Genomic DNA, 57,671 nt, shown 5'->3' with positions numbered 1-57,671 from the left:
AGGTACGATGCACGAGCTTCTGCTCGTCGCGCGAACTGTCATTCAAACGAGCTTGGTGAACGGCCTTACACCTAACCTACAGCGGCCTCAAGAACGCACCGCCAAACTGCTGGATAGCTTCATCGATTCGGTTGACGTTCACCGTGCTTTTGACTACGAAACTATGGATCAAGTAGTGCGACGCACAGAAACTTCGATGGGTAGATCATCTTGCTTTGTCACCCCAGGCAGCAGGATGGCCCACCAGAATTAACCAATAGAAAATCTCACCAGCAAGTGTAGCCACCATCCACCAACAATACCGTTCCCGTGATATAGGTTGACGCGTCGCTAGCAAGAAATTGGACGGCAGATGCAATCTCATGAGGTTGGCCGAAGCGGCCCATTGGCGTCCGATCAGACCATGCCCTGACCACTTCTACAGGATACTGGTCGGTCATCTCTGACTGTACGAATCCAGGCGCCACTGCGTTCACCCGAACCCCAGATCTTGCCCATTCGCAAGCAAGGGTTTTGGTTACCATAGTTACCCCCGCCTTGCTCGCATTGTAAGCCGTGACTACGGATTCCTGTCGGGTGACAACATCTCCACATATCGAACTGATATTTACAATCACGCCGGAACCGCGCTCCGCCATGAGAGAGCCGAAGGTGCGACTGCAGTAGAACAGGCCGTCCAAGTTGACTGAAAGGACAGCTCGCCAATCCTCGTCGGTGGTATATTTCGTCGGCGCCGCGCGGGACACCCCGGCATTGTTAATAAGGATGTCAGGGCAAACGGCGATGCCATCGGCGAGATCGCGTACCGCCTGCGAGTCCCTAACATCGAGCTGATAGACTTTAGGCTTGACTGGAAACTGATCTGCCGCCGCGGCCACGCGAACCCGATCCCTTCCAGTGAGAATTATATCGGCGCCAGCTTCTTGTAATGTAAGCGCGACTTGCAATCCGATGCCGCGTGCTCCGCCGGTCACCAAAGCGGTCTTCCCACTCAGACCGAATCTGCCATCGATGAATGATTTACTCATGTATAAGCCCTATCCCTTCTGGAATGTTTCCCGCCTATCGTCTGATGGCCTGCCTTCTTTTTCTAAGCGCGTCTTATCACCTCCTACTGCGACGATAACGGCAGTTGCTGTGTTACTTCCATTCATGCGTTTTTTGGGAACTCAGAGTAACTGTCGTATGGCGCCAACAATGCTGTCCCGTGTTGGAAAAAAGTCCTTCTCAAGAGCCGGACTGAATGGGACATGAATATCTGGAGCACTCAGCCGCAAGATAGGTCGCTTCAAAAGATCGAAGGACTCTTCCGCCATCACCGCTGCGATTTCACTTCCGACGTTGCAGATACGGTGTCCGTTCTCGACAATAATCAGCCGTCCGGTCTTCTCGATTGACATCTTGATTGCCTCATAATCGAGCGGCTTCAATGTACGTGGATCGATCACTTCGACCGAAATGCCTTCCTCGATGAGGTAGTTGGCAGCTTCCATGGTCGGCCTGATAGCACCGGCGATGGCAACGACGGTAACGTGCTCCCCCTCGCGCTTCACGTCCGCTTTGCCAATTGGGATTAAATGGTCCGGATCCGTGGGGACGTCGCCTTTGAGAGGCCAGAGGCGGGTGTCCTCGAAGACGAGCACAGGATCGCCGTCGCGAATGGCGGATTTCATGAGGCCTTTGATATCGGCAGCGCTGGTCGGGCTGATAATCTTAAGGCCCGGCACGTTCATAAAAAGCGGGTAAGGCCGGTCGGCATGCTGTGCCGCTTCGGAGCCCGTCGAGAACATACAGCAGCGAAAGACGATTGGGATGTCTATCTGGCCCCCAGTCATATACCGCAATTTTGAGGCCTGGTTTACAATCTGGTCACAAGCGAGATAGATGAAACTGGCAGTTGAAATGTCTACAATCGGTCGCAAACCATTGATGGCAGCCCCGATGCCAAGTCCCGTAAAACTGCCTTCTGAAATTGGCATGTTCCAAACCCGGTTCTTGCCGAAGCATTCGATAAGCTTGCCGCCGCCATGAACTGAGACGTCCTCTCCCAACAATACAACGCGCTCATCCCGATGCATTTCCTCTAGCTGGGCCTGCACGATTGCCTCAAAATAGGTCATCTGAATATGGGGACCGGGCGTGGCTGCGTCTCTGTGGGTATCGTCTTTCACATCCATTAATCCCTCCAGCCCACCCTTAGCGGGCAATGGTCGACACGAACATATAGTCGGGCAACGTTTCGGGCCGGGGCATGGGGCTAGCCAAAGCAAACTGTACGGCCTGTGTGACGGCTTGGGCCACTTCATGCTCGATGGTTGCTAGAGTCTCTTCATTTACACCCTCTTCGAGCAGCACAGTGCGATATAGCAAAATTGGGTCCCGGTCGCGTTTGTGTGCCTCGACTTCTGCGACCTGTCGATAAGGCTCCCCAGAAACGGCCAAGCCTATATTGTGTTCATCGAACCGATAAGTGTTGGCCACTATGAGAGTGGGTCCCTGCCCCGCGCGTGCTCGCGTGACCGCATATGCCGCAGATTGATAGACGGCACTGACGTCCTGTCCGTCTACTATTTCTCCTGGAATTCCGTAACCTGCCGCTCGTAGGGCAATGTCCGGCTGTCCGTGGCTTGTTGCTACGGAGGTGGTCATTGCATAGCCATTGTTCTCGCAAAGATAAATGACGGGAAGCCTCCACAACGAGGCCATGTTGAGGCTCTCGTGAAAAGTGCCCTGGTTCACTGCTCCGTCGCCGAAAAAGCAAAGGGTAACCTGATCGACGCCGCGCACCTTGGCGCTAAATGCGCATCCTGTGGCAAGAGGAATGCCCCCTCCGACGATTCCCGATTCACTGATAATCCCCACTGAACTGTCCGCAAAATGCATCGAACCGCCACGCCCCTTACAAACGCCGCCCTCCTTACCCATCAGTTCTGCCATAAGCGCCTGCAAATGCGCGCCCTTCGCAATCGGATGGCCATGCGAACGGTGTGTTCCGGTCATGGCGTCATCGTCCCGGAGGGCGAGGCTTGCTCCGACGATAGCGCCTTCCTGACCCACGGTCGTGTGAAACCAACCAGGGATCTGACCACCGTTGAACAGGCGCCTACCTTCTTCTTCGAATCGGCGGATGCGAAGCATCCGTCGAAAAGCCTCTAGCCTACGATCGCCCTTCAACTGCATGACCCAACCCTGCCCGTCAGCAAGGGGCGATCGCCTGCATTCCAACAGCGCGCATCGGCTAAATCCTCGTGCTCGAGCTCCGAAGGTACGTGGCGGGTCTCTTCGGCATTCTCCTGGCGAGGCACGATCTCGGCAGGCACTTTCATCTGGTTCTCTGTCAGCATGGCCTTGTTCCTTCCGGCTCGCACAACCCTGTGCATGCGTCATGCCATTTGACCTGAAGGCTCGCATTACACTGTTCTTCATCGAAGAAAGGCGTCGTGAAAGAACTGCACAGACCTCCTTTGTTCGAAGTTCGCCAACAATGTCGGATCCTGAACTGGCCCCCATTTCGGCCGGACAGTCGGCCTAACGCGGGAGGCTTGGGGATATCCTCAAGCACAGGCTTATGGCTGACGACTGTCGACGGATTGAACTGATCACCGGGGAGGTACGGCGCCGACACTGGACGACGACCGAACAGAAGCTGCAGATTATCGAGGAGAGTTTCCTTCCGGGTGAGACCGTGTCCTCTGTCGCCGCACGATGAGGCGTGGCGCCAAATCTCTTGTATCGTTGGCGCCGTTTATTGAAGGAAGGCGGAACGGCTGCGGTGGGATCGGACGAATCTGTGGTCGGGAGTTCGGAAGTGCGGCGGCTTGAAGAGCGCCTTCGCGACCTCGAGCGGCTTCTCGGCCGCAAGACCATGGAAGTGGAGATCCTCAAAGACGCGCTGGCCAGGTCGGAGTCAAAAAACCGAACTTGCGGCTCTTGTCGCAGCCGAGGGACGGTTCCCGATGAAGGCCGTTGCCGAGACCCTCGGGGCGGCGCGTTCCCATCTCCATGAGTTGCATCGCCTGGTGAAGCCGCGCGGGCCTTATCGCAACCCCGATGACGATGGGCTCTTGGAGCTGGTCGCCGCCTGATCGACGAACGCCCGACCTATGGCGATCGTCGCATCACAGCCCTGACGAACAGGGAACGCGAAAGACGGCGAACCGGCCGTCAATCACAAGCGCGTCTTCCGTGTCATGCGCCAGCGAAACAGGCGCGACAGCACGCGCACGAGTAAAAAGAGCCCGGCCTGCACGAGATCCAGCGTGTGCCGTCGGGCGAGACACCACCACCCGGTACGATACAATCAGGCGGGATGGTAGATGAGAGCTATGCAGCGCCGCGATGAGGCCGATCTCAGCTCCCAAATGCCTGAGATTGGCTTCGCGCGCAGGCGTTTCGGCCGCGTATAAGGTGCCGCCTTGTGAAAGGGATCGCAGCAACCTCAGCCGGCAGCATGAACACTGCGTGATAGAGCACCGGCAGCAGTTCATTCTGGCGTGCGGCAAGCCAGTCCCGGCAGGCCTGACCCTGGCATTTGGGACTGTGCCGGCTGCGACAGGAATTGTAGGCCACGCGGATCGACCGCAGGAGCGGCAGCCGTAGACTGGCCGCCCAGTTCGGCGGTCCGGCAGAGCTCGATCGCGCTCATCACACGCCGCTCGATGCGAGCCTAGATAGCCGTCATGAACCTGTCTATATACTTCGCCATGGCGGCGGAAGATATCCGCCACCTTCAGTCTCGCCGACATGGCGGTACCACTCACCCTGGCGGCACCTCGATGTTCAGCCGGGCTTGTCGTGCGTCGGATGAGGCTGTTCGAGACCTTAGCGTAGCGCGCCGCCGGACAGATTGTTGTGGCCGAGTAGAACCTGGATGGTGCGGATGTCGGTGCGTTCTGAAGATGCGTGGCGAAGCTGTGCCTGAGCGTGTGGACCGTCACCCGCTTAGGCGGCCGCACGCGCCGAACGACAAGCCCAAATAACACCCGCGCGCGGGAAACAGCCAGTCCCGCGGCTTCGCCAAGCCGCCAGTAGACTCGCAGATGCGCAGAAGCTGCGCCGACAGCATCACGGTGCGGTCCTTGTCGCCCTTGCCGTGCTCAACACGGATCACCCCGCGACCGCTGTCGATGTCGCCGACCTTCAGCCCGACAGTCTCCAAGCACTGAGACCTGCTCTTAGGCCGTCGTCAGGGCCGTACGGCACTTCAGGCTCGGCACCGCCTCTAGGAAGGCCACGACTTCGTCGGCGCTCAATACCACCGGCAGCGTGCGTAGCGAGCGAGCATAGACGATCCGCTCCGGACTCTCGGCATGGCCCAGCGTCACGCCGTAGAGGAACCGCAGCGCGCACACCGTCTGGTTCAGCGCAGCCACGAGATTCCGGTCGACATCAAATGAACTTGGAAGGCGCGCACGTCCTCCAGACCGAGCCGGTCCGGCGAACGGCCAAGTAGCGCGAAAACTTCGCCGCGGCATGCACGTGGGGATCGCTGCGTGGCCGGCGGCAGATTACGGATCGTCATATCCTCGATCATGCGCCGGGGAACTGGGGTCAACTTGGCCATTTCTGTAGCTCCTGTTCTCAGATTGCGCTTCAACAGCCGCGATCCTTCAAAACAGAAGCGTTCCTGCAAACCGATCCGCCAAATGCCGCGTTAGCGGCTTCGTTCAATCCTCAAAATGCCCACATCGCCAAAAATCTGCCAAAGTAGCACTAGGCTGCGTCGCGACGGATCGCCTCTGGTGGACTCCGACAGGCAAGTCAGAGAAAGCTCGAAAAATCAACACTGGGGCGTTTCCGTCGGACGCTCAGCTTAGCTACATCCGTGGCAGACTTATTGGACTTGCTCAGCGCGGCGGCAGCACGATCGAAGAACTCTGGAGGAAGGCCCTCTCCGGGTTAGTAGAGTCAAAAAGATTTGTCCCCTGTGACGCAAATGCGAAAAGCAAGCCGACCAGGGGAGTCGTGATCAGTAGGGCGGAAATCGCACAGCATTTCTCTTCCAACAAACGCCCAGCCTCGGCATGTATATCTAGGGAATAGTGCATATTTATCCTCCGAGATAGCGTTCCGTCACGACAGGAGGGACTTCTCATAGTATCGCGCTGCCTCAGGTTTCTTGTCAAGCAGGTCCCGGCTGTGACGTAAGCAGATGAATTGACCGCCCCATGGAGCACCGAACACGCCGAACGATGACGACCGATCCGCGCTCCATACACCGAAGCTCCACATTGTTGTGTCCCCAGCCAAGATCGAGAGCATGCAAACCACTCAGCGAAATGTCTGCTACACGAAAATCGTCGTCACGAAGCGCCAACCCAGTGTGACCTGACACTGACCGGCTATTGCCTGCAATTCGACCAATATCCTTGGCGGAATGGCCACATGCGCCACCCCCAACAGAGACCGTGTGTTCGGAGGCTAACAGCGGACTTGCTGCAAATCTGACGCCACAGCTGCCACTGCCCGACTGCTGGTCAGAGTATCGACAGCACTCGCGGGTCAGGGCGTCGACCATGGACTTGGATGCCTCCACCCCCCTTTCTACGAATGTAGGCGGGCGAGTTGGACCAACGAAAAGCCAACTTCCGCAAAAGTGCTGAGCCAGATGCGCAACAAACAGCTTTTCCGCGGATCTCTCAAGAATTGGACAATTTGAAGAGACTCGGCCGAAATCCCTAGGCCACCAAAGCCTCATCAAACGGGCATCTCGTGAGATTTTCAACTCCGCTCTCGGTCACGAGCACCTGCTCTTCCAGTTTTACGCCTTCCCGCCCACCGACGGCACCGATATAAGCCTCGACGCACAGGGTCATTCCGGGCTCGAGAACATAGTCGAATGCTCCCGGGATGAAGTCTTCAGGATAGAGAATCGCGGGATATTCGTCGCAAAGACCAATGCCATGCATCATGACGCCATATCGCTGCTTGACGAAATCCGCGGGAAGCTTGTGGCTGCGCTGAGTGAGTTCGGTGAAAGAGACGCCCGGCTTTAGCATAGCCATGTTTGCAGCTACGTGCTCGTAGGCTATGTCGTGCAGCCTTCGCTGTGCTTCGGTGGGTCGGCCGTCACCGCAGTGCCAAGTGCGGGAGAAGTCGGCACACATGCCGTACGGGCCCACCATATCGGTGTCGAAGGCGACGAGGTCTCCTGAGACAATGCGACGGGGGCCGGCCTCCTGCATCCAGGGGTTCGTGCGCGGGCCGGAAGTTAAAATGCGCGTTTCGATCCACTCGCCACCACGTGCGATGTTTTCGGCATGAAGAACCGACCAAAGTTCCGTTTCGGCTATGCCGGGCTGCAAACGTTCTCGCATTTTGGCAACGGCAATCTCGCAGGTCGCGAGAGAGCAGCGCATGGCGTTGATCTCGTCGATTCCCTTAATGGCCCTGGCGTGCTCCATGAGCTGCATGCCGTTGCAAACCTCGATGCCAACTGCATCTAGCGCACGAAGGCCGGGGATTTCGATCTTGTCGACGGCAAGACGACGGTTTTTGCCACCAGAGCGGCGCAACAGTTCGTCAATTTGTCCGGCAAAGTCCTTGGCGACTGCTTCTTCTTGGTCGCCGGCAACGAAATAGTAAAAGCCGGCCCCGCCATCCCGGGTTTCGTTGATGAGCGGCAGATAGGTTGACAGGTGGCTGCAACGATGGAAATCCCAGAGAACGACATAGCCGTCGGCCGATACGAACACAGCTCGTGACGGATTGTGCATGATCCATATGTGCATGTTCGAGGAATCTGAAGCGTATCGTATGTTCAGCGGGTCGAAGCAGAGCACGCCCGCATAGTCTCTTTGGCGGAGTTGCAGAACAATCCGATCAAGACGGGTCTTGCGCATACGATCTAGGTTGGGCGTGGTCAGGCCCAAGGCTGCCCACTCCGCAAAGGCGACGTCCGTCGGCCCAATTTCAACCCGATCGTTGTCATCCATGCTCCCATCCGGCTTAAGTGCTTTTGCCACTCGCGTGGGATCAATTTTGTGGTTCACAATCGAAAACGAGGACATGTTAAGGCCGCCCTAGTGGCTCACTCTTACGTGGATCTAAGACCGGATTTCTTGGATGCTAAAGGCGGAAAAAATATTGCTCGATATAAAGTCAATTCATCTGCATTCGTGCTCTGGGGTGCCTGCGACCACAACTGGAACCAGGTAGCCTTCCAGCGCGCCGCAATGGGCAATCTGTCGATCCCAGAGCTTTGCCGGGAGCCCTGTCGTGCTAGTGGTTTACGCCTGACATAAGAGTTCGGCTGAGGATTCCCTTTTGTGAGTGCGCATGCGAGTCTGGTACATGCGCACAGGAATATACCTCACCGTTTCTTCGATTGATCGTCAGCCTCTCTCTGATCAGCGCGCCCATCGCAGTGCGCTGCAGAAGCACGTTTGGCGCGCAGAGATCATTCTGTTGAGCAGCGACGGCGTGGGCACCCTCGAGATCATGCGGCAATCTGGTAAGTTCAAGACTTGCGTGTGGCGCGCCAGTGCAAGCTCTGCAACGATCCGCAGTTCGTCGACAAACTGCGCAACGTCGTCGGCCATGCCACTAGTTGATCCACCGGCTCACGCTATCCTGTTGTCGGTCGACGAGAAGAGCCCAGATCCAGGCGCTCGACCGCACCCAGCCCGGCCTGCCCATGAAGGGTAGGCTCGGCACCACGACCACGACTACAAGTGCAACGGCACGACCACCCTGTTTGCCGCCCTTACCGTGCTCGATGGCACCGTTATCGGCAGGAACATGCAGCGCCATCGTCACCAGGAATTCATCCGCCTCACTCAACGCTGTCGATGCCGAGGTGGCGGCCAGCAGGGCCATCCACGTCGTTCTTGACAACTACGCCGCTCACAAGCACCCCAAGGCGCGTGCCTGCTCGGCCGCCATCAGCGCCTCACCTTCCGCTTCCACCTTAAGCGTCACGAGCACCGCACGGCTGTCCTTGGTTGACAGAGGCAGGGTCAGATGCGGGCCGCTTTGACTCGCTGCGGCATGGTACGAGCGGATGGCGACGACCGCCTTTGCAACGGCGGCGACGCCCGCGCCGTCGAGACGGGAGTTCACCCCCTTTGTGTCCCGGATTAGGACGGCGTCATCTGGGTCTACGGCGCCAATGATGACGACGGGATCTTCACCGATGAAGGCTTCGAGGAGGTCAAACTCCTCCTCGAAGAACATCATCGCGTCTCCCCATCGAAAGCTTGACCCCAGCACTCCGGTGCTCAGGTTCTCTGGCCACCAGATACGCACGTCTGCGGTCTTCACCGGATGCGTACCACGCAGGCTCAAGTTGGCGTTTGGAATTGGCAACGCTTCCGGAGCGAAACGTTATGACGAACTGAACGTCAAGGGACTCTCCATCGCTGACCTAATGAGCGTGGAAAGCTCTACGAGGAGATGCTGGACCTCATGGAAGAATCCGGGGAATTTCCGATTCCTGACCCACGGGGCCACTCCCGTCGTGTATCGCACAACGAAGGTGCAGGCGGCAATGCGCCCAGATGGAACCCCACTATATCTCGATTGCAAGCCAGTTTCGGGCTGAGCGACATCTGTGGCTTTCGTCCCAACAAGAAGCGTTCCAGGACCGCTATTCTAAGCCAGAACGATTCGGCGCTCGCGAAATACGTGTAGAGGAGCGCCGCCACTTCATAGGCGCTTACTACATAGCGGACACGGACACCGGTTGCCCGAGGTTATCGGTCCCTGGATGCCAGATTCAATCATTGAATTTGATGCGCAGCATGATGTTGATGCCCCATTCGTTATTAGCGCGCCGGCGGGAACAGTGGGCGCCTCCGCCTTACCCCCATAAGCCGTACCCTCATAGGGCGCGCGAACCGGGCACTGCTTGTGCGGCACAGCTGAACCATGGACGCCTGCCGAGGGTGCCCACCAACCGCAGTTCCCCAGTTGCGAAGCCCTCGAGGCCACCCCGTTTTTATGTTACGCCGTCGCAATCGCCGGGTTCGGCTGTTCGGCCGGAACACCCCAATTGCTCGCCATGGAATGCCAATGCATTACGCCAGACCCGCGGTCTGTTGCGCTGATGAAAGGCTTCGCGCCTGACAAATTGCCTAAGCCCAGCCAAGATTTTAAACAAATCGGCCCCCAGTTTCCGCGAGGGATGAACGTTCAGCAGGTCAACGATTTGGAGCTTAACGGGAAATGGCATCTAAAGCTGTGCTCCGGGTCCTGCAGGCTCACTGAGGATGGGGGAGCGACGCGGCCACAGATGCGATCTTGAGCGTAACGACACCGGGTGTGGAACTCGCAGCCGGATGGCCGGTACATCACGCTTGGCACTTCGCCCTTGAGCTCAATCCTGTTGAGCACTGCGTCTGGGTCCGGTTCGGGATTGGCCGCAAGCAGCGCTTCGGTATAGGGATGGCTTGGCTGATGGAAAATACTCTGCGTCGTGCCGACTTCAATGAAGCGGCCGAGATACATGATTGCCATGCGGTCAGTTATGTGGCGCACTACATTGAGGTTGTGCGTGATTATCAGGATCGCGATGCCTAGTTCGTCCTGCAGGCGAGTGAGAAGATTTAGCACCTCGCCTTGCACCGAGACATCCAAGCCCGCGGTCGGCTCATCGGCGATGATCAAGTCCGGATTGAGCGCTAGGGCGCGCGCCACGCTGACGCGCCTGGCTTGACCACCGGAGAGTTGATGAGGATAGCGGCCAACAAAATCGGCCGGCAAGCCCACCATCCGCAGGAGGCGCGTCGCTTCAGCTCCTAAATCGCGATCCTTCAGCCCATGGATGCGGAAAGGCTCGGTCAAGATCGATCGCACCGTCAGCCTGGGCGAAAGTGAACCGATCGGATCCTGAAACGTCATCGCCATGCGTCGCAAGTAGGGCTTGCGTTCTACCGCACTGAGGTCCGTGAGTTCCTGCCCATCGAAGCTGATGCTGCCGCTCACCGCCCGCTGCAGGCCAATCATCGTGCGAGCGACGGTGGATTTTCCGGAGCCGCTCTCGCCGACAAGGGCCAGCGTCTCACCCTTGTGAATTTCAAAAGAAACACTGCATACCGCGTCGATGAAAGGCGCATTTGTCCCGGTCGCGAGCGCTTTAAGCGGCCCCATCGTGCGGAAGCGGACGCAGAGGTCCCGAACACTGACAAGGGCACTCATGCCGAAACTAGTCGATTTTCTTCGAGCAGATGGCATCGTGCCGTCTGCCCTGGGCTGATCGGGCGATCGACTGGCTGTTCCTCGAGACAGCGATCATATGCCTGCGGGCATCGCGCGCTGAAGATGCACCCCTTCTTCAAGCCCAGGAGGCTGGGCACCTCGCCGGAAATGGTCGGCAATGTGCGTGTGGTTCGTTTAAGCCGCCCCGGGTCGCACTCAAGCAGGGCGCGGGTGTAGGGATGAGCGGGATTGCGGAATATGCTGCGCACATCGCCTTGTTCGACCACTTCGCCGGCATACATGACGACGACCCGGTCGCACAACTCAGCCACAGCTCCAAGATGATGGGATACGAAGAGGACGGAGCAACCGATCTCCCTTTGGAGATTTTTGAGCAGATGGATGATCTGGACTTCAAGTGTCGCATCGAGCGCAGTCGTCGGCTCGTCGGCGATGAGGAGCACGGGTTTTACAAGCAGCGCCATGGCTATACATATCCGCTGACGCATGCCGCCGGAAAAGTGGTGCGGATAGGCCCCGATCCGGTTTTGCGGATCCGGAATTCCGACCCGGTGTAGCATGTCGATGGCACGAGCACGCTTTTCACTCCGGCTTTTTTGCTGGTGGTGCTGGATGTCGATCATCTGGTTCTCAACGGTGCGCACAGGATTAAGCGCAGTCATTGGATCTTGAAAAACCATGGAAAGTCGATCGCCAAGCAGGCTACGCTGCGACTGAGCCGGCATCTTCAGCAGGTCTCGCCCTTCAAACAGGATCTCGCCACCTGTGACATCGGCATTTTCCGAAAGCAGACCCATCACCGTATACGCAAGCGTCGACTTTCCAGATCCGCTTTCGCCGACAACGCCGACCACCTCTGCGGCTGCGACATTAAGCGACACGTTTCGCAGTGCATGAATGCGCCCCTCTGGTGTCCCGAAATCAAGATGGAGGTGACGTATCTCCAGGAGGGGTGTGGTCGATTGCGATGACCGATCGTGTGGTATCATAGATCTTTCCGCAGCTTTGGATCGAACATGTCGCGTAGCGCCTCACCCAGGAATGTGAAGCCCAGCGTTGCGAGGACGATTGGAATACCACCGCCAACCACAAGCCACGGCGTCTGCTGGATGTAATTATAGCCGTCGTTGAGGATTGCTCCCCAATCGGGCGTGGGTGGACGTACGCCCAAACCAAGGAAGCTGAGACCGGCCTCCACCGCGATTACCGCGGGCACGTCCATGCTCACGAGGATGAGAAGCGGGCCGATAACATTAGGCAGTACGTGCACTGCCAGGATGCGCATCGTGCCAGCGCCCAGAGTGCGTTCTGCGGCGATGTATTCACTGTTGCGTAGCGCCTCTGTCTGGGTCCTCACGACCCGTGCATAAATGGGCATAGAGGTGATTGCGATAACAAAAATCATGCTGGCCAGGCTGGGTCCAAGTAAGCCGATAATCGCCAACGCGAAGATGATGCCCGGAAAGGAGCGGATCGTATCGAATAAAAGAAGGAGCAAATTGTCCAGCCACCTCGGTCCGAAGCCTGCGATCAGACCAAGCACGAGGCCGGCTGCCAGCGAACTGCCTAGCGAGGCGAAGGCGACAAGCAGCGGGACGCGGCCGCCCATCATGACGCGCGAGAATGTGTCGCGGCCCAGTTGATCGGTGCCCAGAAGAAAAAGTAGTGACGGGTCCGCCAAGCGCGGCCCCACCATGATGCGGGTCGGATCATGTGTAATGATGATCGGGGCGAAGATCGCGCTTGCGAAAACGATCGCGACCAGCGCGGCTCCAAGGACGCCAAGACGGTTCTTGCGCAGTTGCCGCACCGTCTTACGGAAGCTGCCGGGTGCTAGCTCTGGGCCAGTTTCGCCGCGGAGCGCTTCAAGGCTCGCCATGCTAAAGTTTCTCGCGGGTTCGAGGATCAAGAGAGGCAGCGATCAGATCGGACGCCGTCGTCGCCAAGACAGTAACAACAGTGGTGACTAGCACGGCCCCTATTACGACTGCATAGTTGCGCGTGTTGACCGCCTGTACAATCAAGGCACCGATACCTGGTCTTGCGAAAACGACCTCGATAAAGACAGCTGACGAAAGCAACCACGCTATGCCCACGCCGAGGATCGTCACTGTCGGCAGGATCGCAAGCGGCAGCGCGTAATGCAAAACAATGCGCCATTCGGAAATGCCGAAGGAACGGGCCATTCGCACATGGTTTTCACCCAGGATCTCCATCATGGATGCCCGTACCAGCCGGGAGATGTATCCAACCCAGCCGATCCCGACGGCGAAGGCTGGCAGAATGAGATGAACAAGGCCGTCCAAAAAACCCTGTCCGGCTCCGACTGCTGGTAACCAATGGAGCGTGACAGCGAAGATCAGGAGTGCGTAGACAGCCATGACGAACGAAGGAATCGCGATCGTGGCGACTGCCATGATCGCGACGATCTGGTCGATGACAGAATTACGCCTCATGGCCGAATAACAACCGAGCGGCACCGCAATCGCCACCGCCCACAAAATCGAGACGAAGATTAGTTCGATAGTATAAGGAAGTTGCTCGAATATTATGTCCGCAACCGGACGTTGGCTCAACACATCAAAACCAAGATTGCCTTGCAGCAGCCCTTCGAAGAAAATGACGATCTGCACGGCAAGCGGCTTATCCAGCCCCATCTCCCGATGAAGGTGCGCTATCATTTCAGGCGTGGCGCGGGGACCTAGCAGAGCAACGGCTGGGTCGCCAGGCACCGCATGGATCATCATGAACACAAGGGTCACCGCGATCACCGTAATGGCGACCGCGAGGAAAACGCGTTTCAGTAGATAGATCCACACAGTTCACGCTCAAGCTTAAGCCGGCTGGAAATCGATATATAATGGGGTTCCATCTGGGCGCATCGCCGCTTTCATTCGCGTCTTCCGATATAGGATTGGATTGGTCTCATTGGTCAGGAACCGAAATGCGCCAGAATCTTCCATCAAGTCCTGCATGTCCTCGTAAACCTTTGCCCGCTCGTTGGGATCGTTAATGGACAGTCCCTTAGCGTTTAGCTCGTCAAAGCGTTGGCTGCGGAAGCGTTGCCAGTTCCATATACCCACTTGATCTTGCACGAACCAAGTCACGTAGTCGTACGGATCCGGCAGTCCGGAGAAGGTCATAATAAAGAGCTGCACGTCCTTCCAGCTGTCTCCCTCAGACTCCACGCCGAGTGACCAGAATGTCCCGGGATCTCGGGCATTAACCACCAGAGAAATTCCGACTTGGGACAATTGTGCCTGCACCGTCTGAGCTATGGCTGAAGTCTGGCTGTCGTTTGTACAGTCGAGGCTCAATGTCAAACCATTTACCCCAGCCTTCTCGAGAAGCTCTTTGGCTTTTGAGAGATCACCTTCCGGCGGAACCAGAGTCTTTGCGCGATGCCCAACGATACCTGGAGGAATAATACCCGTGGCCGCAATTGACTGACCGTCATACGCGGTATCTAAAACCTGTGGTACATTGATCGCCCATTGGATCGCCCTGCGGACATTTATGTCCTTCAGTTTGGGATGATCCATGTTCATGCCGATCCATGTATAACGGGTCGATGCCCTTTCCGCGATCTCCGTGTTGGCGGGCGGATTGCTCTTGAACGCCGCGAGAGAGTCCAAACCGACTACGGTGAAATCGACGTCGCCCGCCTGATAAGCACGTTCCGCTGCCTTAGCGTCCGGAATAGGCAGGATACGGATTTCGTCGAAGCCCGGCTTGGGGCCTGACCAGTCCGGATTTCTCGTGAGAAGTGCGTACTGGTTGGGCTTCCAGTCAGCCAGCACGTAGGGACCTGAGAATGCTGGCGGCTTCACACCGAAATTACCGCCGTCCTTGGTGGCTTTCCTTACCGCAGCCTCAGAAACGATTTGGCCGACGGCATAAGGCAGCGGAACAAGCCAAACAGCCGCAAATGGCGCGTTGAACACGATAACACCACTGTAGTCGTCCTCCACCTCGACGTGATTTAACGAGCCCCATTGGGGCTTGATGGGTGAATTGAGCTTGATGACGCGCTCGAAAGAGAACTTAACATCCTTGGCCGTCAGCTCGCCGTAATCGCCACTAAATTTTATGCCTTTCTTGAGGCGAAATCGGATATGCGTGGGATCAACCTGCTCGATCTTGTCTGCAGCCTCTAACTCCCAGCCCCATTCGGTGCCGGGCTTATATCGCGTGAGCTTTGAATAGATACAGTTTGTTAGGTCTACTTCCGCCGCCTGCCCGAGGAAAGCGGGATCCAGCGTGACCAGGTCTCCACTGGAACGCACCTCGAGCACCTTGCCTTCGGCCGCCCAGATGACTTGAGACAAGGGCATGCCAGCAGAGATTATGCCACCGCTTAGCGCGGCTCCTGCCCTAAGAAAGGTGCGGCGGCTTACACTTTGCATCATGTCCTCCATGGCTGTTCCCCTTGCCGAGCGACTTGCCGAGGCGTCTTGCCGTGGCCGCGGCGCCCGCGTTCCTTGCTCGGGTGTGTTTCTCTTTGGAATATACTATGGGGCAGCCAAGCCGCAGGCGGAAAAGATACCGTCAGGCATAAATTCTGTTTATGTCATGAGCTCTCGGCCTAGTTGCCGACGCAGCACTCTTTCCTTCAGAAGTTGCGGAGATGGCGTGAACCTCACTGCTGGTTGGAACGCGTCAATACCTACTATCTCGTTGTAAAAAGCGACATTTGAACCCCGGCCGAGCGGGACCAGTACCGGTCAGTTTAAGTCCCGAGCGAACTCCTTGACGTCGTCTCGTTCAAGTAAAAGCTTGTCGCCTTCCTTCGCCACGATATGTGTCTCGATGCGCCATACGTCGCGCAGCGCGCGGACAGTGGCCGAGAGCGCAATATGCACGTTCCAGTTACCGCGGGCGTACGACTTTTCCCAGTTGGAGGTTCCGCGCGCCGAGCTCGGATCGTCGGGATGCATGGTAAGTGTGTCACTGTGCTTAGCCGAAATGACCATTCCGGTGTGCGGATGCACCACGGTCCCCGCGTCGCTCGCCATCCGGAAAGTTGTCTCGCCCGTGGCTTGGTTGGTGATTACCTCGCGACAGAAAGGTTTACCAGGCTTAATAGTCTCTGTTGCCATCGGCCGAGCACTCTCTGGCTTCAGAAACGGTACAAGTTTGGAGTCTACGGCATTCGCTTTGCGCACCGGCAAGATAAGCCTGCTGGCCGCACAATGTATTGATAGACTTGCCCTCTCTGGACTAGGAAAGACAATAGGCCAATGGCTGGTGGCGATGGCGAGCCTTATGCGTTGCCCTTTTTCAAAGCGTTGCCCGCAAGACCGCAGCTTCAGGCGTATTGCTTCAGCCTTACCGGGCGTCATTGGCTTCAAATCGAGGTCGTCGTGGCGATGGGTCAAATTCAGAATGCCATAGCTCACACGGGTGGCCGAGCCGTCCTTAAACACGAGCGAAAGCGTGGCCGATAGGATTGCCACTGCTTTGTCGGAAGAGAGGGTTACCTCAAGCTCGGGGAAGCCGAGAAGGTCTACCTCCTCCAGAAGAGGCTCGGTTTCGAATACCAAGGCGTTTCCGGCTTCCATGCGCTGGTCGATGGGCTGGTCCGGCACTGCGCCATACGCGCACCAAACACCGGATGATAGCCCCGAAGTGGACGGTGAACAGATCGTAAGAACAGCATCACTGCCATCTCCTTCGGCAAGAAGTCCCGGTGAGAGCGACAGCCGTCTTTCGACAATGCTCGCCGTCGGCCAGGAAGGCTCAGCGATCCAACGGCCTGGCCGCTCGTCGTAGATGGCGGCGGGGGGCAAAGGATCCTGAATCCACGCGCGCAACATCGGCTCGTCCTCAACGCCGGTGTGGATGGCTTTAAGATGCTGGTCCCACCAGCGCAAGCATTCCTGGAGAAAGCCGATGCGAGGCCCGGGCATGGCGATGTGAGGATACTTATGAGCCCAAGGGCCGATCAGGCCTTTGCGAGGTCCCGGCAGGTTCTCGAGCATGCGCAAGATGGCGTTGGGATAGGCGTCCGCCCAGCCACCCACCGCGTAGACAGGAATCTCGATGTTGGAATAGTCCTCGCAGATAGAACCATGCTTGTAGAAATCGTCCCGACGCTGGTGCGCGAACCAGTCTTGCAGCCAGATCCCGTTGCCGTTGAGCCGCTCTTCCCAAATCTCACGCCAGCGTTCTCCCACAAGAGCTGGATCGGGCGGGGTCATGGCAATCGCCCAAGCCGCTGCCCCCCACATCAAATTTTCGCACATAAGCGCGCCGCCGAAATAGTGACATTCATCCCGGTATCGATCGTCGGTCGAACACAGCGAGATTATCGCCTTGAGGGCTGGCGGACGGCGGGCAGCAACCTGAAGGCTGTTGAACCCGCCCCAGGAGATGCCAATCATACCGACACTGCCTGAGCACCATAATTGCTTCGCCAACCATTCGATCACGGCAAGACAGTCGTCCTGCTCTTGTTTGAGATATTCGCCCCTGCAGACCCCTTCGCTATCACCCGAACCGCGCATGTCCACGCGCACACCTGCATAGCCATGCCCGGCGAAGTATGGATGGGTGAGTTGGTCGCGCTCCACAGTCCCATCCCTCTTTCGATAGGGCAGGTATTCGAGGATGGCGGGGACCGGGTCCGCCTCGGCGTCCTCCGGCAACCAGAGGCGGGCAGCGAGCTTTACCCCGTCCGGCATCGGGATCCAGACATTCTCGATCTCGCGCACTTTGCGGGGGAAGTCGGTAACAACGCGGATGTCATCCATGGTCCAATCCTCATATGCGTTCGCGCTTGCCGAACTGCCCTTGAGGTTCAGCAAGAAGGCGGCGGGTAACCTGCTGGAACAAAAGCGGTGGCAGGGATACCCGTGTTCGTCGAAGGGGGACCGGCGACCAAGTTGCGAGCGCCGTCCTCGTCCTCACCTCGAATAGACGACGAGGCTGAAGAGTCGCAGACTGAAAAGCTCGCGACTGGCATAAAGCCGATTCATATCAAACGTTGCGCTCGCTAGCCTTAGTCCCGAGTGACAGGTTTCGCGCAGACTTAGGTCAACTTGGCTCTCGCATGGAGCGCGTCAAGGCTCGGCCCAACACCCGAGCGGCGGGATGTCATGGTGGCGTGAGACCGGTCGCCTCACCGAGCCTAGTTTGCCATCAACTTCCCATCAGCCTATCTGGGGCACCTCTCAGCCTTTAGTGATAGCCCGACAAATCTCGCAATGGAGATCCGTATTCCGCGGTTGCGCAGGATCGTCACGCATCGTCCGGCTATACGACTTTATTTGACTCCGGCCAGCCAGCGGATGTTCTTCCCGCAACCGCGACCGGCCGGCGGATGCAGGCGGATCAGCGGCGGTTAATGCGCCAAATAGCAGGCCATGGCCCGTTTTCCCCAACGAGATCTCTCTCTAAAACCCGAACGTCCAAGTTATCCTTCACGCCACGATTTTAAGCTCTTAGGTGGCTCCGCACCCGACGCACCTGCACCAACATTCCACTCCCCCAAATCGATACGCTTATATTGATTCTGAAGTGACATCTTACTGACGCGGCAGTTAGTCACTTCCAATGAATTATCCGTCGCTCACATACATGTATAGCCGCCATCAACGGACAGGATGGCTCCCGTGCAATAGCTTGATGCAGGGCTGGCAAGAAACAGCACCGCGGATGCAACTTCATGGGACTCGCCCATTCTTCCCAGCGGAGTCTGCTCTAACCATCGATCATACTGAAATGAGCTTTCATTCCTCGGGGAAATTGTCATCTCTGTTGTAACATATCCTGGAGCTACCGCATTTACTCGCACATTATGCTTTGCCCAGGCACAGGCCAGCGACTTCGTCATCATGTGAATGGCGCCCTTACTGGTAATATAGGCGGTGTTGTTCTGTGGCTGCGTCACTATCATGCCGCACATGGATCCGATGTTCACGATGTTGCCCCAGCGACGGGCGATCATGTGCCGGCCAAAGGCCCTCGCACACCAAAATGCAGCATCCGAATTGACCCGCATCGTTGCCAGCCAGTCCGCGTCGGAAGTGTCGAGGGCCTCGGTTATCCGGGCTATACCGGCATTGTTAATAAGGACGTCGATCGGCTGTTCGGCATTCAGTTCGTCGGCGAGCGCCGTAACCGCATCCGGCTTTGCCACATCGATGCCGCGATGACTTGCCGCGATACCGCATGATGCGAGTTTGGCCGCAGCGGCAGCAGCGCTATTCGCGTCCAAGTCCGCGATGACAATTGACGCGCCCGCTTGGCCGAGAGCGTGAGCGATTTCAAGCCCGATACCGCGCCCCCCTCCGGTTACAATTGCACGCTTGCCGGACAGGTCGAATTTCTTCAGATAATCCATGCTGCCTTTGATCCAAGTTTGTATGTTGGCCTCGCCCCAATAAATTGACCGGGATCATGATCCCGATACGGGTGGCGCCCGTTGTTGCTTTTGCGGGTCTGTGCCACTCTGCCGGCTATCATCACTAAAACGGCCCCGCGACACGGATACGGAATGACATTGTCCAGCACCGTCCGACAGGGATCAACATTCTGCCGCAGAAACAACCCGTATAGGCAGCCTGGCCAATTGGCTTGCAATGATAGGCGCCAGCAATTGTCCTGAGAATGCGCAAAAGGATTCGCTGGCCGTAAACCCAGCTTATGTCCAGCCGCTCATGCGCAAGATCGCGAATACGCTACCTTCGCCGGCCATAACGCAAGCGTCTAGTTGCCAAACTTGGACCTCATGCTCAGGCGACCATGCTCATAGGATTTTCAATATAGCTCTTAAATATCTGCAGCAACTTTGCTCCGAGCACGCCGTCCACACAGCGATGGTCGATGGAAAGGGTAACACTCATCACCGTTGCGATGGCCATTGAACCGCTCTTGACGACTACATGCTGTCTGCCCGCACCGACTGCCAGAATCGTAGCGTGGGGGGGATTGATCACGGCAGCGAACTCTTTGACCCCCATCATGCCCATGTTCGAGATCGATGTCGTGCCGCCTTCATATTCTTCAGGCTTTAGCTTGCGATCTCTCGCGCGTTTGCCGAGGTCCTTCATCTCGGCGGAAATGACTTGAAGTGTTTTCTGTTCAGCCTTGCGTATGATCGGCGTGATCAGACCGCCTGCGATCGAGACAGCTACCCCTATGTCGACGTGCTGGTGTTTAAGAATAGCGCCCTCGGTCCAGGAGACATTCGCGTCCGGAACGTCACGCAGCGCAAGCGCCAAGGCCCTTATCACCATGTCATTGACGGACAACTTGTAGACCGGCAGTCCGTCCGCGGCCCTAGGCGCCGCACCGTTGAGTCGGGAGCGCAGTCCTAGAAGCTGATCGATCTCGCAATCCACTGCGACATAGAAATGCGGAATGGTTTGCTTCGAGGTCAGCAGACGACGTGCAATCGTCCTTCGCATCCCGTCGTTAGGTATGCGTTCATATGATCCGCCCTCAAACAGCTTAAGAACAGCGTCGTCCTTGGCACCTTTGCTTCCAGACGACGCTGCAGGAGCAGGGCCTCCAGGCGCGTCGGACCGTTGTCCAGGGGCTGCGGCAACCGAACCAGCTTCAGTCTTTATGGCAAGAACGGCGACCAGGTCCCTGACTTTTAGACCGTTAGCGCCTTCCGGAACGACAATCCTTTCCAGAGTACCGCCGGCAGCGGCCTTGATCTCTCCTGTATCGCTACCGCTTGATACTTGAGCCAAAACATCTCCGGCCTTTATGTCGTCCCCCTCGTTGAACATCCATTTTACAATGGTGGCTGCTCCCATATCGGAAACGAAGGCCGGCATTCTGACGTTGATAGGCATCGGCTCTACTGTGGCTTTTGAGGTATCTAGCGGGCTAGCGGTTTGCGGGTTCGGGCTGCTCTGCTTGGGGTACGAAGCGGAAAAATCTTCGAGCTGAACGGATGTTGGGGCTAAGAAGGCTCAAATGCTCACAGCAACAGTCCTCCGTCGATCGCGATCTCCGCCCCGGTAATGTAGCGGCTCTCGTTCGAGAGCAGGAAGAGAACGAGGTCGGCCACCTCGTCGACCGTCCCGGCCCGCTTGAGCGGAATGAGCGCGTACTGGCGCTCTCTGTCGGACGGATCCTCGGCGAGCAGCATGTCGGTTTCCACCCACCCGGGGTGGATAGAATTGACGCGGATTCCTGCTGGCGCAAGCTCTAGGGCCGCGCATTTTGTCATGCCTCGAAGGGCCCATTTCGTCGCGGAGTAGGCCATACAAGTTCGACTTCCGCGCATCCCGGCGACAGACGAGATGTTTACTATTGCGCCACCGCCGGATGCCTCGATCAGAGGTGAGACTTCCCGCATACCGAGGAAGCAACCCAACTGATTCACACGGAAGTGCTTTTCGAAGAGCGCGACGCTCGAATCCCTCATTGGCACGGGTTCATAAATCGCCGCGTTGTTGACCAGACCATGAAGTCCCGTCCCCTCCCCCTCCAGACAGCGGATCAGGCTTCGCCAGTCTTGCTCGCTAGTGACGTCGAGATGCACGTATGACGCTTTTTCACCAATAGTCGCTGCAAGTTGTTCGCCCTGCTCGTCTAGGAGGTCGCCGATGACAACCCGCCCTCCCTCCGTTGCGATTTGGACGGCTTCCGCCGCACCTTGACCTCGAGCTCCACCAGTAATCAAAACCGTCTTGCCTTCGAAGCGTTTGTCCCGCGTCATGGTAGTCCTACAGCAACGAGCAGTTGACTCCGAATACTAACCAATGGGTATGCAGACGTAAGCAGCCAGGAGTGGCACTTAAATCGCCGGAGGTTCTGAAGTTTAGTCAGATAAGTAACGAACCGTGATTCTTTTCTACTGCCCGGTGTTGATGCGACAGATGACGATTCCGACTTCCGTCGCTGACCCTTCATCAACAAGGATTTCGGCAACCACGCCTGCGGTCTCCGCCTCTATCTCAATGTTAGTTTTTTCCGACTCCACTTCGGCTAGAATCTGACCCGGAACGACCGAGGTGCCGACCGAAACATACCACTTCGTAAGATCAACCTCGACCGTCGATGCACCCATCTTCGGGATACGAACTTCAAACATGAGCATAGCTCCTTACGGCTAAGATCGCGTCTTCCAGTTGCTGCGGCTTCGGCAGAACAGCAGCTTCGAGCGCAAGATTGAACGGCATAGGAACGTCAGCTCGCGTGACACGCTTGATCGGGGCCTTGAGAGATGAAAACGCCAGCTCCCCTATTATTGCGCTCAATTCGGCGGCGAACCCACAAGTACGGTTCGTGTCGTCGTAGATTACGACGCGGCCAGTTTTCTTGACGGACTTCAACAGCCCTTCCCTGTCAAGCGGCAAGAGAGACCGAGGATCCCACACTTCGACGCTGATGTTTTTCTCCTGGGCGAGGCGCTCAGCGACAGCTAGAGCCTCGGGCACTAAATGCCCGATAGCAATGACTGTGACATCGGATCCTTCACGCTTAACGTCACCGCAACCGAAAGGGACGGCATAGATTTCCTCCGGCACCGGACCCTTTTGCGGAAGCGACATGGCTGATGCTATGAAAACGACGGGGTCGTCTTCGCGGATCGCCTGGATCATGAGGCCCTTGGCGTCGTAGGCATTCGAAGGGCAAACAACCTTGAAGCCAGCGTGTAGGAGGTACGGATAGGGATTGTCTGAGTGCTGGCCCGCGTTTCCACCCCGCGATCCAGACACCATAAGCGTGTAAGTGATTGGAAGATTTGCTTGACCTCCTAACATCAATCGCATCTTCGCCGCTTGATTGACTAGCTGGTCGAATGCGACGTAAATCAGTGAGGGAACTTGAAACTGAACGATTGGGCGCAAACCGGCCAAAGCCGCCCCCGTAGCGAAGCCGGTGAACGCTGCCTCGGAAATGGGTGTGTCGAGTACGCGGAGATCGCCGAAAGCGCCATGGAGGCCTTTCGTCTCACCGCGAATTCCACCTCGAATGTCCTCCCCGATAATCATGACACTCTCATCTGCCCCCATGGCCTGATGGTAGGCTTCGTTCATGGCCTGAAGAAATCTCAGCTGTCTCACGGCTCTACTCCCCATGCCGGAGTGTTCGGATACGGCACGGCATACATGCAATCGAGAGCCTCGGCCGGGTTCGGCGGGGGGCTGCTCCTAGCGAACTCGACGCCCCGATCGATCTCAATGTTGACCTCGGCATCGATAGCTTCAATGTCTTCTTGAGCGCACAAGCCACTTTCCATCATACGCGCCGCCCAGATCTTGATAGGGTCCCGCAACTTCCAGCGATCGACTTCCTCTTGAGATCGATAGTTCATCTTCATGTGACGCTCGCCTGTATAATGCCCAAAGTAGCGATAGGTTTGACACTCAATGAACGTTGGGCCTTTGCCGGTCCGAGCGCGTTCCGTAGCAGTGAGAGCAGCGTGATAAACGGCCTCGACGTCCATGCCATCGACGCACACACCAGGCATTCCGTAGGATTGGGCGCGAACGTAAGGGTCTAGGATCGTGACTTCTTTGAGAGGCGTCGAGATCGCGTACTGATTGTTCTCGCAGACGAAAATGACAGGAAGATCCCAAATCGCCGCGAGGTTCATCGCCTCGTGGAGGACCCCTTGGTTGATTGCTCCGTCGCCGAAGAATGAAACAGCAACGCGGTTTTCGCGAGCAGCTTTGAATTTGTGAGCCGCACCACAGGCTATAGGGGCTCCAGCGCCGACGATACCATTCGCCCCAAATATTCCAATCCCGACGTCAGCAATGTGCATGGATCCGCCGCGACCCTTATTGTATCCGCCCGTTCGCGCGAGCAGCTCAGCAAACATTCTGCCAACGTCGCCGCCCTTCGCCAGTGTGTGGCCATGCCCTCGATGGGTACTTGTGACGATGTCTGAAGTCGTGAGTGCGCCGCAAATACCAACCGCAACCGCCTCTTGCCCGCTGTACTCGTGACATACGCCGGCGATCTCGTTGTCATCGACTAGGGTGACGACCCGGTTCTCAAACTGCCTGATACGCGCCATGTCGTAATACAAGCTTCTCGCGAATTGAGCAGGCATAATGTTAGACGTCGACGCCTCTATTTTGTGTTCCAAGTTGATCTACTCCGGTCAAACCCGTTGTCGATGTGGCTACTCGATACCTATCGCCGACCAAGATTGTCGCGGCACGCAAGCCCAGAATAACTCTTTTCGAATAAACCATATTCCGGGCGTCTCGTAGACTGAAAGGATGGCGTCGGGTATAGACCTGATTGATATCAAGCCTCACAATCTTCACCCGAGGTAATCGCTTCTCGCCGTGGACCGGTGGCCGCGCATGAAGTACGAGAACGCGGCCAGCGAACTCAACGTGACGCGTTAAGATCCGCACATGACAGAACCTGAAAGGCAACTGTAGCAGTGCCGCGAACCGGGTTCCTCCCTATGCAGCAGCGGCGTGAACTGACCGCCCAGTTCTGTCCACCCAACTTTTACTGCCCGGATCGGCTGACGCGCCGGCGGTTGGCTTCGCGATAGGCCTGCTTAAAAGGCTTCCAATTGAGAGGCCGTCTCTCTCAAAGGGAGCTGTAGAGAGGATTTAACGTTTTCCAGTGTGTAAGCAAATGCAGTGGGCCTATCGAAGCGCCAATCCTTGTTGGCATACCCTCCAGAGCCCTCTTTAGGTTGTCCGCGGTGATCACCGAGCCTGCGTAAAGCCAGTTGGCCAAGTCAAGCATGGCGTCATATGCATCAGTTCAGTCGCGGTGCCGCAGGCATCCTTGAAAATCCTGATGCGGTAGTCGCGCGAAATCGCGTCTCACACTGTCGTTTCCAAACAAACCTCGCTTAAGCTCCGAACATTATAAGATGGTCCGCATTCAATCGGCGCAGCAAAATCTCCAAATTCGTGTTGTAGAACGCGCTGGGACGCTGCTTTCGTACAAGGCTAGCTTCCGGTTTCAGGTCCACGATGAATCTCGGCAGCCTGCCCGACGCTATGTGATGGGCGTCCGCCGTTCAAAGCCTCGTGACGTAGCGCGTCTACTCCTCTTGGATCATACCAATTCTGTGTATAGACAATAGGCAGCCCCGCTGCACGGCATGCATCGGAGAGCTGTCTTGGCACTCCGCAGCAGCTCTTCTCGATTGTAGATCGACCATGCCCCATCCGCTTCGATGCAGTCATGTAAATCCACCGCAATGACTACAGTGCGCTTGAACTGATCGGGCAACGTCATGTCGAGAACCTTTCCCCTTGTTCATAATTTACCCAAGGACATCTTCAAACAGCCGCGAGTCGTGATAGAAACGCTCCGAGGTCGATCGTGCCGATGCATGGGCGCACCTTCAATTGTCCGTCCAAACGGCTATTTGCCAATGAGGGCACGGAATGCGCAAGCAACCACGCCGCAATCGCGATTTGAATGCCACTTCCTGGTCAGATGGTTCAATTCTCAGGCCTGTTCGAAGAACTCTACTGCAATCAGCCGCTCTTTATTCCAGACGCTAGTGCTTTGACAGGCGAAAGATTGCTGCCCGACATAGACCATCTTCATGACAAGCTTAAAGCCGCTCGTAGGAGCATTCAATTTTTGCGCTGACACGATGCCCGCAGCGAGGGATCGCGAAAGTCCATCCCATACGCGCCTGGAAAGGGGGAGCCTAACGACCGTACGCGGCCGGCCCGGGCAGCATTAGTCCGAACGGCACGAGAGGAATAGCGGAACGACGTCCACAGGTTCTGCAGTCCTAGAGCAGTTCGCATTTAGGTTGACTTATAGCCTGCGCTTTCCATGTAGTTGTTGCATTCGTTTGGGCTGACCTGGGGTGTGGGCGATGGCGTTGTGATCGTTTGGCGGCACGGTCGGATGCAGTGCTTGAGCTTAGCAAACAGCTTCTCGATTGGATTGAGATCTGGACTGTAGGGCGGCAGGAAGAAGAGCCGCGCCCCAGCAGCTCTGACGATATCGCGGACGGCTTGGCCTTTGTGGGAACCGAGATTGTCGAGAATGACGATGTCCCCCGGCTTCAGGGCTTTGATGAGCTCGGTTGCGACATAGGCACGGAGGGCCTGCGCATTGATAGGGCCGTCAATGACCCAAGGCGCCTCCAACCCGATCATGGCGTAGCGCGGCGATGAAGGTCATGGTCTTCCAATGGCCATATGGTGCGTGGGCCATCAGCCGCTTGCCGCGCACACCCCAGCCGCGCAATGGCGCCATGTTTGTCTTGACCCATGGTTCATCCAGGAAGACCAAGCGCGTAGGGTCAATGCGGGTCTGGTAGCGCATCCATTGCGCTCGCCGGCGCATCAGCTTGGGCTTGAACTGCTCGGCCGGCAGAATGGGTTTTTTAAAACTCTTGCCCTCGCGATGCAGGAAGTGACCGACGCTCGCAGGGTGGATGATGAGACCACGTTCAGCCAGTGCCGCCGTCAACTGATGAAGCGTCACGTTGGCATCTCGCTCGACCTAGCCCAGGACGAAAGCACGATGCTCCCATCGATCAGATAGGGCCGGTGACCGCCCATCTTGCCAGGTGCCGCACTGCCAAGGCGACGCTTGCGCGCCGCCCACTTGATCACGCTCGACACCGCCACCCTCAGAGCCGCAGCTACCTCACGGCTCGTCTCGCCCTCTTCAAGTCGGGCCAGTGCTCGCTCCCGAAGATCCATCGAATAAGCCTTCGTCAGTCCCGACCTCCAACGGTCAGAACATCAAATCTGATTTGCTCATCCTTGGGAATCCCGAATCAGATAAAACGCGAACTGCTCTAGTGGTGTGATGGGATCGCAAAAAGCTTTCGCCCGAGGGACTTGGACATAAAGTGGGTTTAAGACTAGCGAAACCTTTTGCGCATTCTCAAGGCTATTGCCCGCGCCTATCATCAGCAAGATACAAATCCGGCACGCCTTCTTAGACGGCGGGGCCACGAGTGTTTTAATGCGGGACGCCGGTCGTTCCGCTATCGCGGGCGAGGCTCTGAATGGACACTGACGTTCCCGCAAACCGACGCCGCGGAGGCCGGTCTTCGGTGGTTGCGGCACGGGAGGCTGAAAGAAGGCCGCGTGTCTCGACTATCAAGTACGGAATTCGACCTGTGGAGGCCGTCAACGCCGAACAGCTTGAGCGCATTCATCAGGCTTCGCTGGCGATCCTACGCGAGATCGGGATCGAATTCAGAGATGAGACAGCGATCAGGCAGTGGAAAGAGGCGGGGGCGGATGTCCGTGAACACCGCGTTCGCCTCGAGGCCGACATGGTCATGGATCTCATCTCCAAGGCCCCTTCCCGTTTTGAAATGACGTCTCGCGATCCGTCACAGCGTTTCGAGATCGCGCCAGATACAATGACTTTCGGCGTCATGCAGGGTGCGCCAAACATCCGCGATCTTCAGGGCGTGCGGCGCGCATCCACGATCGAGGATCTCCGGAACATGAACCGGCTGACCCAGATGCTGCCCGGTTTCCATATCGCGGGCGGGTTCACCTGCGAGCCGACCGACATCGCCGTGCCATGGCGCCATCTGCACATCAATCATTCGAGCCTGGTGGAAACCAACATGCCTTTCTTCGGTCTGACGACCGGAAAGCAACGTGCCGACGACTCGATCGCGATGGGCCAGATCGTGCATGGCAAGGCATTCATGGATCAGAACGCGGTGATGATCGGTCACGTGTCGGGCAACTCGCCGCTTGTCTGGGATTCGACCATGCTGGAAGGGCTTCGCGCCTTCGCCGACGCGAACCAGGTCGTGCTGCTGTCTCCATTCGTGCTCGGCGCCGCCAACACTCCCGCCGACATCCCCGCCACGATCGCCCAGTTGAATGCGGAGGCGCTCGCCGCGCTGGCCTATACTCAGCTTGCCGCGCCAGGCGCCAAGATGATCTACGGTCAATATTCCGTCTCGGTGTCGATGCGCAGCGGCGCCCCCATGTCCGGCATGCCGGAAGTTACTCTGATCAACGCCGTCATCGGACAACTGGCAAGGCGCTATAACGTGCCGTGGCGAACCACTGCGTCTCAATCCTCCGCCAAAACCTTCGATGCCCAGTCCGGTTATGAATCAGCCATCGCCTACATGTCCGGCGCCAGCGCCTGCTCCAACCTTATGATGCATGCCGGCGGCTGGGATGAAGCCGGTCTGGTGTGCTGCATGGCGAAGTTCATCGCCGATGCTGAACAGAACCTGCTCATCGAGAAATACGCGCGGGGCATATCATTCGAATATTTCGAGGATGCGCTCGAAGCCGTCCGCCGCATCGGACCCGGCGGCCACTATCTCGGAGATTCCTTCACGCTCAAGCGCTTCAAGGACGCGTTCATCGCGCCGGAGATCCTCGACTACCTAAGCTACGAGCAGTGGAAGGTCAAAGGTTCCAAGGACATGGCACAGCGCTGCAGGGAGAAGGCGACAGCAATCATCGCGAGCTACGAGCAGCCGCCGATGGACCCTGCCGTCCGCGAGGAACTCGATGCGTTTGTGGCGAAACGCCAGGAGGATATTTCCCCGAGCCTCGCCTAAGTCCAGCCAGGCGCCCATGAATAAATGGACCGGGAACAATAAAATTAGGGAGAAGAAACATGGCGTTTTTCAGAAGCAATGGGGATCGCGTTCCAGCTTCCATCGATAAGATGGCGAGCGAGGTCAAAGCAGGCACGATGGACCGGCGTGAGTTCCTTGCGCTTGCAAGTACATTCGGCGCCTCGGGTGCGATGGCCTATAGCCTGATCGGCGTGGCATTTCCCCAATCGGTGCGCGCCGCTGAACAGAAGAAGGGCGGAATTCTGCGCGTCTCAATGCCCGTCAAGGCGCAGAAAGACCCGCGTACCTATGACTGGGTGGAACTTGCCAACATCTCTCGTTGCTGGCTGGAGCCGCTCGTCCGTTACACACATGAGTTCACGTTCGAACCTGTTCTGCTGGAAAGCTGGGAGATCAATGAGGACGCGACGGAGTATGTCTTCCACGTCCGGAAGAGCGTCACCTGGAACAACGGCGATACATTCGACGCCGATGACGTAATCTTCAACATAACCCGGTGGTGCGAGAAGGGCGTCTCGGGCAACTCGATGGCCGCTCGTGTCGGGGGGCTTATCGATGCCAAGAACGGCAAGGCGAGAGATGGAGCGATCGTCAAGGTCGATGATTATACCGTCAAACTCGAGCTAAGCGACCCCGACATCGCCATAATCGCGAATTTCACCGACTATCCCGGGCTGATCGTCCACCCCAGTTTCGATGCCGGCGGCGCCGACCCAGTCACGAAGCCGATTGGGACGGGTCCATTTGAACTGGTATCCTACTTGGTCGGCAGCAAGGCTGAAGTCAAACGCCGGCAGGATGGCAAGTGGTGGGGCGGCGAGGCGTTGCTCGATGGCGTGCAGTTCGTCGATTATGGGACCGACTTCCAGGCGACGGTGGCTGCTTTCGAGTCCGGGGAGGTCGATCTCAATCTGGAGACTCCGGCTGACTTCATCGACATTCTGGACAAGATGGACCTGGTAAAATCGGAAGTCGCAACGGCAACGACGCTCGTGTGCCGCACCAACACCGCCCACAAACCATATGACGACAAGAAGGTCCGAAACGCGCTGCAGATGGCGGTCGATAACAACGCTGTCCTTCAACTCGGCTATGCAGGGCGGGGAACGGTCGGCGAAAACCATCACGTCAGCCCAATTCATCCGGAATATTATGCTCTGCCCAAAAAGAGCCGGAACGTAGAGGGCGCGAGGAAACTCATTGCTCAATCCGGACATACAGACTTCGAGCATGAGTTGATCTCGATCGACGAGGATTGGCAGAAAAACACCGGGGACGCCATCGCGGCCCAGCTGCGCGAGGCCGGTTTCAAGGTCAAACGTACTGTGCTTCCGGGTTCGACATTCTGGAATGACTGGTCAAAGTACCCATATTCGCTGACCGTCTGGTACATGCGCCCCCTCGGCGTTCAGGTTCTTGCATTGGCCTATCGCACTGGCGAAGCCTGGAATGAGACCGCTTATTCAAACCCCGAGTTTGACGCCAAGCTCAAGAAGGCCTTCTCCGTGAGTGACGCTGCCGAGCGCAAAGAGTTTATGAAGAACATCGAGGACGTGTTGCAGGACTCCGGAGTGATCATCCAGCCGTTCTGGCAAAGCCTCTTCGGTCACATGAACAAAAAGGTCCAGAACTACGTAATTCACCCGACGTTTCAAATGGATCTGCAGAACGTCTGGCTCGCCGCCTGAAGGCTCCAGTCGAGCACGCCGACTGGAGGGCAGGCCTGGTCCGGAGCGTGGTGTCCAGATGGACGTCGTCGGGTGAACAGGACGGTGAAGTCTGGACGATGGCACCATGAAGCAGGGAGAACTGCGCATCTGTCGGTAACGGTGCGACCTGCTCAGGAATAGAAGAGTAGCTCTACCTGCCGTAGGGCCTTGCGGAATCCGGAGCACCTATTGCACACAACTAACTTTAGCGCGACGCCGCGATATTCCCCTGGACCCTGGTGGCGTAGCAAGTTTTCGAGCGAGAAAGCTTCTGGAGAACAGCAACATGGGTAAGTGCGGAATACTAGATCCTTTTGAGTGCGGGGTAATCCCTCTCGCTGATTGGATGACTATCGGGCTGCGCTGGGTTGTTGATCACTACAGGCCGTTCTTTCAATCGGTCAAGGCGCCCTTCGACCTTCTACTGCAGTGGTTCGGCATAGCGCTCCATTCGGTTCCTCCGGTCGTGATGATCATCGTTGCGGGCCTGGCGGCTTGGCAGTTCGGCGGACGGAAGGTCGCCGGGGTTATCGTCGGCGCTCTCATCTTTATGGGTCTCATCGGCGTCTGGCAGGACGCCATGACGACGCTTTCAATTGTGCTGACTTCGCTCGTCGTAGCGGTGATGCTTGGCATTCCGCTCGGTATCTGGGCGGCGCGGAGCGAGCGAGTATTTGTGGTGATGCGTCCGATCCTTGACGGGATGCAGACCATTCCAGCGTTCGTCTACCTGGTTCCCATTGTGATGCTCTTCGGTATCGGCAACGTGCCGGGCGTGATCGTTACGGTAATTTTTGCGGTTGCGCCGCTGATCCGCCTTACGAACCTCGGCATACGGCAGGTACCGGAAGAGGTGATCGAAGCCATGCGCGCCTTCGGCGCTACGGAGCGTCAGCTTCTGTGGAAGGCTCAGCTGCCGCTTGCGCTACCCACCGTCATGGCCGGCATCAACCAGACGCTGATGATGTCGCTATCGATGGTGGTCATCGGTTCGATGATCGCTGTTGGTGGACTGGGCCAGACGGTGCTGCGCGGCATAGGCCGTCTTGATGTGGGTTTGGCGACAGTCGGGGGCCTGGGCATCGTCGCGCTGGCCATCGTGCTGGATCGCTTCACGCATTCGCTGTCGACACAGAAGCGAAGGCCGGGCGAGCTCTGGCATCAAGGTCCGGTGGGACTTTTCAGGGCCGTCACCTTAACAACTAGTCACAGAAGCTGAGCAATTTGCTCACACAGGGAGGAAACGATGAAGATAAAATGTGTGGCGCTGGCCATGGCCGTGATGGCTGGCTATGCGGTGCCGGCAATGGCAGATCAGGTCATGCCGGCCTGGAGCGGAGCGACAGAAGAGCTGTTCCAGACATTTGTCGTGGATGAGGGTCTCAAGGAGCTCGGCTATAACATAGCTGACCTGACCCAGGTTCAAGTTCAGCTGGCGCATACCGCTGTAGCTAACGGCGATCTCACCTTTTATGCGGTGCACTGGGTTCCGCTTCACGACACTTTCTGGAAAGCATCAGGCGGCGATGAAAAGCTGATGAGCGTCGGCACCCTAATCAAGAACAGCCTGCAGGGCTATCTGATCGATAAGAAAACGGCCGACGCCACTGGCATCAAGTATCTTGAGGACCTCAAGGATCCCGAGAAGGCCAAGCTTTTCGACATCGACGGGAATGGAAAGGCAGACCTCTACGGTTGCGAACCGGGGTGGGGCTGCGAACGCGTGATCGAGCATCAGCTCGACGCCTATGGCCTGCGTGATACCGTCGAGGAAAAGCAAGGCGGCTATTTCGCCATCATTCCTGACGCGATCGAACGCATCAAGGCTGGCAAGCCGACACTGTACTACACTTGGACGCCGCTGTGGGTATCTGCCATTCTCCGCCCAGGCAAGGAGGTTGTCTGGCTCAACGTCAAGAACACCTCTCTTCCTGACGCGGAGACCGGCAACACAGTTGTTGAAGGCCTCGGGAATCTTGGCTTCGCCGTGAACGACCAGAAGATCATCGCCAATACGACTTGGCTGAAAGCCAACCCGAAAGCCAAGAAATTCTTTGAGCTCGTGCAGATCCCGATTGCGGACGTCAACGCGGAAAATCAAAAGGTTGCCAATGGTGAAAAGAGCAACGAGCAGATCATGAAACACGCAACCGACTGGATCGCCGCTCACCACGCTGATTGGGAAAAGTGGATCGCTGAAGCCAAGGCCGCCAAGTGAGGCTCTGAGGTTTAAATCGGCCGGCGGCATCCGCCGGCCGATTACGGTCTGAAGATAGGCACAACACACTATCGAGAGTTCCGCACATGACTATACCCGCCATCGTCTGTTCCGGCTTGTGGAAAATTTTCGGGACGCGCAAAGGGAAAGCCCTCGCGGCGGCCCGCGATCGCGGGTTCAGCAAGAGGCAAGTCCTTGAAGAATTCGATTGCGTTCTGGGTGTGGCCGATGTGTCCTTCTCGGTCGAGCCCGGCGAGATCTTTTGCATCATGGGGCTGTCCGGCTCAGGGAAATCGACGCTTGTCCGCCATCTCAATCGGCTGATCGAACCAACCGCAGGCGAGGTTCGGATCGGCGGAAATGCCATCAACAAACTTTCGCCGTCTGAACTCCGGACCCTTCGCTCAGAGACGGTCGGCATGGTCTTCCAGCACATGGCGCTGCTGCCGCACCGCACCGTCTACGACAATGTTTCCCTCAGTCTCGAACTCCGAGGCAAATCACGCAAGGAGTGCCGCCGCGTGGCGGAAGAAAACCTCAAGCTCGTTGACTTGAGCGGTTGGGGCGAGCGTTACCCGGACGAGCTCTCGGGCGGGATGAAGCAGCGGGTGGGGCTTGCCCGTGCCATGGCGGCAGACCCGCAGATCCTGTTACTGGACGAGCCGTTCTCAGCGCTCGACCCGTTGATCCGCCGCCAACTCCAACAGCAGTTCCTAGACCTCGCGAAGGTCGTCCAGAAAACAACGGTGTTTATCACACACGACCTCGACGAAGCCATTCGCCTGGGCGATCGTATTGCGATCATGAAGGATGGTAAGTTCGTTCAAGTGGGAACGCCGGAAGACATCGTAACCGCGCCCAAGGACCGCTATGTCGCTGATTTCGTCTCAGGCATTTCGCTGCTCAATCTCGTCACTGCCAGGAAGATCATGCAGCCGCGGGACAGCATAGCGACGCTTTCTGAAAAGAAATTCCAAGCGCTCCCCCGCGTGCAAACCACTGACAAGCTCTCCGCTGTGATCAGCACCGCTGCGGATGGCGGCGATCTGATCGCAGTCTATGACGGCAGCGAGCCGGCGGGCGTCGTCACCCGGCGCGCCCTGTTTTCAGGAATTCAAGGCGTGATATCGAGCCCCAAGGCCGTGAGTGGTTTGAAATCGGGAAAAATTTGCCAGTACGGGGGCAGCTCTGCCCCCTCAATCCGCCCAACAAGCTCTGGAAGATCAATCGATATGGACACAGCTGCGCTCTCTGCTCACAGCGACGAAGGCAAGAAATGAGCGAACCGACCTTGTCCCGTGCTTAGTAGAAGTGCTCGCGCAGTGCCCCGGCGCCCTGCATGCTGAACAGTCTGAAACTACTTTCGTGAAGGACCCCGCCGTCGCCCTTTCGCGGCGATGACTTACGTTCCGCCCGGGCGATCCACGCGCGGTGGACGCAACGGGCTTTAAATCCGCACGCCCATTTTACCACCGCCGATCTGACACATTTAAATTGGTCCTATTGAAGACTTGCCACCCACCCACGGCTGTGGTCGATCGTAGGGACCGGTACTGAGGACGTCTGCCTACAAGGCCTTGAGCCGCTCCACCGCGGTTAGGGCTGATATCTCTCGGGCCTTGGCCAGCATCACTACTTTCAAGGTCTCCCAACAAGAGACGGCATTGGGGATACGGACACCTAGACGCTTGACGTATAATTGCTCGCGTTACGTATCGAAGCTGCATCCCTTGCGAAGACGCGTTGCGCAGCTATCCACTCATTCCTATAGGTGTTTGTAACTCAGGCCCGCACTTTTTCAGCCTTCGGATCGTACATCGGCTTCAACGATGCTTCCGCCGCGAAGCGTTCGCCGGCGATTTCGATCTCGTAGGATGAAGCCAGCACATCGGCCTCGCTCTCGCCCCGGCATGGCACATAACCCAGCCCTACCGCGCCGCCGAGGTGATGGCCGTAATTGCCTGATGTGATCGGACCGACGATCTTGCCGTCGCGCAGGATCGCCTCGTTATGGAAGAGCAGGGGCTCTGGATCCTTAAGCCGGAACTGGACGAGCCGGCGTGACAGGCCGGCTTCCTTTTTGCGCAGCACGGCATCGCGGCCGATGAAGTCGCCCTTGGCGGTCTTCACCGCGAAGCCGAGGCCGGCCTCCAGCACATTGTCCTCGTCGGTGATGTCGTGGCCGAAATGCCGGAAAGCCTTTTCGATGCGGCAGGAATCCAGCGTGTGCAGGCCGCAGAGTTTCAGGCCGACATCGGCACCGGCCTCGTCGATCGCTTCGAAAACGTGTGCTGCCTGGTCGGTCGAGACATAGAGTTCCCAGCCGAGCTCGCCGACATAGGTGACGCGGTGGGCGCGGGCCAGGCCCATGCCGATCTCGATCTCCTGGAATGTGCCGAACGGATTTTTCTCATTGGAGAAATCGTTCGGGCTGACCTTCTGGATCAGCTTTCGCGCATCCGGACCCATGAGACAGAGCACGCTTTCGGCCGCCGTTACGTCGGTGACGACAACGAACTGCCCGCCGACATGGCGGCGCAGCCAGGCGAGGTCACGCTGCAGCGTGGCGCCTGGGACGACGAGGAAGAACGCCGTCTCCGACAGGCGCGAGACCGTCAGGTCGCTCTCGATGCCGCCGCGTTGGTTGAGCATCTGGGTGTAGACGATCTTGCCCGGCGCGACGTCCATGTCGTTGGCGCAGAGCTTCTGGAGGAAGGCACAGGCGTCGCGGCCTTCGACACGGATCTTGCCGAACGAGGTCATGTCGAACAGGCCGACCTTGTTTCGGACCGCGAGGTGTTCCTCGCGCTGGTTGTCGAACCAGTTCTGCCGCTTCCAGGAATAGCGGTATTCGCGCTCCTGGCCCTCGCGTGCGAACCAGTTGGCGCGCTCCCAGCCGGCGACTTCGCCGAACACCGCGCCGCGCGCCTTCAGATGCTCATGCAGGGGCGAGCGGCGGACATTCCTCGAGGTCGCCATCTGCCGATAGGGGAAATGGTCGGCATAGAGCAGGCCGAGCGTCTCGGAGACGCGCTCCTTGAGATAGCGTCGGTTCTTCTGGAATGGCTGGGCGCGGCGGATGTCGACCTCCCACAGGTCGAAGGGCGCTTCGCCGTCATTGATCCACTGCGCCAGCGCCATGCCGGCGCCGCCGGAGGAGACGATGCCGATCGAATTGTAGCCGGTCGCCATCCAGTAGCCGGACAGCTCCGGCGCCTCACCGAGATAGTAGCGGTCATCGGGCGTAAAACTCTCCGGACCGTTGAAGAAGGTGTGGATGCCGGCGGTCGCCAGCATCGGCATGCGGTTGACGCCCATTTCGAGGATCGGCTCGAAATGCTCCATGTCCTCAGGCAGTTGGTCGAAGCAGAAATCCTCGCTTATGCCGTCCATGCCCCACGGCTTGGCCACCGGCTCGAAGGCGCCCAGCATCATCTTGCCGGCGTCTTCCTTGTAGTAGGCGCACTCGTCCGGCACCCGCAGCACCGGCAGACGGGTGAGGCCGGGGATCGGCTCGGTGACGAGATAAAAATGCTCGCAGGCGTGTAGCGGGATGGTGACGCCGTTCTGCGCTCCCAGTTCGCGCGCCCACATGCCGGCGCAATTGACGACGATGTCGGCCTCGATCGTGCCTTGCTCTTCGCCTTGCGCCCAGGACACGCCGGTGACGCGGCCGGCCCTGGTATGGACCTTGGTGACCTTTACGTTCTCGACGATGGTGGCGCCGCGCTGGCGCGCGCCCTTGGCCAGCGCCATGGCGATGTTTGCGGGGTCGCACTGGCCGTCGAGCGGCAGATGCACGGCGCCGACGACGTCCGAGACATTCAGATGCGGATACATCTGCTTGACTTCATTGGGAGAAATCTCGCGGACATCGACATCGAAGGCACGCGCCAGCGATGCTTGCCTGTAGATCTCGTGCTTGCGCTCCTCGGTCAGCGCCACGGTGATCGAACCGACCTGGCGCATGCCGGTGCCGACCTCGGTCTCGGCTTCCAGCTTGACGTAGAGGTCGGCGGAATATTTCGCCAGCCGGGTCATGTTCTGCGAGCCGCGCAACTGGCCGATCAGGCCGGCGGCATGCCATGTCGTGCCTGACGTCAGCTGCTTGCGCTCCAGAAGCACGATGTCGGTCCAGCCGAGTTTGGCCAGGTGATAGGCGACGGAGCAGCCGGAAACGCCGCCACCGATGATGACCGCTCTTGCTTTGGCGGGAATGGCTTTGGCGGTCATGCGGCCTCGCGGCGGTAGCTGGAAGCGAAACGGCGCAGCCGGAGCGCTGCTTCTTGCAGCATAGGTTCGGGCTGGCAGAGGCTGATGCGGATATGGCCTTCTGGCACGGGGGTGAAGTGGCGCCCTGCGTCACATTCACCTGTCGCCTGCAACGACGATAGTGCGCCTTGATGGGCATTTTCTAAGCCGACCACCCGCTGCCTATTCATGGAGCGACATCCACAAGTTGATGCCCCCTCCGCAGAACGATGCGCAGGGTTTGTCACATCGAAATTGGGCCGCTCTACCACCGAGTTCCCACCTACCTCCGATGCAGAGTTGCCTGGGCATGCTTGTCCTCCGTTAGCGCGACGTTCATTGTTGGTCAGATTAGGCGTCTCTGACCCAACCCATGCGATAAACTCGACCCGTTTGACTGCCCTCTGCGCTCTTGACGTAGCCGAGCGCCACCTCGCTCGCCGGCACCGCCGCGGTGCCAGGAAAGAAGTCGCCGTAGAGCTGAACCGACTCCTGTACGAGAGTCGGACTGACCAGATTGATCCGCAGCCCCCGCCCAAGCTCGATTGCCGCGCTGCGTACAAAACCGTCTAACGCGCCATTGACCAGGGCGGACGAGCTTCCCTGCCGGATGGGATCTTCGTTGGTTAGACCCGAGGTCAAGGTAAATGATCCGTGGTCGCGGATACGCTTGAGACCCTTCGCTACGAGATTGACCTGCCCCATCAACTTACTGCGCAGCCCGATTTCGAACTGTTCATTCGTGAATTGGTTCAGCGGGGCGTAGTGCACGGCCCCTGCTGTGCAGATCAACGCGTCAAATGCACCGATCTTGTCGAATAATTGGTCGATAGAGTTCGGCTCGGCGATGTCGACGTTGAATAAGCCGCTAGTTCGCCCGACTCCTATAATGTTGTGCCGCTTGCCAAGTTCGGCCGCTACGGCCGACCCGACAATCCCAGTCGAACCAACCAGGACAATTCGCATAGGGACTCCCCTGGATATCCTGACGGCTAGGAGGCGACCTCAAACAGCGGGGCAAGTGCGGCGCGAAGCGCCATGTCCTGGTCCGCCGAGAGTTTTGCCAATGGCTTGCGGACATTCCCGGTTCCGAGGCCGCGCAGTTGCGCGGCTCTCAGAACAGAAGGCGTATATGGTGCCCGCCAGATAAAAAGCAACGAGGGCAGCATCCGCTGCCAAAGTGCCAGAGCCCTCTCCAAATCCTTCGCTGCCACAAGGTTGTACAATTCGACAGCCTCAAGAGGCATGTAGTTTGCTGCGCCCCAGATAACACCGCGCGCGCCTGCCATCAGCGCATAGAGGGTTGTTGTATCGCAACCATTTAGCACCTTGCCTCCCGTCTGCAGATACTCCTGATGCACGGTGAAGTCGCCGGCACTATCTTTGATGTAATTGAAATGCTTGAGACCGCTCAGTCGATCAAAAAGGCGTGGCGAAACCGCGATCCCGGTAGCCTGCGGGATGTTGTAGCCCACAATATCCACGCCAACCGCCGCGTCGATTTCCCTGTAGAAATTGAAAATTCCATCCTCGTCTGACGGACCTTCGAGATACGGCGGCAAAATCATCAGCGCGTCCGCGCCGACCGATTCAGCTTGCTGTGACCGCCGTATGACTTCGTCCATATTCAGGGCCGAGGTCTGGCAGACAACGTTGCAGCGTCCTGCGATGCGCTTCGCCCCGAGCTCGTAGAGCCGATTGCATTCGGACTCGGTCAGGTAAGGGTGCTGGCCTGTACCTGCCCCAAGAACCAAGCCGTGAACTCCCGCCGATACGTATTTTTCGATCAACTCTTCGAAGAGGCCGTAATCGATCGCACCGGTAGGTTCGAACGGTGTCTGCATTGCAAGATTGATGCCCTTCAGGTCCGCCATTGCCGTTCCTCTTATTGCTAGACTTCCGCGCCTGCCTGCCTGAAACGAAGAGCGGTCACGAACCGGACGCCCATTGATGTGACAAGTCTCGGATAAGTCCTGCTCGGAGCGGCCCGCGTCTTCAGGATATCGATCACAGCCGAAGATTGCCCCGTGGCCAGTTCGGCGACAGCCTTGCCAAAGGCAGCCCCTCGAGCGACGCCGGTTCCATTACAGAAGGCGGCACCATAGACGTCGTGCGCCAACTCGCCGAAGACCATGCCGCCATTTTGCGCGAGCGTAAGCAGACCACCCCAGCTGGCCTCAAAGCCGATTGACGAAAGCCCGGGCCATCGGCGGTCAAATGCTACCTGCTGCTGGGTCCGCGCCCTAAGGACATCTTGTTTGGTTGTTTTGAAATTAGTCGCATACGAGTAAACGTTTCTAAGGAAAAGACGGTTGTCTATAGTACGTCGCACCGTCGTCCCAAAGCTATCGGCCGGAATAAGCCCATATGTTCGCTTGTTGCCCACGTTGGAAAGCTCGCTCTCAGTGAGCTGTCTGGTCATGCTCGCGAACGTGTAGAGTGGTATGGCTCGGTTTTCGAAGAAGCCAAATCTCGTCAGATAACCCGATGCGCAGATGATGACCTTCGAAGCCCTGATTGTTCCAGCAGGCGTCTCGCAGATGTGCTTCGGCGCACCGAACTGGACCGCCACAATGGCGGTGTTTTCATGGATGGTAACGTTCTCGGGGAGGCTGTTTACGGCGTTCTTGAGATACTTCGCAGGCTGGACCAGAATCGTGCCAGGGTGATGCAAAGCTTTGACGTAGTGCTTACTGCCGGTGATCGACTGAATTTCAGGGGCTTCAACCCAGCTGTACTTCTGTCCAAGCTTATCGAGCGCCTCCGAAAAGCGGTGTAGATCGGCAACGCCGTGAGACGTGGCCGCGCTGTGGTATTTCCCCTGCGGGTCCCAATCACAGTCTACCCCATGCTCCTCGACGGCGGTTCGAATGTAGGCGATGCCCTCAAGGTTGACGTACAGCTCTTCCTTGTTTCCCCTAATGTCTTCAACGAAGTCGCGTTTTCGGGGATTGTGCGCGAGATCGATGACGAAGCCCATGCACCGCCCCGATGCATTGTCCCCGATACGTCCGGCGTCGACGAGGATTACCGAAGACTGGGGGTTGAGTTCGGCAAATCGGCGGGCCGCGTGAAGCCCCATCCAGCCGCCGCCAATGACCAGGCAATCGCATGTGACATCGCCTTGCTGCGGCACTAAGGGTAGCTCCGGTCCCGACGTGCGGTACCACCCTGAGACTGTTGGCTCCGGATGCGGTGCTTGGACGACAATACGCTCTCTTGTCTTTGTTTGATTCAAAGAGTTCACTGCCAACTCGCTCGGTGAAGGCGGCCGGTGGGTAGTGCACCGCTCGCTCTGGCTTGTTCCTGTTTCGAATAAACGATGTGTCGTTCGTCTCGTAGACGGAAAATATGCGGTCTGATATAGACCTGCTTCATGTCCAAGCTTCGCAATCTTGTCCCATCGACGCATTCGCTTTTCGTCTTCGAAGCGGCGGCCCGAACGCTGAGTTTCAAGAACGCGGCCAGCGAACTCAACGTGACGCAGCCAAGTATCTCGCATTCGATCAAAATGTTCGAAAAGCATTGCGGGACGGCACTCTTTGTCCGAGACAATCGGGGAGTGCAGCTGACCGAGCCCGGCAGGCAGCTCTACGATGAGGTGCGCAACAGCTTCCGCCGTCTGGAACAGCGGCTTGAGACCATCACTGATCGCGGAACGAAGTACATAACTTTCGCAGCTTCGACATCTCTGGCGGCACATTGGCTCGCGCCTCAACTCTATCATTTCCAGGAAGAGCATCCGGACGTCAGGATCAAGGTGGTCGCCACCGACCGCGATGTCGAGCCAGATCATGAGATCGACGTGACGGTTTGGGTGCGGCCCCGGAATTTTGAAAGGGCCAACAGCTGGTTCGTTTGCGACGAGATCATCTTTCCCGTCTGCTCACCGGCATATCTTCTGTCGCACCCCGCTCCCCAAGCCGTCGAAGATCTGATCCACCATCAACTGATTCATTCGTCCGATGCTTTTCGCAAGCGCCTGGATTGGCCCGAATGGGTCGAGTTGGCAGGCGGCGATGCCAGCGACATCAAGCCCAATATCGTGTTCAATGACTACCAGCTAACGCTTCAAGCGGCTCTGGCTGGTGAAGGAATAGCATTGGGGTGGTCCCTTACCGCCCAGCAGTTGCTCGACAACCGCCTCCTGGTCAAGCCATTGCCAACCCAAATCCAGACCGACAGGGCCTTCTTTCTGTTGGCCAGCGAGGATGCCAGCAAGAACAAGAGATGCAAGATTTTGGTTGACTGGTTTCTCGTCCAGTCTGAAGAACTCCGCCCGTGACCTGAATTGCCCCTCACCCTATCCGCCTCTGGATATAAACTGGATTTAAGACAAGCGAAAGCTTTTGCGCATTCTCAGGACAATTGCCGGCGCCTATCATCAGCGCGAGATTAAGCTAGGGTCCGCCCCTATTGGACGGCCGGGCCACTGATGTTTGACGCGGGATGCGGGTCATTCCGCTGAGGGTGACGCGATGATGGACACTGATATTCCCGCAATCCGGCGCCGCACAGGCCAGTCTTCCGGTTCCCAGATTCACCTGCGGGAATAGTGGCTGGCAGCCTGAAAATCAACTCCCAAGGCTTCGAACCGGAAGCCTGATCGGTGCCCCATCGAGATGGGGCGCCGACCTCCTTTGAATTGAGCATCAGGTGAACCAACATGGCTGACGAAGAGATCATCCTTTCCGAGCTGTCCGACGAGGAACTCGTGCAGCAGATGCACGACGACCTTTATGACGGGCTGAAGGAAGAAATTGAGGAAGGCACGGCCATCCTGCTGGAGCGCGGATGGGCGCCCTACAAGGTGCTCACCGAGGCGCTGGTCGAAGGCATGCGCATCGTCGGCGAGGATTTTCGCGACGGTATCCTGTTTGTTCCGGAAGTGCTGCTGTCGGCCAATGCGATGAAGGCCGGCATGTTCATCCTGCGCCCGCTGCTTATCGCCACCGGCGCGCCAAAGCAGGGCAAGATGGTGATCGGCACCGTCAAGGGCGACATCCACGACATTGGCAAGAACCTCGTCGGCATGATGATGGAAGGCGCCGGCTTCGACGTCATCGACCTCGGCATCAACAATGCGGTCGAGAAGTATATGGCGGCGATTGAAGAGCATAAACCTGATATTGTCGGCATGTCGGCGCTGCTGACCACCACCATGCCCTACATGAAGGTCGTCATCGACACGATGAAGGAAAAGGGCATTCGCGACGACTATGTCGTGCTGGTCGGCGGTGCGCCGCTGAACGAGGAATTCGGCAAGGCCGTCGGCGCCGATGCCTATTGCCGCGACGCGGCGGTGGCTGTCGAGACCGCCAAGGACTTCATGAAGCGCAAGCATAACACCCGTAGTTGAATGGCTGCGGTGCCAACCCTGAAGGCGCCGGTGTCGTTTGCGGCCGCTCGATGTTGATCACCATCAACCAGGATGTATGACCTTATGAATGCGCCATTTTCAACAGGAGATCATTCGCGGATCGTGGGATGGAACCCCAGCCGGCAGGTGATCGACACGCAGGACGTATACCGACTGGTTATCCTGGCACTTCCCGGATTTTCGCTACTCAGCCTTTCGTCATTTGTAGATCCCCTTCGCATCGCGAATTCTGTGTCCGGTCGATCATTCTTCGAGTGGACGATTGCAAGCCTGGATGGCCAGCCGGTTGAATGCGCCAGCGGGTTCGTCCTGTCGGTCGGCAGCGACTTCGCTAGCACCGGCGAATGCGTTCCGGCTGGCAAAGGTACGAACATGGTCATTGTCTGTGCAGGCGAACGGGTCGAAAGGCAGACGTCTGCTGCTCTCAGCAAGATTCTTCGGCTTTGCAAGCGGCATGGTGTTCCAATCACAGCGTTGGGTACGGCGACATGGCTGTTGGCGGACAGCGGGTTGCTGGACGGCACCGCGTGCACAATCCATTGGGACAAGAGAGCCGCTTTCTCTGAAAAATTTGGCCGGCTTCAGGTCACTGACCGGCTATTCGTTCGTGATAGTCACCTCCTCACTTGCGCAGGAGAATTTGCGTCGTTCGACCTCGTTATGGAGCTGATCAGCGAACGCCTCGGCAGAGACATTGCGTTGACCGTCTGCCGACATACGACTGCCGGGTATTGGCGCCCTGCCTCTGATAGACAATGGACCATGAATGGCGGCGAAGCCGGCATCTGCAAGCCGGTCGCCGAAGTGATTCGCATTATGGAGGAGCATATTGAGGACCCGCTGCCCTTACGCGACATCGCAAGATGTGTCGGCCGCTCACAGCGTCAGATTGAACGGCTCTTCCAGCGATCGGTTTCGTTGTCTCCCATGCGCTTTTACCTGCATTTGAGACTTAGCCGCGCGAAGCGTCTCATTGCACAAACAGAGTTGCCGATTATTGAGATCGCGGTCGCCTGTGGTTTCGTGTCGGCCTCACATTTTTCGAAGTGCTTCCGCGAAGCCTTCGGCGCCAACCCCAGTACCTGTCGCGGCTGACCCATACTCGGTGACGCCCCCTTACGAGCCCCGCAAAACCCACGTGCCATCAATTGGCAAGCACCTCGGCAGCCTGGCTTTCGCGCTCAACGCGATCGGGCCGATGCTCCGATGGGAGCCGAGGCGTCGAAGAGCACCGTGCCTGACGTCGACCGAAGAAGCCATCGTCGTCTGCCGCTGGATGACGTCCTGGGCTGTCCGAGAGGACACCATCCAAAGCCCAGCTTAGCGCCTCATCACTGACTCCAGCGCCAGGGCAATCCTGACCTGCCCCAAAACGGCGATAGTCCCAGCGGACGCCTCCTTCGGCCGCAAATCTTCGACCGCATCTGCATTGCCAATGGCAATCGAGCACCGGGCTGATCAACCCGTACCAGCTCATTCCGGACCCACCACATAGCAGGCCACTGGAATTGATAGAGCTGACAACGTAGGAGGCGCGCGGGATTTTCATGAGTTCGCGGGCAGTGCTGTACGCTGGGTCGCAAGTTCACAACCCGACACTTTGTCGGCTTTGTTGTTTGCGGACAGGCTTCGTTGGAGCAATGTTGTGTTGTTGTGCCTCAGCCTGATAGCAGAATTCATCAAAATTGCTTTTCTTCGGGCTTTTGGCCAATTGGCACGAGCTTTGATTCTCACATTTGAGAGTTGGCATCAGGAGCCGAATAGCCGCTTCCGATTATGCCTATCAGAGGAGTTGCCATGAATACCGTCGATCAGCAGACGACACTGGAACAAGTCGCACGACAGCGCATCAGGGACGCCCTCGTACTCGAGGGCGACGCCGATCGCCTAACCCAATTCTATCGGGGATGGGCTGGGGCCTACGATGTGGATGTTGGCTCCGAGGGGTACTACGGCCCGATGATCGTGGCGGAACTAGCGGGCACCGTGCAGGCAGCCTATTTGAGCAGCGAGCGAACTGCCATCACAATCCTGGATGCTGGCTGCGGAACAGGCCTTGTCGGCGTGCAACTGGAACGCCTCGGCTTCGGGCTGATCGATGGGTTCGATCTTTCCAAAGAGATGGCCGAAAAGGCGCGGCAAACCCGAGTCTACCGTCATGTCCAAGACTGTGTCGACCTTAACGGAGTACTCTCTGAGTACGCCGACGCGGGCTATGATATCACGGTTTGCTGCGGTGTCTTTACACTTGGGCACGTTAGACCAGACGGGCTGCGCGAGCTGGCTCGCGTCACGCGCCCGAAAGGATTCATCATCACAAGCATCCGCAAGAGCTACGCCGAGGCCGCATTCTTCGAGGACGAAGCGCGGCGTCTGCAGGATGAGGGCGTTCTTTTACTGGCGCAGTGTCTAAGCAACGGCAGATACGTGGCCGAGGAGCGTGCGGACTATTGGGTCTTTCAAGTGCCCGAGAAGGTCAGCGCGGCAGAGCGACAGGGGTTGTGATCATGCTCTGCCTCGGGAGCGAAACCCTGTTGTGGATGACCTAAAGACGAGTAGGGGTATTTCCAGCACGGTGGCGCGTTTCAGTACTACTTCGCGTCACGATAAATCCAAATGGCCGGCAGCTATGCGTCGGCTTCAATCGGCAAAACAAAGGTGTACTAATGTCCAAAGGTTTAGTAGCCAGACTAGACGATAAGCTGCGCGCAAAACGCGAAAGCTTTGACAAAATACCGGTGGTCGACATCGGACCGCTCCTCAACGGTACGAACAAACAGGTGGTGGCCAGGGAGATACGGTGGGCGCTTTCCAATACTGGATTCATGTATGTGAAGAACCACGGAGTCCCGCAGGATTTCATACAATCGGTGTTTGATGTGAGCCGCAGGTTTTTTAATTTGCCATTGTCGCAGAAGTCGTCACTGCATATTGGCAATTCCGATTCGGCCTTTCGCGGTTACATTGAGCTGTTCGGCGAGAACACCGATCCGGGCAAGACCAAAGACCTCAAGGAGTGCTTCGACTTCGGACCTGAACGTTCGACCTTAGAAGGTCCCTTTTTTGGTCCTAACCAGTGGCCCTCAGGTTGGCCCGAGTTTCGGGAGCTGACATACAGATACCATCAAGAGATGGTGGGCCTATCGAAAAAACTTTTGCAGGGAATTGCGCTCAGTCTGGACCTGGCGGAAAGCTATTTCGAGGACCTCATGCGGAACCCGATCAGCATTCAGCGGCTGCTTCACTACCCGCCGCAGAGTGGTTATATCAGCGAAGACATGATCGGAATCGGCGCCCACACCGACTACGGCAATTTGACCATCCTTGCACAGGACGACGTCGGCGGTCTTCAGGTCATGAACCGAGACGGCGATTGGGTACAAGGCACGCCGATCCACGGTACTTTCATAATCAACGTCGGGGACCTGCTTCAGCGGCTCACCAACGGTGTCTATCTGGCCAACCTACATCGCGTAGTGAATAGCTCAGGGCGTGAGCGATACTCAATCCCCTTCTTTATCGATGCTGATTTCGATGCGATCATTGAGCCATTGGCCTCATGTGTCACTGACAGCAACCCTCTGCGCTACCGGCCGGTGACTTGCGGCGAACACAAACTCGGGCGTTTCGCAGCAAGTTATGCTCATTTGGCCAAAGCATGAGAGAGCGGGCCGCCGCCTACTCGCGTGACAATACACTGCGGGGTCGAAGCGGCCCAGTCGAACTCAGAAAACGCCATAGGTGGGACAGTATTGTCACGCATTAGTCCCTTGACCGCGCCTTTGAAACTCAATGTGCGCGGCATCTGGCGGCAACAGGGGTTTTGCAGCCACTTCCTGCGGTATGCTAACGCTTTCGAGACCTGGACCCCCGGCTGGCGTGTCACGCGCACCATCCGCAGCAGGATAAACTGCTCGCTTGCAGACGCGTTGTCACCACTTCGCCTGCTGGTCTGTCGGATTCGCTACACACGCGTGATAGGCAATCTCTTCGTTAGCCTCAGTCAAATAGCCGAGAGAAATCAAAATCCTCGGCTGCCGGGCGGGTGAATCGGCACGATTTTTGAGTGTTTCCTGGGAGAGACAGTAGGCGCCGCTGACTGGGACCTAAGGCGCAAAACATGGACAAGCCCCCAACTTCGTAAATTACTTGGAACCATCGGGATTTTAGGAGGACGTTCCGAAAACAGCGAAATTCCAAGCGACCTCTGGCGAAAAGTACTCATCCCTCAATCGAGCAGGCGAAAGAAACAGTATGTCTGATACTCACATAAACCAAGATCTGTCTATTTTGACGGATGACGTCGCGTGCGCAAAGCAGCTCAATGCCCGCAACGTAAAAATCCTCAGCACGGGAGGAGAAAGGGGGCGCGGGGTATTCGCTGCTCGCGACTTCCTGCCGGGGGAAATTGTCGTCATCGGGCTAATTGACCGTATGGAAACGGTTCGAACGACAAACTCCTTTCAACTGGACTGGAATGTCCATGCTCTCTTTCATAAGCCGGCTGTCATTGTGAATCATTGTTGTGATCCAAACTTAGCGATTGTGCCCAATCGCTTCGGGGCCTACGACTTCGTCGCCATTCAGCATATCTCTTCTGGCGCCGAAGTGACGTGGAACTACGCTACATCGGAATTCGAGTGCATTGGGGTATCGGTATGTCTTTGTTCGTCTAGAAATTGCCGAGGCTCAGCCGGAGGCTTCTCCACATTGCCTCGCGATCATCCTCTGCTCGTATCGGGTTTTTACGCACCGTACCTCAAGAAAACCCAAGGCACCTTCCAAGAGAGAGATAGGGTTGCTTAGCCCCAGGGAACGCAACATGCGTCGGATGACCTGCTCGTTGGCAGTGCCGCCCTGACAGTGTTGCGCGCCGCGGTGAGCGTGCGCGGCCTCTGGCCAGTAGCGGACTTCAGATGAACTGCCTTGAACCAACGTGTGCGCACAATCTGTGCAATCCCCTGCGCGTCACCTGTCAATGCCACTCGTCCCCAAAAGTGCCGAAGTAAAATTCCCCAGTTTCGCCGCTCAGGCTGTCCCGGTGGGGGTGTCCATTTTTCGGTGGCCGGCCGCGCGGTCGCGATGGTGAATTTAATGTCGGCAATGTGATGGAGGCTTTTGATCGCAAGTGTTCTGGCATGAGCTCGGCGTGCTGGCGGAGCCGATAACTCGATCCTTCGATCTGGACGACGACCGCATGGTGAAGCAGGCGATCGAGAAGTGCGGTTGCGACGAGGGTCGCCGAAGACCTCGCCCCATTCGGCGAAGCCGCGATTTGAGGTAACAATCATTGCGCCCTTCTCGTAGCGGGCGTTTGCGAGTTGGAAGAACAGATTGCCGCCACCGTGGACGACGGGCAGGTAACCGAAGCGTCGACGCTCGTGCGTGAGGTCGCGCAGCCGACCACGCAGCTGTGTCTCTGGCGGTCGGCCAGACTGGTATCAATCATCTTGCGATCGGCGCCGACGAAGGACAGGCCCGACGCTCCGATAGGCCCATGACGGCCTGCAGATGCGCTACGGATTCGCGCTTGGCGGCGGGTCCTAACTTTTTTCGACAGAAGCTCGCGCACTGCCGAGGCTTCGAGCGTCGGCGAGCAGCTTCTTTAGCTTGGCGTTCTCGTCTTCCAAGGCCTCAGGCGCTTGGCGTCGGAGACGTCCATCCCGCCATACTTGGCCTTCCAGCTATACAGCGTCGCCTCGGAGATCCCGTGCTTGCGGGCAAGATCGCCAGCCTTCGCACCCTCTTCATGCTCGCGCATAACCGCGATGATCTGCTCTTCCGTAAATCGCTTTGTCTTCATCAGTCCGTAATCAAGGACCCTGACTCTAGTCTCAGATGGAGGAAATTCTCAGTGGCAGGTCTGTATTCAGGTGCTGCTGCCCCATCGCAGTCTGGCGCGAGGACTCTAAACGCCCAGACCGACAGCAACTGACAAAATGGCGGATTCGAAACAAACACCTGACAAAAATGTCCGCATCATTACACATGGATGTTTTCAAAGGTAAATTAATGCCGTCAGCGGGCGTTCAGCGCGCTGGCACGGCCTTTGCTGGTTGAAATGCGGCAAAACTGATTGACGGCTGACTGCATCGAAGCCCGCCTGACGATAGAGGCCTCCTTTCAGTCGACTCGGTGCACCGTCTCTCAGGGAACAGCTTGCCATAAAGCCGCGCAGCTTTGGGATGGCGTTGGAGAGCAATATGGTTTTGCAGATGGGGTCGCCGGCTCCTTCGATCAATGTGGAGACTTGGGTGCGCGGCGAGCCCATCGCACATTTCCAGCCCGGCAAAGTATACGTCGTCGAATTTTGGGCAACTGGGAGTGAACCATGTGCGGCGGCGATGCACCATCTGATGCAGATGCAGGAAAGGTTCAAGCACAGTGGGCTCGAGGTCATCGTGGTCGCGGCTCATGAAGGCGCGCTATCGACGGTTGAGGCGCGGGTCAAGCTGGACGCGTGGTTGACCGAAAAGTGCTCGAACCTGAATTTTCCGATCGCGTTCGACCATACGGGCCAAATGAAAAAGCGTTGGATGGAAGCAAGCTTTTCTGGCGAATTTCCGATCTTGTTTGTAATCGATGCAGACGGTCGTATCGCCTATATCGGTCACGCTACTCGACTTAACGAGGTCTTGGCGAGAGTGCTCAACGGCCGCTGGCGCACCAGCGACGCATCGAAAGTCGACTCGAAGCGGATCGCCGAGCGCGAACAAGCGTTGACCAAGTCAATTAATAGGAGATTTTGGGCCGCAGTGAGAAAAGAGGACTGGGAGACGGCACTCTCAGCAGTCGAAGAGGGCAGCGCCTTGATGCCCGACGACATCAACTTCCGCTTGGCTCAGGCGCATGTATTGCTTCACAGAATGCAAGACATGCCGGCCGGGTTGCCTGTCATACGCCAATTGGCTCGCGACGCGATCGAAAGGAACTCCGAGCATTGGCTGCTGGCAACATTAGACCAACTTTTCGGTCCGGCGCACGACCACTCGCACTTTCCGTCTCATGAGCGCTTCGCGCTCGGCAAAGAGTTGGCCGAGCATATCCTGGCACGCAATCCACTCCAAGGCGACGGCCACAAGTTCCGGACTTATCCGGCGGTGGCTCGATACTATCACGAGAGCGGCAACCAAGATCGTGCGATTGAGCTAATCGAGTTCGCACTGAAATCGCTGGACAGTGCGGACCCTATGCTGGACGAGCTGAAACAACACCTTCTACCGAACTTGCTGCAGGCCTTAGCCAACTACAAGGGTGAGGAGGTTTATTACGGCGCCCTCTGTGCGGCTCCGCAAAGCAATGTCCTGAAGGCACGATCGCAGGGCGGGCCGAGGAGAAAGCATAAAAGGGTTTGATAGCAAGAAGGGCTTACGGGCCAATTCGTTCAGGCATATGGGTCCATCGCAGCTGAATTGGCATCAATATACAGGGTGTTACTAAACATGTTCTGAGGATGCCTTTGAAACCCATGAAATCATGGTGGTATGGGACAAAGCCCGGGCACCTAACGAAGAAAGAAGCGTCAGCGCAGATGCTCGCATTTCAGTTCAAATCGACTAAGAGCAACGAATCGCGGCGCCGGACCGGGCTCGTGCGTCGCGCACGGCCATCAGGTTGGGCCTTCGGAGTCAGAGACGCCTATTCATCTTGCGGCCGCTTAATGGTCGCATCGCCGACGGGGTGGAGTAGGCCTTGACCACGCGGGAGAAGGTGTCCGGATTAAACCGGCCTGCGCGTGCGTCTCGCGTCGGCATGCTTGTAACGGTGAATGGCGAAAGGGCAGCCGAATGAAGCGTTTTATGGGGAAGGTCGCCTTAGTGACCGGGGCTAGCCGCGGCATTGGGGCGGCAATCGCCGACAGACTTGCCAGCGACGGGGCCAGAGTATTTGCGGTTCAGCTCGAGGCGACCGGTCATAGAGAAGGGATAGTCGCGGACCTTTGCGACCCCGGCGTTCCGAACATGGTAATTGACCATGTCGTTCGACAGGCTGGCCGCCTCGATATCCTGGTCAACAACGCTGGGTGCATGGTTGAAGCAAGGGTAGATGATACCGGGCTTGACGAGTGGCGACGCACAATGGCGCTGAATCTTGATGCTCCTTTCCTGCTGATCCGTCGCGCCATGCCTCATCTTCGCAGAAGCCGTGGCTCAATCGTCAATGTTGGCTCGATAGAGGGATTGGCCTCTAACCCAGGGCACGCGGCATATTGTGCCTCGAAGGCTGGGCTGCATGGCCTTACACGCGCCGTAGCGGTGGACGGCGGGCAAGACGGGGTGCGCTGCAATGGCGTAGCGCCTGGTTGGATCGATACGGATCTCAATGTCGATTTCGTCGCCGCTTTGCCCGAGAAGGCACTGGAACGGCTTGGTACCATTCATCCGTTGGGCCGAACAGGCCGCGTTGAGGAAGTTGCCGCCATGGTCGCATGGATTGCCTCCGACGAAGCTGCATTCGTCACCGGCCAGATTTTTGTCGTAGACGGTGGCCGAACTGCCAAGTTAAGTCTTCCGTGACGGTTAGTCGTATTTCGAACTGGGGCGGGCCGCTGGAACGCCATCCTCCCGCTGGCACCTGCCTTGTCGCTATCAGCCGCGACGTCGAGAACCGGGTCCGTCTGATGGTAAAGGAATATGGCGCCCAGTTCCGCCGCTCGGCAACGTCAGAGAATGATTGCCTACGGACATCTGCTGGGGCCAATCTCCGAGGCGGCGGTGCATTTAGGGTGAAATTTGCCGTGAACAGGAGAAGGCTCGATGGCAAATCTGGTCCTTCTACGTGGAGACGAGCGCCCCCGCCGCGGCGTGTTCGAGCGAGAGAGCATGCAATGTTCGCATGCCTTGGCGATGTGTTGTTTAGCGGCGCTGAGCTTGCTGCCATGCCTTCACCGCTAGGGCTGAACCAGGCGCGGATGTCCATGTGGGACCCAGCTCTCCTGGACCAGGAGGCATCTCATGCCGGTCTTGGCGGCGACCGCAGCGACCATGCGCGTATGGTTGGACTGCACGCCACCGGTTGTGACGAGCGTATCGGGCATCTGGCGCGATCGCGTCGGGCGGCGTCGTCATGAGCCAGGCGGTGCTGATCGCTGTCGGCATCGATTGGGACGGCCGGCGCCAGATCTTGGCCGTCGAGATGGCTAATCGCGAAAGCCGCTCGGCCTGGAGGGATTTCCTCGTCGCGCTGAAGGCGCGCGGGCTCAGGGGCGTCGAACTGGTCGTGTCCGACGATCATGCCAGCCTGGTGGCGGCGATCGGCGGGGTGATCCCCGAAGCCCGCCTGGCAGCGCTGCTACGTGCCTCAGGAACGCGCTCGATCACCTGCCGAGAAATCGTGGCGATGATTGCCTGCAGGAGTTGCGCTGGCTCTACGACCGCGCGATCTCGCCGAGGCCAAGGCCGATCTCGCCGCATGGCTTGCCAAATGGTCGGGCCGCTATCCGCGACTGACGAGCTGGGGAGAGGAGACCATCGAATGCACGCTGACCTTCTTTTGCCTGCCGCGCCAGCACCACAAGCACCTGAAGTCCACCAACATGCTGGAACGCCTCAACGAGGAAATCCGCCGGCGCACCTATGTCGTGCGCATCTTCCCGAACGCCGAAAGCTGCCTGCGCCTGGTCAGGGCGCTGGCCGTCGAAACCAACGAAAACTGGATGGAGGCCAACCGCTACATCAACATGGATGACCTGCGCGAGCACAAGAAGCTTGCTTTGCGCCAAGCCGCATGACCAGCTCAGAAAGAGCACGCGGCCGAAGTAGCCGGCCTGAAGCAGCAGCGAACAGGCCAGCGTCGTGACGACTGCCACACGGAGAATCCAAAGCGAAGTAAACCATCGACGCATTGCTGCACAGGACCAGCCCCACGAGCCGACAAAAAGATGAAGTGCAACGCCGTTCTCCTGGTTTTCGCCAGATCATGTTGCGAGCTGGTCGGCCGCAACATGCGTCTGGCAGTTCTTGGGGCAGACGCGGCCGCAGGCTCCGCAGCCTATGCAGCGGCCGGCATCTTCGACAACCATGATCATGCGATTGAGCTTGCCGTCGAAATCGTCGTCCTCGTCATCGCAGGGGCCGAGGATTTCACCCGCATCATCAACGCCGTGAAGATGCATCACATCGCGCGAGCAGACCTTGAAACAACGGCAGCAGCCGATGCAGGTCTTGCTATCGATGGAGGTCAGGTACGACGGCATCCAAATGGAGCCGTCACGGGTGGTGAATGTGCGCATCATCCTAAATTCTTCATTGAAGCGAGTTCTCTCTTGGCAACATCCAACTCGGCATAAACGGCTTGGGTTTTCTCGGCGACTTCCTGTATGTCGGCCCACTTGCCCGGCAGACCCTCGACAAGGTCCTGCAATGCCATCTTGGCAATAGCTGCACGCAACTGGAGCTTTCGGACTTTCTTCCTCATCTTATCTAGGTCTGACATAGATCCTTCCTGGAACAATGGTTTTGTTGATGCGCTCCATCTCGGGCTAGGCTTCAATGGCTGCAGTCGCATCGTCGACCAGTTTCGTACCGGCCTCAGCAAGTTTGCGGAAAGTCTCGAAGCCGAACCGGTGGACGTCTCGACAGAACGCCCAACCGCTGGAAGCCCGCAGGGGCTTCATTCCAATTATTGGCGACGTCGACACGCCGGAGCGCTCCTCGATCGCAAGCGCTACGGCGGTGTAAAACATGTCGAGCCTCCACAGCGCGTCAGGATCGAGGATCGCCGCCAAAGGGTACCGCACGTTGCTGTTGCTTGGTGATGATGAACTCGGCCAGCAGCTCGGCATCCGAATGGCCTTCCCATAAGCCGAAGGAATCCTGAGTACGAATGAGCCGCAGGAGGCATTTGACGAACGGGGAAGCAAGGGCTTCTTCGTCATTGTTGACAGCAGGGCCAACCGGAGGAATTTCGTTGTTCGTCATTTCAGTCTTCGTCTTCGAGGTACGATTTCCTTTTCCTGCGATGCCCACTCCGGGTCCGCTTGCGTGGCCGACGAATGGCTTGGGCGGGCCAACCCCAAGAGTGCCCCGTGGCCGACCTCGACATGTCCACGAGTGCGAGACCTGCGGCGCGAATTCGCGGCGCACATCGTCTGCGCCGCGATCCGACCGGTGGTCAACGCAATTGAAATCCAACCTGCCGCAAGCCGCCGCCCTGCTGCATCGACATACTTGCTGCGAAGAGAGCTTCGATGGGCGGATTGGCCAGTGTTCAATTCCAATTGTCAGTCCCTTCGCGATTCTTGCTCAGGAAGTGACTGCGTTTTGAGTTTCGGGTGCCTTCTTTTGCGGAGCCACACAAAGATCCGCGTGACAGGCAGGCTCACCCGTGTAGTTGGCCAGTGCTTCGAGCAATGGGGTAAGATAGTACTGTTTGGTGTGGTCCGGAATTGGCCCCAGCCGGTCCACCGATTTCAGTGCCACCTCGATCAACTCGATTGCGCGATCTTTGTTGCCGCTCTCGTAATAATACTGAGCTACCGGGAGGTACCGGCGGTATTTAAACGGGCCATCGCCGTTCGGGGGATTGAGTGCCAGTATCTGTTCCGAGAGCTCGTTGCCCATCGCAAAGCGCTCCGCGCGCGGAAGATGGGAATTGTCCATCGTGGGATCGAAGAGTTGGTTGAGGGCCAAGGCCATCCACGACACCGCGTCGGACGTTTTGTCGATCGCGTCCTCGACCAATTCTCGCATGACCGGCATGCCGGTCTTGATGTCGCGCAGCTTGTGAAGCAGAAGATCCGCATGAATCTGCCGAAAATCAAAAGAGTCTGGCATCAAGGCGAGGCCTTCTTCGATGGCCAAGAGCGCCGCCGTCCAATTCTCGGCCTGCATCGCCGGCTCAAGTTTGGCGTATATCGGCCCGGTAAGCGACATTTCGCGCGCTGCAAGTTGGTTATGCGCGATGCGCTTTGCATCGGCGGCTTTCGCTTCATAGCTGCTGCGCCAGCTGCCGTTAAGGACTTTCGGCAAAACGTCATCGAGTTCCGCCGGGTGGCCGATAAAAGCGATGTGGCCGTCGCGGTCGACCACGAACGAGGTGGGAATCCCAATCGAAGAGCTGGGATCCATCCAGAGCTTGTTCATTTCGCCAATGTAATCGAACCCGATACGATAATTCAGATTCGGGAACTTCTCGGTCAGCCAGGCATCCACGTTGGTCCGCGCCTCGTCTGCGGTAGGACCCTGTTCGCAGGCGGCAACTCCGACCGCCTCAAATCCGCTGCCTTCATATTTCTCCTGCAGTTCGATCAAATGGGGCATGGCGTCGACACATGGTCCGCACCAAGTCGCCCAAAACTCAACGAGGTAGACCTTGCCGGGCCGAAAGTTCGTGAGGGGCTCGCCACGCAGCCAGTTCTCCACTTTGATCGCAGGAGCCGGGGACCCCATACGCAGTTCCATCTTGGTGTCCAAAGTCATTCCACACCTTTCGTCTCTTTTGTCGCGGAATATTTTCCCGTCAAAATCGGACACGGTCTCGAGGGCATCGCTCCCTCTGGCTTGCTTCAGCGAAGCTCTCACCGTGTTGCCGCACATCAAGCTGCAACGGAGGTGCCAATTCCCTCAGCTCCGGTAAGCGGCGGGAAATGCTTTGAAATTCTCCACGAGGCTAAATGCGGCCGATTGTCGTGAACCCGACATGTCTTCTGCCGCTGTCGGGTTTCGCCCTATCTCTTGAGAGCTTGGACGGCTCGCCTGTGATTAGACTGGCCTCGGTCCTCGAGCAGTGGCAGTTTGGCGCCAGTTCGAAAGCGCGAACTCGCCGGCTTGGTCCTCGTGCCGCCACCGCCGCGTGTGGATTCTTGCCCCGGAGTCAAAATTCGCCTCGCGGTTGCCAACGGCGGCATGCGCTCAATGCGCGTGGCGTTGAGCCCCGACAGCACGTAATGGTACCAATTAGTGGATGCCCGTCGCTGCCTCCACTTCTCCAGCCAAGCGCTCGAACGACGCTACCTACCCACGTTCGAGCGCGACCGCGGAATCGCAGACTGCCGAACGTCAGCCGTTGCGAAAGGTGTAGCCGTACCCGTTGATCGCCGGCGCGCCGCCTAGATGTGCGTAGAGGACCCTCGATCCCTGTGGAAAGAAGCCCCTCTGGACGAGGTCGATCATCCCTTGCATCGATTTGCCCTCGTAAACGGGGTCCGTAATCATGCCCTCGAGCCGCGCGCACAAACGGATTGCCTCTTTGGTTTCCTCCGATGGAACGCCATAACCCGGGTACGCGTAGTCCATGAACAACACCACGTCTGCCTCGACAATTTCCGCTCCGAGGTGGACGAGCTTCGCTGTATTTTGGGCGATGCCGAGCACCTGCGCCTTGGTCTTGGCGGGCATGGCGGAGGCATCGATACCGATCACGTTGCGCTGTCGACCATCCTTGGCGAACCCGACGAGCATGCCGCCGTGGGTTGAACCAGTCACCGTACAGACGACGATATAGTCGAAGGCAAACCCAAGCTGCTCTTCCTGGGCACGCACCTCCTCAGCGAACCCCACATAGCCCAGGCCGCCGTATTTGTGGACAGAGGCGCCGGCAGGTATCGCATATGGCCTGCCGCCCCTTGCCTTGACTTCATAAAGTGCCTTTTCCCAGCTGCGGCGGATGCCGATGTCAAAGCCCTCGTCAACCAGGCGCACCTCTGCCCCCATGATGCGGCTCAAGAGGATATTGCCGACCCGGTCGTAGACAGCATCATCATGTGGGACCCAGCTCTCCTGGACCAGGAGGCATTTCATGCCGATCTTGGCGGCGACCGCAGCGACCATGCGCGTATGGTTGGACTGCACGCCACCGATTGTGACGAGCGTATCGGCATCTGACGCGATCGCGTCGGGCACAATGTATTCGAGCTTGCGCAGCTTGTTTCCGCCGAACGCGAGACCGGAGTTGCAGTCCTCGCGTTTGACGTAGATTTCCACCTTGTCGCCCAGATGCTTGCCGAGGCGGTCGAGCCTCTCGATCGGCGTGGGTCCAAAGGTGAGCGGATAACGTTCGAATTTTTCCAGCATGCTATCTCCAGCAAAAAAGTACCTGAACCGGCTACGCACCGGTCAGCCCAGGGGTATGGTCGCGTGTTAGCCGAACACAGATTCCCTATACGATCAGCTCAGTCATCAGAGGGTGACCAAAATTGGTGTGGGTCTGAGCACTGATCCTGTCATCCGCGCATCAAAGCAGCAGCACATGCTGGGCATTCGACCAAGCCGGGACACAGCTGAAAATTGCATTCCGCAGTTGATCAGAGTCAGACGACTGGTACCCGAGCTTTCCTGTAACCATCGGCATGCTGGCCCCTGTGGCGAGTTCCACGAGCGCGGCTAGAGGACTGCCAGATCAGAAAGAGCACGCGGCCGAAGGAGCCGGCCTGAAGCAGCAGCGAACAGGCCAGCGTCGTGACGACTGCCACACGGAGCGAATCCAAAGCGAAGTAAACCATCGACGCATTGCTGCACAGGACCAGCCCCACGAGCCGACAAAAAGATGAAGTGCACGCCGCTCCCCTGGTTTTCGCCAGATCATGTTGCGAGCTCGTCGGCCGCAACATGCGTCTGGCAGTTCTTGGGGCAGACGCGGCCGCAGGCTCCGCAGCCGATGCAGCGGCCGGCATCATCGACAACCATGATCATGCGATTGAGCTTGCCGTCGAAATCGTCGTCCTCGTCATCGCAGGGGCCGAGGATTTCACCCGCATCATCAACGCCGTGAAGATGCATGACATCGCGCGAGCAGACCTTGAAACAACGGCAGCAGCCGATGCAGGTTTGCTATCGATGGAGGTCAGGTACGGCGGCATCCAAATGGAGCCGTCACGGGTGGTGAATGTGCGCATCATCCTAAATTCTTCATTGAAGCGAGTTCTCTCTTGGCAACATCCAACTCGGCATAAACGGCTTGGGTTTTCTCGGCGACTTCCTGTATGTCGGCCCACTTGCCCGGCAGACCCTCGACGAGGTCCTGCAATGCCATCTTGGCAATAGCTGCACGCAACTGGAGCTTTCGGACTTTTTTCCTCATCCTATCTAGGTCTGACATAGATCCTTTCTGGAACAATGGTTTCTTGATGCGCTCCATCTCGGGCTAGGCTTCAATGGCTGCAGTCGCATCGTCGACCAGTTTCGTACCGGCCTCAGCAAGTTTGCGGAAAGTCTCGAAGCCGAACCGGTGGACGTCTCGACAGAACGCCCAACCGCCGGAAGCCCCCACGGGTTTCATTTCTATTGTCGGCGACGTCGACACGCCGGAGCGCTCCTCGATCGCAAGCGCTACGGCGGTGTAAAACATGTCGAGCCTCCACAGCGCGTCAGGATCGGGATCGCCGCCAAAGGGTACCGCACGTTGCTGTTGCTTGGTGATGATGAACTCGGCCAGCAGCTCGGCATCCGAATGGCCTTCCCATAAGCCGAAGGAATCCTGAGTACGAATGAGCCGCAGGAGGCATTTGACGAACGGGGAAGCAAGGGC

Annotated in this window: 44 protein-coding genes and 10 pseudogenes; 16 read left to right on the top strand and 38 right to left on the bottom strand. The window is 57.7% G+C overall.

Annotated elements, in window-relative coordinates:
- Window positions 1-266 precede the first annotated feature (266 nt).
- From EN786_RS31665 to EN786_RS31655, 3 genes are all read right to left on the bottom strand, one after another.
- Window positions 267-1,028 carry an SDR family oxidoreductase gene (locus EN786_RS31665; RefSeq protein ID WP_245466459.1) on the bottom strand — a complete coding sequence of 254 codons (762 nt, stop codon included), beginning with the start codon at window positions 1,026-1,028 and terminating at the stop codon, window positions 267-269.
- A gap of 141 nt (window positions 1,029-1,169) precedes the next feature.
- The gene (locus tag EN786_RS31660) at window positions 1,170-2,177 is read right to left on the bottom strand and encodes a pyruvate dehydrogenase complex E1 component subunit beta (RefSeq protein ID WP_126080641.1); all 1,008 of its coding nucleotides are present in this window, start codon (window positions 2,175-2,177) and stop codon (window positions 1,170-1,172) included.
- A gap of 19 nt (window positions 2,178-2,196) precedes the next feature.
- Window positions 2,197-3,180 (bottom strand): thiamine pyrophosphate-dependent dehydrogenase E1 component subunit alpha, encoded by a 984-nt coding sequence (locus EN786_RS31655; protein ID WP_126080640.1) that lies wholly within the window; start codon window positions 3,178-3,180, stop codon window positions 2,197-2,199.
- 388 nt (window positions 3,181-3,568) lie between these two features.
- Here EN786_RS31655 and EN786_RS38910 point away from each other — a divergent pair.
- A pseudogene (locus EN786_RS38910) lies at window positions 3,569-4,196 on the top strand (transposase); the annotation flags it as partial.
- 154 nt (window positions 4,197-4,350) lie between these two features.
- Here the strand turns inward: EN786_RS38910 and EN786_RS31645 are convergent.
- From EN786_RS31645 to dddP, 5 genes are all read right to left on the bottom strand, one after another.
- Window positions 4,351-4,569: a transposase zinc-binding domain-containing protein gene (locus EN786_RS31645; RefSeq protein ID WP_245466460.1), complete on the bottom strand. Its 219-nt coding sequence runs from the start codon at window positions 4,567-4,569 to the stop codon at window positions 4,351-4,353.
- Between the two features lie 364 nt (window positions 4,570-4,933).
- Entirely contained in the window at window positions 4,934-5,158 is a 225-nt protein-coding gene (locus EN786_RS38905; RefSeq protein WP_245466461.1) for a tyrosine-type recombinase/integrase, read from the bottom strand.
- Between the two features lie 16 nt (window positions 5,159-5,174).
- Entirely contained in the window at window positions 5,175-5,372 is a 198-nt protein-coding gene (locus EN786_RS38900; RefSeq protein ID WP_245466462.1) for a hypothetical protein, read from the bottom strand.
- The gene (locus EN786_RS38895) at window positions 5,360-5,563 is read right to left on the bottom strand and encodes a hypothetical protein (protein ID WP_245466463.1); all 204 of its coding nucleotides are present in this window, start codon (window positions 5,561-5,563) and stop codon (window positions 5,360-5,362) included. The genes EN786_RS38900 and EN786_RS38895 overlap by 13 nt, the downstream gene beginning before the upstream one ends.
- Window positions 5,564-6,677: 1,114 nt before the next feature.
- Complete coding sequence (dddP, locus tag EN786_RS31635; protein WP_126080638.1) at window positions 6,678-8,009, bottom strand: dimethylsulfonioproprionate lyase DddP; 1,332 nt, start codon at window positions 8,007-8,009, stop codon at window positions 6,678-6,680.
- Between the two features lie 283 nt (window positions 8,010-8,292).
- Between dddP and EN786_RS31630 the strand changes: the two are divergent.
- A pseudogene (locus EN786_RS31630) lies at window positions 8,293-8,904 on the top strand (hypothetical protein); the annotation flags it as partial.
- A 1,227-nt stretch (window positions 8,905-10,131) separates the two neighbouring features.
- Here the strand turns inward: EN786_RS31630 and EN786_RS31625 are convergent.
- The 13 genes and pseudogenes from EN786_RS31625 to EN786_RS31560 form a co-directional block, all read right to left on the bottom strand.
- Window positions 10,132-11,136: an ABC transporter ATP-binding protein gene (locus EN786_RS31625; RefSeq protein ID WP_126080637.1), complete on the bottom strand. Its 1,005-nt coding sequence runs from the start codon at window positions 11,134-11,136 to the stop codon at window positions 10,132-10,134.
- The gene (locus EN786_RS31620; protein ID WP_126080636.1) at window positions 11,133-12,146 is read right to left on the bottom strand and encodes an ABC transporter ATP-binding protein; all 1,014 of its coding nucleotides are present in this window, start codon (window positions 12,144-12,146) and stop codon (window positions 11,133-11,135) included. The genes EN786_RS31625 and EN786_RS31620 overlap by 4 nt, the downstream gene beginning before the upstream one ends.
- Window positions 12,143-13,036 (bottom strand): ABC transporter permease, encoded by an 894-nt coding sequence (locus tag EN786_RS31615; protein WP_126080635.1) that lies wholly within the window; start codon window positions 13,034-13,036, stop codon window positions 12,143-12,145. Before EN786_RS31615 ends, EN786_RS31620 begins: the two co-directional genes overlap by 4 nt.
- Window position 13,037: 1 nt before the next feature.
- Complete coding sequence (locus EN786_RS31610) at window positions 13,038-13,976, bottom strand: ABC transporter permease (protein ID WP_126080634.1); 939 nt, start codon at window positions 13,974-13,976, stop codon at window positions 13,038-13,040.
- Window positions 13,977-13,991: 15 nt separating this feature from the next.
- Window positions 13,992-15,575, bottom strand: a complete 1,584-nt coding sequence (locus EN786_RS31605) for an ABC transporter substrate-binding protein (RefSeq protein ID WP_126080633.1) — start codon at window positions 15,573-15,575, stop codon at window positions 13,992-13,994.
- Between the two features lie 306 nt (window positions 15,576-15,881).
- Window positions 15,882-17,909, bottom strand: a complete 2,028-nt coding sequence (locus tag EN786_RS31600; RefSeq protein ID WP_126080632.1) for a CocE/NonD family hydrolase — start codon at window positions 17,907-17,909, stop codon at window positions 15,882-15,884.
- Window positions 17,910-18,727: 818 nt separating this feature from the next.
- Window positions 18,728-19,501, bottom strand: a complete 774-nt coding sequence (locus EN786_RS31595) for an SDR family oxidoreductase (protein WP_126080631.1) — start codon at window positions 19,499-19,501, stop codon at window positions 18,728-18,730.
- A gap of 391 nt (window positions 19,502-19,892) precedes the next feature.
- Window positions 19,893-20,963 (bottom strand): 2-oxo acid dehydrogenase subunit E2, encoded by a 1,071-nt coding sequence (locus tag EN786_RS31590; protein ID WP_126080630.1) that lies wholly within the window; start codon window positions 20,961-20,963, stop codon window positions 19,893-19,895.
- A gap of 128 nt (window positions 20,964-21,091) precedes the next feature.
- Complete coding sequence (locus EN786_RS31585) at window positions 21,092-21,835, bottom strand: SDR family oxidoreductase (RefSeq protein WP_126080629.1); 744 nt, start codon at window positions 21,833-21,835, stop codon at window positions 21,092-21,094.
- Between the two features lie 135 nt (window positions 21,836-21,970).
- Window positions 21,971-22,210, bottom strand: a complete 240-nt coding sequence (locus EN786_RS31580) for a biotin/lipoyl-containing protein (protein WP_164762741.1) — start codon at window positions 22,208-22,210, stop codon at window positions 21,971-21,973.
- A complete protein-coding gene (locus EN786_RS31575; protein WP_206516850.1) occupies window positions 22,203-23,159 on the bottom strand; it encodes a transketolase C-terminal domain-containing protein in 957 nt (318 codons plus the stop codon). The genes EN786_RS31580 and EN786_RS31575 overlap by 8 nt, the downstream gene beginning before the upstream one ends.
- Window positions 23,160-23,182: 23 nt before the next feature.
- Complete coding sequence (locus EN786_RS31570; RefSeq protein ID WP_206516851.1) at window positions 23,183-24,217, bottom strand: thiamine pyrophosphate-dependent dehydrogenase E1 component subunit alpha; 1,035 nt, start codon at window positions 24,215-24,217, stop codon at window positions 23,183-23,185.
- A gap of 1,651 nt (window positions 24,218-25,868) precedes the next feature.
- A pseudogene (locus EN786_RS31560) lies at window positions 25,869-26,795 on the bottom strand (IS630 family transposase).
- A gap of 293 nt (window positions 26,796-27,088) precedes the next feature.
- Here EN786_RS31560 and EN786_RS31555 point away from each other — a divergent pair.
- The 5 genes from EN786_RS31555 (at window position 27,089) to EN786_RS31535 (ending at window position 33,855) form a co-directional block, all read left to right on the top strand.
- The gene (locus tag EN786_RS31555) at window positions 27,089-28,627 is read left to right on the top strand and encodes a trimethylamine methyltransferase family protein (RefSeq protein ID WP_126080626.1); all 1,539 of its coding nucleotides are present in this window, start codon (window positions 27,089-27,091) and stop codon (window positions 28,625-28,627) included.
- Window positions 28,628-28,686: 59 nt separating this feature from the next.
- Window positions 28,687-30,336, top strand: a complete 1,650-nt coding sequence (locus EN786_RS31550) for an ABC transporter substrate-binding protein (RefSeq protein ID WP_126080625.1) — start codon at window positions 28,687-28,689, stop codon at window positions 30,334-30,336.
- Window positions 30,337-30,703: 367 nt separating this feature from the next.
- The gene (locus tag EN786_RS31545; protein WP_245466464.1) at window positions 30,704-31,576 is read left to right on the top strand and encodes an ABC transporter permease subunit; all 873 of its coding nucleotides are present in this window, start codon (window positions 30,704-30,706) and stop codon (window positions 31,574-31,576) included.
- 27 nt (window positions 31,577-31,603) lie between these two features.
- Complete coding sequence (gene proX, locus EN786_RS31540; RefSeq protein WP_126080623.1) at window positions 31,604-32,575, top strand: glycine betaine/L-proline ABC transporter substrate-binding protein ProX; 972 nt, start codon at window positions 31,604-31,606, stop codon at window positions 32,573-32,575.
- Window positions 32,576-32,661: 86 nt separating this feature from the next.
- Window positions 32,662-33,855 (top strand): betaine/proline/choline family ABC transporter ATP-binding protein, encoded by a 1,194-nt coding sequence (locus EN786_RS31535; RefSeq protein ID WP_126080622.1) that lies wholly within the window; start codon window positions 32,662-32,664, stop codon window positions 33,853-33,855.
- A 502-nt stretch (window positions 33,856-34,357) separates the two neighbouring features.
- On the opposite strand, the gene EN786_RS31530 is transcribed toward EN786_RS31535, so the two are convergent.
- From EN786_RS31530 to EN786_RS31510, 4 genes are all read right to left on the bottom strand, one after another.
- Entirely contained in the window at window positions 34,358-36,808 is a 2,451-nt protein-coding gene (locus EN786_RS31530; protein WP_126080621.1) for an FAD-dependent oxidoreductase, read from the bottom strand.
- A gap of 369 nt (window positions 36,809-37,177) precedes the next feature.
- Window positions 37,178-37,792: a short chain dehydrogenase gene (locus tag EN786_RS31520; RefSeq protein ID WP_126080619.1), complete on the bottom strand. Its 615-nt coding sequence runs from the start codon at window positions 37,790-37,792 to the stop codon at window positions 37,178-37,180.
- 26 nt (window positions 37,793-37,818) lie between these two features.
- Window positions 37,819-38,700: a dihydrodipicolinate synthase family protein gene (locus tag EN786_RS31515; RefSeq protein WP_126080618.1), complete on the bottom strand. Its 882-nt coding sequence runs from the start codon at window positions 38,698-38,700 to the stop codon at window positions 37,819-37,821.
- A gap of 17 nt (window positions 38,701-38,717) precedes the next feature.
- Window positions 38,718-39,962: an FAD-binding oxidoreductase gene (locus EN786_RS31510; protein ID WP_245459658.1), complete on the bottom strand. Its 1,245-nt coding sequence runs from the start codon at window positions 39,960-39,962 to the stop codon at window positions 38,718-38,720.
- A 240-nt stretch (window positions 39,963-40,202) separates the two neighbouring features.
- Between EN786_RS31510 and EN786_RS31505 the strand changes: the two genes are divergently transcribed.
- The 6 genes from EN786_RS31505 (at window position 40,203) to EN786_RS31480 (ending at window position 47,012) form a co-directional block, all read left to right on the top strand.
- Window positions 40,203-41,111 carry a LysR substrate-binding domain-containing protein gene (locus EN786_RS31505; RefSeq protein WP_126080616.1) on the top strand — a complete coding sequence of 303 codons (909 nt, stop codon included), beginning with the start codon at window positions 40,203-40,205 and terminating at the stop codon, window positions 41,109-41,111.
- 381 nt (window positions 41,112-41,492) lie between these two features.
- A complete protein-coding gene (locus tag EN786_RS31500) occupies window positions 41,493-42,185 on the top strand; it encodes a B12-binding domain-containing protein (protein WP_126080615.1) in 693 nt (230 codons plus the stop codon).
- 84 nt (window positions 42,186-42,269) lie between these two features.
- Window positions 42,270-43,301 (top strand): GlxA family transcriptional regulator, encoded by a 1,032-nt coding sequence (locus EN786_RS31495; RefSeq protein ID WP_164762826.1) that lies wholly within the window; start codon window positions 42,270-42,272, stop codon window positions 43,299-43,301.
- 702 nt (window positions 43,302-44,003) lie between these two features.
- The gene (locus EN786_RS31490) at window positions 44,004-44,711 is read left to right on the top strand and encodes a class I SAM-dependent methyltransferase (protein ID WP_126080613.1); all 708 of its coding nucleotides are present in this window, start codon (window positions 44,004-44,006) and stop codon (window positions 44,709-44,711) included.
- A 161-nt stretch (window positions 44,712-44,872) separates the two neighbouring features.
- Complete coding sequence (locus tag EN786_RS31485) at window positions 44,873-45,868, top strand: 2-oxoglutarate and iron-dependent oxygenase domain-containing protein (protein ID WP_126080612.1); 996 nt, start codon at window positions 44,873-44,875, stop codon at window positions 45,866-45,868.
- A 592-nt stretch (window positions 45,869-46,460) separates the two neighbouring features.
- Window positions 46,461-47,012 (top strand): SET domain-containing protein-lysine N-methyltransferase, encoded by a 552-nt coding sequence (locus EN786_RS31480; RefSeq protein WP_126080611.1) that lies wholly within the window; start codon window positions 46,461-46,463, stop codon window positions 47,010-47,012.
- A 169-nt stretch (window positions 47,013-47,181) separates the two neighbouring features.
- On the opposite strand, the pseudogene EN786_RS37950 reads toward EN786_RS31480, so the two are convergent.
- Together EN786_RS37950 and EN786_RS31475 are read right to left on the bottom strand one after the other, a co-directional pair.
- A pseudogene (locus EN786_RS37950) lies at window positions 47,182-47,572 on the bottom strand (ATP-binding protein); the annotation flags it as partial.
- A pseudogene (locus tag EN786_RS31475) lies at window positions 47,567-48,009 on the bottom strand (transposase); the annotation flags it as partial. The pseudogenes EN786_RS31475 and EN786_RS37950, both read right to left, overlap by 6 nt.
- A 400-nt stretch (window positions 48,010-48,409) precedes the next feature.
- Here EN786_RS31475 and EN786_RS31470 point away from each other — a divergent pair.
- Window positions 48,410-49,561, top strand: coding sequence for a TlpA disulfide reductase family protein (locus tag EN786_RS31470; RefSeq protein WP_126080610.1), 1,152 nt, complete (start codon window positions 48,410-48,412; stop codon window positions 49,559-49,561).
- A gap of 432 nt (window positions 49,562-49,993) precedes the next feature.
- Window positions 49,994-50,722 (top strand): SDR family oxidoreductase, encoded by a 729-nt coding sequence (locus EN786_RS31465; protein WP_126080609.1) that lies wholly within the window; start codon window positions 49,994-49,996, stop codon window positions 50,720-50,722.
- Window positions 50,723-51,123: 401 nt separating this feature from the next.
- On the opposite strand, the pseudogene EN786_RS31460 reads toward EN786_RS31465, so the two are convergent.
- A pseudogene (locus tag EN786_RS31460) lies at window positions 51,124-51,237 on the bottom strand (aminocyclopropane-1-carboxylate deaminase/D-cysteine desulfhydrase family protein); the annotation flags it as partial.
- Window positions 51,238-51,263: 26 nt separating this feature from the next.
- Here EN786_RS31460 and EN786_RS31455 point away from each other — a divergent pair.
- Window positions 51,264-51,936 (top strand): annotated as a pseudogene (locus EN786_RS31455) (transposase); the annotation flags it as partial.
- 36 nt (window positions 51,937-51,972) lie between these two features.
- Here the strand turns inward: EN786_RS31455 and EN786_RS38890 are convergent.
- The 10 genes and pseudogenes from EN786_RS38890 to EN786_RS31405 all read right to left on the bottom strand — a co-directional run.
- Window positions 51,973-52,050, bottom strand: a pseudogene (locus EN786_RS38890) (hypothetical protein); the annotation flags it as partial.
- Between the two features lie 72 nt (window positions 52,051-52,122).
- Window positions 52,123-52,440 (bottom strand): ferredoxin III, nif-specific, encoded by a 318-nt coding sequence (gene fdxB, locus EN786_RS31445; protein ID WP_189343318.1) that lies wholly within the window; start codon window positions 52,438-52,440, stop codon window positions 52,123-52,125.
- On the bottom strand, window positions 52,437-52,640 hold the full coding sequence (locus EN786_RS31440; protein ID WP_063169367.1) for a CCE_0567 family metalloprotein: 204 nt from the start codon (window positions 52,638-52,640) through the stop codon (window positions 52,437-52,439). Before EN786_RS31440 ends, fdxB (EN786_RS31445) begins: the two co-directional genes overlap by 4 nt.
- Before the next feature lie 46 nt (window positions 52,641-52,686).
- Window positions 52,687-53,125: pseudogene (locus tag EN786_RS31435) on the bottom strand (DUF269 domain-containing protein).
- 324 nt (window positions 53,126-53,449) lie between these two features.
- The gene (locus EN786_RS31430) at window positions 53,450-54,607 is read right to left on the bottom strand and encodes a TlpA disulfide reductase family protein (RefSeq protein WP_126080608.1); all 1,158 of its coding nucleotides are present in this window, start codon (window positions 54,605-54,607) and stop codon (window positions 53,450-53,452) included.
- A 597-nt stretch (window positions 54,608-55,204) separates the two neighbouring features.
- Complete coding sequence (locus tag EN786_RS31425) at window positions 55,205-56,218, bottom strand: 1-aminocyclopropane-1-carboxylate deaminase (protein WP_024505903.1); 1,014 nt, start codon at window positions 56,216-56,218, stop codon at window positions 55,205-55,207.
- A gap of 236 nt (window positions 56,219-56,454) precedes the next feature.
- Window positions 56,455-56,646, bottom strand: coding sequence for an exopolysaccharide production repressor protein (locus tag EN786_RS38885; protein ID WP_127394248.1), 192 nt, complete (start codon window positions 56,644-56,646; stop codon window positions 56,455-56,457).
- A 79-nt stretch (window positions 56,647-56,725) separates the two neighbouring features.
- Window positions 56,726-57,042 (bottom strand): annotated as a pseudogene (gene fdxB / locus EN786_RS31415) (ferredoxin III, nif-specific).
- Window positions 57,039-57,242 carry a CCE_0567 family metalloprotein gene (locus EN786_RS31410; RefSeq protein ID WP_127409609.1) on the bottom strand — a complete coding sequence of 68 codons (204 nt, stop codon included), beginning with the start codon at window positions 57,240-57,242 and terminating at the stop codon, window positions 57,039-57,041. The pseudogene fdxB (EN786_RS31415) and the gene EN786_RS31410 overlap by 4 nt, the downstream one beginning before the upstream one ends.
- A 45-nt stretch (window positions 57,243-57,287) precedes the next feature.
- A partial coding sequence (locus tag EN786_RS31405; RefSeq protein ID WP_127298252.1) for a DUF269 domain-containing protein occupies window positions 57,288-57,671 on the bottom strand: 384 nt, incomplete at its 5' end.

This window comes from Mesorhizobium sp. M4B.F.Ca.ET.143.01.1.1, from assembly GCF_004792275.1.
Taxonomy (GTDB): domain Bacteria; phylum Pseudomonadota; class Alphaproteobacteria; order Rhizobiales; family Rhizobiaceae; genus Mesorhizobium; species Mesorhizobium abyssinicae.
Note: the sequence above shows the minus strand (reverse complement) of the source record. Positions and strands in the feature narration are given on the sequence as shown.

Coding starts and splice junctions, on each gene's coding strand:
- EN786_RS31665 (WP_245466459.1), bottom strand. CDS start 1,028: ATGAGTAAATCATTCATCGATGGCAGATTCGGTCTGAGTGGGAAGACC.
- EN786_RS31660 (WP_126080641.1), bottom strand. CDS start 2,177: ATGGATGTGAAAGACGATACCCACAGAGACGCAGCCACGCCCGGTCCC.
- EN786_RS31655 (WP_126080640.1), bottom strand. CDS start 3,180: ATGCAGTTGAAGGGCGATCGTAGGCTAGAGGCTTTTCGACGGATGCTT.
- EN786_RS38895 (WP_245466463.1), bottom strand. CDS start 5,563: ATGGCCAAGTTGACCCCAGTTCCCCGGCGCATGATCGAGGATATGACG.
- dddP (WP_126080638.1), bottom strand. CDS start 8,009: ATGTCCTCGTTTTCGATTGTGAACCACAAAATTGATCCCACGCGAGTG.
- EN786_RS31625 (WP_126080637.1), bottom strand. CDS start 11,136: ATGAGTGCCCTTGTCAGTGTTCGGGACCTCTGCGTCCGCTTCCGCACG.
- EN786_RS31620 (WP_126080636.1), bottom strand. CDS start 12,146: ATGATACCACACGATCGGTCATCGCAATCGACCACACCCCTCCTGGAG.
- EN786_RS31615 (WP_126080635.1), bottom strand. CDS start 13,036: ATGGCGAGCCTTGAAGCGCTCCGCGGCGAAACTGGCCCAGAGCTAGCA.
- EN786_RS31605 (WP_126080633.1), bottom strand. CDS start 15,575: ATGGAGGACATGATGCAAAGTGTAAGCCGCCGCACCTTTCTTAGGGCA.
- EN786_RS31600 (WP_126080632.1), bottom strand. CDS start 17,909: ATGGATGACATCCGCGTTGTTACCGACTTCCCCCGCAAAGTGCGCGAG.
- EN786_RS31595 (WP_126080631.1), bottom strand. CDS start 19,501: ATGGATTATCTGAAGAAATTCGACCTGTCCGGCAAGCGTGCAATTGTA.
- EN786_RS31590 (WP_126080630.1), bottom strand. CDS start 20,963: ATGCCTATCAACGTCAGAATGCCGGCCTTCGTTTCCGATATGGGAGCA.
- EN786_RS31585 (WP_126080629.1), bottom strand. CDS start 21,835: ATGACGCGGGACAAACGCTTCGAAGGCAAGACGGTTTTGATTACTGGT.
- EN786_RS31580 (WP_164762741.1), bottom strand. CDS start 22,210: ATGTTTGAAGTTCGTATCCCGAAGATGGGTGCATCGACGGTCGAGGTT.
- EN786_RS31575 (WP_206516850.1), bottom strand. CDS start 23,159: ATGAACGAAGCCTACCATCAGGCCATGGGGGCAGATGAGAGTGTCATG.
- EN786_RS31555 (WP_126080626.1), top strand. CDS start 27,089: ATGGACACTGACGTTCCCGCAAACCGACGCCGCGGAGGCCGGTCTTCG.
- EN786_RS31550 (WP_126080625.1), top strand. CDS start 28,687: ATGGCGTTTTTCAGAAGCAATGGGGATCGCGTTCCAGCTTCCATCGAT.
- EN786_RS31545 (WP_245466464.1), top strand. CDS start 30,704: ATGACTATCGGGCTGCGCTGGGTTGTTGATCACTACAGGCCGTTCTTT.
- proX (WP_126080623.1), top strand. CDS start 31,604: ATGAAGATAAAATGTGTGGCGCTGGCCATGGCCGTGATGGCTGGCTAT.
- EN786_RS31535 (WP_126080622.1), top strand. CDS start 32,662: ATGACTATACCCGCCATCGTCTGTTCCGGCTTGTGGAAAATTTTCGGG.
- EN786_RS31530 (WP_126080621.1), bottom strand. CDS start 36,808: ATGACCGCCAAAGCCATTCCCGCCAAAGCAAGAGCGGTCATCATCGGT.
- EN786_RS31520 (WP_126080619.1), bottom strand. CDS start 37,792: ATGCGAATTGTCCTGGTTGGTTCGACTGGGATTGTCGGGTCGGCCGTA.
- EN786_RS31515 (WP_126080618.1), bottom strand. CDS start 38,700: ATGGCGGACCTGAAGGGCATCAATCTTGCAATGCAGACACCGTTCGAA.
- EN786_RS31505 (WP_126080616.1), top strand. CDS start 40,203: ATGTCCAAGCTTCGCAATCTTGTCCCATCGACGCATTCGCTTTTCGTC.
- EN786_RS31500 (WP_126080615.1), top strand. CDS start 41,493: ATGGCTGACGAAGAGATCATCCTTTCCGAGCTGTCCGACGAGGAACTC.
- EN786_RS31495 (WP_164762826.1), top strand. CDS start 42,270: ATGAATGCGCCATTTTCAACAGGAGATCATTCGCGGATCGTGGGATGG.
- EN786_RS31490 (WP_126080613.1), top strand. CDS start 44,004: ATGAATACCGTCGATCAGCAGACGACACTGGAACAAGTCGCACGACAG.
- EN786_RS31485 (WP_126080612.1), top strand. CDS start 44,873: ATGTCCAAAGGTTTAGTAGCCAGACTAGACGATAAGCTGCGCGCAAAA.
- EN786_RS31480 (WP_126080611.1), top strand. CDS start 46,461: ATGTCTGATACTCACATAAACCAAGATCTGTCTATTTTGACGGATGAC.
- EN786_RS31470 (WP_126080610.1), top strand. CDS start 48,410: ATGGTTTTGCAGATGGGGTCGCCGGCTCCTTCGATCAATGTGGAGACT.
- EN786_RS31465 (WP_126080609.1), top strand. CDS start 49,994: ATGAAGCGTTTTATGGGGAAGGTCGCCTTAGTGACCGGGGCTAGCCGC.
- fdxB (WP_189343318.1), bottom strand. CDS start 52,440: ATGATGCGCACATTCACCACCCGTGACGGCTCCATTTGGATGCCGTCG.
- EN786_RS31440 (WP_063169367.1), bottom strand. CDS start 52,640: ATGTCAGACCTAGATAAGATGAGGAAGAAAGTCCGAAAGCTCCAGTTG.
- EN786_RS31430 (WP_126080608.1), bottom strand. CDS start 54,607: ATGGAACTGCGTATGGGGTCCCCGGCTCCTGCGATCAAAGTGGAGAAC.
- EN786_RS31425 (WP_024505903.1), bottom strand. CDS start 56,218: ATGCTGGAAAAATTCGAACGTTATCCGCTCACCTTTGGACCCACGCCG.
- EN786_RS38885 (WP_127394248.1), bottom strand. CDS start 56,646: ATGGTTTACTTCGCTTTGGATTCGCTCCGTGTGGCAGTCGTCACGACG.
- EN786_RS31410 (WP_127409609.1), bottom strand. CDS start 57,242: ATGTCAGACCTAGATAGGATGAGGAAAAAAGTCCGAAAGCTCCAGTTG.